Annotated in this window: 61 protein-coding genes and 1 tRNA gene; 33 read left to right on the forward strand and 29 right to left on the reverse strand. The window is 65.0% G+C overall.

Features of this window, described 5'->3' with window-relative positions; genetic code table 11:
- The first annotated feature begins 113 nt into the window (after nucleotides 1–113).
- Nucleotides 114–416: a hypothetical protein gene (locus tag QU44_RS10445; RefSeq protein ID WP_231621707.1), complete on the forward strand. Its 303-nt coding sequence runs from the start codon at nucleotides 114–116 to the stop codon at nucleotides 414–416.
- A 253-nt stretch (nucleotides 417–669) separates the two neighbouring features.
- On the opposite strand, the gene QU44_RS10450 is transcribed toward QU44_RS10445, so the two are convergent.
- Nucleotides 670–743 (reverse strand) — tRNA-Gln (locus QU44_RS10450).
- Between the two features lie 156 nt (nucleotides 744–899).
- Here QU44_RS10450 and QU44_RS10455 point away from each other — a divergent pair.
- From QU44_RS10455 to QU44_RS10470, 4 genes are all read left to right on the forward strand, one after another.
- On the forward strand, nucleotides 900–1,946 hold the full coding sequence (locus QU44_RS10455) for a Ppx/GppA phosphatase family protein (protein WP_081987977.1): 1,047 nt from the start codon (nucleotides 900–902) through the stop codon (nucleotides 1,944–1,946).
- Nucleotides 1,947–1,971: 25 nt separating this feature from the next.
- Nucleotides 1,972–2,646 (forward strand): RlmE family RNA methyltransferase, encoded by a 675-nt coding sequence (locus QU44_RS10460; RefSeq protein ID WP_033922096.1) that lies wholly within the window; start codon nucleotides 1,972–1,974, stop codon nucleotides 2,644–2,646.
- Between the two features lie 213 nt (nucleotides 2,647–2,859).
- Nucleotides 2,860–3,309 carry a hypothetical protein gene (locus QU44_RS10465; protein ID WP_052134678.1) on the forward strand — a complete coding sequence of 150 codons (450 nt, stop codon included), beginning with the start codon at nucleotides 2,860–2,862 and terminating at the stop codon, nucleotides 3,307–3,309.
- Nucleotides 3,306–4,052, forward strand: a complete 747-nt coding sequence (locus QU44_RS10470) for a TorF family putative porin (RefSeq protein WP_033922097.1) — start codon at nucleotides 3,306–3,308, stop codon at nucleotides 4,050–4,052. Before QU44_RS10465 ends, QU44_RS10470 begins: the two co-directional genes overlap by 4 nt.
- Before the next feature lie 79 nt (nucleotides 4,053–4,131).
- Here the strand turns inward: QU44_RS10470 and rpoZ are convergent, their stop codons facing one another.
- On the reverse strand, nucleotides 4,132–4,476 hold the full coding sequence (gene rpoZ, locus QU44_RS10475) for a DNA-directed RNA polymerase subunit omega (RefSeq protein WP_033922098.1): 345 nt from the start codon (nucleotides 4,474–4,476) through the stop codon (nucleotides 4,132–4,134).
- Between the two features lie 119 nt (nucleotides 4,477–4,595).
- On the opposite strand from rpoZ, the gene QU44_RS10480 reads away from it, so the two are divergent.
- On the forward strand, nucleotides 4,596–5,765 hold the full coding sequence (locus QU44_RS10480; protein ID WP_033922099.1) for a phospholipase D-like domain-containing protein: 1,170 nt from the start codon (nucleotides 4,596–4,598) through the stop codon (nucleotides 5,763–5,765).
- A gap of 74 nt (nucleotides 5,766–5,839) precedes the next feature.
- The gene (hemW, locus tag QU44_RS10485) at nucleotides 5,840–6,973 is read left to right on the forward strand and encodes a radical SAM family heme chaperone HemW (protein ID WP_033922100.1); all 1,134 of its coding nucleotides are present in this window, start codon (nucleotides 5,840–5,842) and stop codon (nucleotides 6,971–6,973) included.
- 155 nt (nucleotides 6,974–7,128) lie between these two features.
- On the opposite strand, the gene QU44_RS10490 is transcribed toward hemW, so the two are convergent.
- Entirely contained in the window at nucleotides 7,129–8,334 is a 1,206-nt protein-coding gene (locus tag QU44_RS10490; RefSeq protein ID WP_033922101.1) for a penicillin-binding protein activator, read from the reverse strand.
- 12 nt (nucleotides 8,335–8,346) lie between these two features.
- Between QU44_RS10490 and rsmI the strand changes: the two genes are divergently transcribed.
- From rsmI to QU44_RS10510, 4 genes are all read left to right on the forward strand, one after another.
- Nucleotides 8,347–9,240: a 16S rRNA (cytidine(1402)-2'-O)-methyltransferase gene (gene rsmI, locus QU44_RS10495; RefSeq protein WP_033922102.1), complete on the forward strand. Its 894-nt coding sequence runs from the start codon at nucleotides 8,347–8,349 to the stop codon at nucleotides 9,238–9,240.
- Nucleotides 9,233–9,631 (forward strand): YraN family protein, encoded by a 399-nt coding sequence (locus tag QU44_RS10500; protein ID WP_052134679.1) that lies wholly within the window; start codon nucleotides 9,233–9,235, stop codon nucleotides 9,629–9,631. The genes rsmI and QU44_RS10500 overlap by 8 nt, the downstream gene beginning before the upstream one ends.
- A gap of 127 nt (nucleotides 9,632–9,758) precedes the next feature.
- Nucleotides 9,759–10,739 (forward strand): glutathione synthase, encoded by a 981-nt coding sequence (gene gshB, locus QU44_RS10505; protein WP_033922103.1) that lies wholly within the window; start codon nucleotides 9,759–9,761, stop codon nucleotides 10,737–10,739.
- Nucleotides 10,739–11,341 carry a DedA family protein gene (locus QU44_RS10510; protein ID WP_033922104.1) on the forward strand — a complete coding sequence of 201 codons (603 nt, stop codon included), beginning with the start codon at nucleotides 10,739–10,741 and terminating at the stop codon, nucleotides 11,339–11,341. Before gshB ends, QU44_RS10510 begins: the two co-directional genes overlap by 1 nt.
- Before the next feature lie 18 nt (nucleotides 11,342–11,359).
- Here the strand turns inward: QU44_RS10510 and QU44_RS10515 are convergent, their stop codons facing one another.
- Together QU44_RS10515 and fsa are read right to left on the reverse strand one after the other, a co-directional pair.
- Nucleotides 11,360–12,241, reverse strand: a complete 882-nt coding sequence (locus QU44_RS10515) for a tyrosine recombinase XerC (RefSeq protein WP_033922105.1) — start codon at nucleotides 12,239–12,241, stop codon at nucleotides 11,360–11,362.
- A gap of 189 nt (nucleotides 12,242–12,430) precedes the next feature.
- On the reverse strand, nucleotides 12,431–13,084 hold the full coding sequence (fsa, locus tag QU44_RS10520; RefSeq protein ID WP_033922106.1) for a fructose-6-phosphate aldolase: 654 nt from the start codon (nucleotides 13,082–13,084) through the stop codon (nucleotides 12,431–12,433).
- Between the two features lie 111 nt (nucleotides 13,085–13,195).
- Here fsa and QU44_RS10525 point away from each other — a divergent pair, with 111 nt between their 5' ends.
- From QU44_RS10525 to QU44_RS10545, 5 genes are read left to right on the forward strand one after another with little or no spacing between them, the layout of a single operon-like run.
- The gene (locus QU44_RS10525; protein ID WP_033922107.1) at nucleotides 13,196–13,858 is read left to right on the forward strand and encodes a DUF2490 domain-containing protein; all 663 of its coding nucleotides are present in this window, start codon (nucleotides 13,196–13,198) and stop codon (nucleotides 13,856–13,858) included.
- Between the two features lie 48 nt (nucleotides 13,859–13,906).
- On the forward strand, nucleotides 13,907–16,078 hold the full coding sequence (locus QU44_RS10530) for a primosomal protein N' (RefSeq protein ID WP_033922108.1): 2,172 nt from the start codon (nucleotides 13,907–13,909) through the stop codon (nucleotides 16,076–16,078).
- 43 nt (nucleotides 16,079–16,121) lie between these two features.
- Nucleotides 16,122–16,325 (forward strand): type II toxin-antitoxin system VapB family antitoxin, encoded by a 204-nt coding sequence (locus tag QU44_RS10535; protein ID WP_033922109.1) that lies wholly within the window; start codon nucleotides 16,122–16,124, stop codon nucleotides 16,323–16,325.
- Nucleotides 16,312–16,713 (forward strand): type II toxin-antitoxin system VapC family toxin, encoded by a 402-nt coding sequence (gene vapC, locus QU44_RS10540; RefSeq protein ID WP_033922110.1) that lies wholly within the window; start codon nucleotides 16,312–16,314, stop codon nucleotides 16,711–16,713. Before QU44_RS10535 ends, vapC begins: the two co-directional genes overlap by 14 nt.
- 22 nt (nucleotides 16,714–16,735) lie before the next feature.
- Complete coding sequence (locus tag QU44_RS10545) at nucleotides 16,736–18,235, forward strand: S1C family serine protease (RefSeq protein WP_033922145.1); 1,500 nt, start codon at nucleotides 16,736–16,738, stop codon at nucleotides 18,233–18,235.
- 178 nt (nucleotides 18,236–18,413) lie between these two features.
- Here QU44_RS10545 and ada read toward each other — a convergent pair whose 3' ends face one another.
- Nucleotides 18,414–19,454: a bifunctional DNA-binding transcriptional regulator/O6-methylguanine-DNA methyltransferase Ada gene (ada, locus tag QU44_RS10550; protein WP_033922111.1), complete on the reverse strand. Its 1,041-nt coding sequence runs from the start codon at nucleotides 19,452–19,454 to the stop codon at nucleotides 18,414–18,416.
- A 58-nt stretch (nucleotides 19,455–19,512) separates the two neighbouring features.
- Nucleotides 19,513–20,472, reverse strand: coding sequence for a hypothetical protein (locus QU44_RS10555; protein ID WP_033922112.1), 960 nt, complete (start codon nucleotides 20,470–20,472; stop codon nucleotides 19,513–19,515).
- Between the two features lie 223 nt (nucleotides 20,473–20,695).
- Between QU44_RS10555 and QU44_RS10560 the strand changes: the two genes are divergently transcribed.
- From QU44_RS10560 to QU44_RS10605, 10 genes are all read left to right on the forward strand, one after another.
- A complete protein-coding gene (locus tag QU44_RS10560) occupies nucleotides 20,696–21,301 on the forward strand; it encodes a F0F1 ATP synthase subunit delta (protein WP_156141090.1) in 606 nt (201 codons plus the stop codon).
- Between the two features lie 2 nt (nucleotides 21,302–21,303).
- Nucleotides 21,304–22,833 carry a F0F1 ATP synthase subunit alpha gene (gene atpA / locus QU44_RS10565; RefSeq protein ID WP_033922114.1) on the forward strand — a complete coding sequence of 510 codons (1,530 nt, stop codon included), beginning with the start codon at nucleotides 21,304–21,306 and terminating at the stop codon, nucleotides 22,831–22,833.
- 102 nt (nucleotides 22,834–22,935) lie between these two features.
- On the forward strand, nucleotides 22,936–23,820 hold the full coding sequence (locus QU44_RS10570) for a F0F1 ATP synthase subunit gamma (protein ID WP_033922115.1): 885 nt from the start codon (nucleotides 22,936–22,938) through the stop codon (nucleotides 23,818–23,820).
- Nucleotides 23,820–24,434, forward strand: coding sequence for a hypothetical protein (locus QU44_RS10575; RefSeq protein WP_033922116.1), 615 nt, complete (start codon nucleotides 23,820–23,822; stop codon nucleotides 24,432–24,434). Before QU44_RS10570 ends, QU44_RS10575 begins: the two co-directional genes overlap by 1 nt.
- A gap of 25 nt (nucleotides 24,435–24,459) precedes the next feature.
- Complete coding sequence (atpD, locus tag QU44_RS10580; RefSeq protein WP_197054294.1) at nucleotides 24,460–25,896, forward strand: F0F1 ATP synthase subunit beta; 1,437 nt, start codon at nucleotides 24,460–24,462, stop codon at nucleotides 25,894–25,896.
- A 113-nt stretch (nucleotides 25,897–26,009) separates the two neighbouring features.
- The gene (locus QU44_RS10585) at nucleotides 26,010–26,264 is read left to right on the forward strand and encodes an ATP synthase F1 subunit epsilon (RefSeq protein ID WP_033922118.1); all 255 of its coding nucleotides are present in this window, start codon (nucleotides 26,010–26,012) and stop codon (nucleotides 26,262–26,264) included.
- A gap of 122 nt (nucleotides 26,265–26,386) precedes the next feature.
- Nucleotides 26,387–27,919: a CpaF family protein gene (locus QU44_RS10590; protein WP_081987979.1), complete on the forward strand. Its 1,533-nt coding sequence runs from the start codon at nucleotides 26,387–26,389 to the stop codon at nucleotides 27,917–27,919.
- A 330-nt stretch (nucleotides 27,920–28,249) separates the two neighbouring features.
- Entirely contained in the window at nucleotides 28,250–28,462 is a 213-nt protein-coding gene (locus tag QU44_RS10595) for a cold-shock protein (RefSeq protein WP_033922120.1), read from the forward strand.
- Nucleotides 28,463–28,553: 91 nt separating this feature from the next.
- Complete coding sequence (locus QU44_RS10600; RefSeq protein WP_033922121.1) at nucleotides 28,554–28,793, forward strand: hypothetical protein; 240 nt, start codon at nucleotides 28,554–28,556, stop codon at nucleotides 28,791–28,793.
- Between the two features lie 198 nt (nucleotides 28,794–28,991).
- A complete protein-coding gene (locus QU44_RS10605) occupies nucleotides 28,992–29,426 on the forward strand; it encodes a hypothetical protein (protein ID WP_033922146.1) in 435 nt (144 codons plus the stop codon).
- Between the two features lie 42 nt (nucleotides 29,427–29,468).
- Here the strand turns inward: QU44_RS10605 and QU44_RS10610 are convergent, their stop codons facing one another.
- The 6 genes from QU44_RS10610 to QU44_RS10635 form a co-directional block, all read right to left on the reverse strand.
- On the reverse strand, nucleotides 29,469–29,969 hold the full coding sequence (locus tag QU44_RS10610) for a low molecular weight protein-tyrosine-phosphatase (RefSeq protein ID WP_033922122.1): 501 nt from the start codon (nucleotides 29,967–29,969) through the stop codon (nucleotides 29,469–29,471).
- The gene (locus QU44_RS10615; protein ID WP_231621709.1) at nucleotides 29,966–30,502 is read right to left on the reverse strand and encodes a superoxide dismutase family protein; all 537 of its coding nucleotides are present in this window, start codon (nucleotides 30,500–30,502) and stop codon (nucleotides 29,966–29,968) included. The genes QU44_RS10610 and QU44_RS10615 overlap by 4 nt, the downstream gene beginning before the upstream one ends.
- An 82-nt stretch (nucleotides 30,503–30,584) precedes the next feature.
- Nucleotides 30,585–32,786 (reverse strand): xanthine dehydrogenase family protein molybdopterin-binding subunit, encoded by a 2,202-nt coding sequence (locus QU44_RS10620; RefSeq protein WP_033922123.1) that lies wholly within the window; start codon nucleotides 32,784–32,786, stop codon nucleotides 30,585–30,587.
- On the reverse strand, nucleotides 32,783–33,736 hold the full coding sequence (locus QU44_RS10625) for an FAD binding domain-containing protein (RefSeq protein ID WP_033922124.1): 954 nt from the start codon (nucleotides 33,734–33,736) through the stop codon (nucleotides 32,783–32,785). The genes QU44_RS10620 and QU44_RS10625 overlap by 4 nt, the downstream gene beginning before the upstream one ends.
- Nucleotides 33,733–34,377 carry an aldehyde dehydrogenase iron-sulfur subunit PaoA gene (gene paoA, locus QU44_RS10630; RefSeq protein ID WP_231621710.1) on the reverse strand — a complete coding sequence of 215 codons (645 nt, stop codon included), beginning with the start codon at nucleotides 34,375–34,377 and terminating at the stop codon, nucleotides 33,733–33,735. Before paoA ends, QU44_RS10625 begins: the two co-directional genes overlap by 4 nt.
- 80 nt (nucleotides 34,378–34,457) lie before the next feature.
- The gene (locus QU44_RS10635; RefSeq protein WP_033922149.1) at nucleotides 34,458–35,024 is read right to left on the reverse strand and encodes a PH domain-containing protein; all 567 of its coding nucleotides are present in this window, start codon (nucleotides 35,022–35,024) and stop codon (nucleotides 34,458–34,460) included.
- Between the two features lie 140 nt (nucleotides 35,025–35,164).
- Between QU44_RS10635 and QU44_RS10640 the strand changes: the two genes are divergently transcribed.
- A complete protein-coding gene (locus tag QU44_RS10640) occupies nucleotides 35,165–35,815 on the forward strand; it encodes a YoaK family protein (RefSeq protein ID WP_033922125.1) in 651 nt (216 codons plus the stop codon).
- Nucleotides 35,816–35,841: 26 nt separating this feature from the next.
- On the opposite strand, the gene QU44_RS10645 is transcribed toward QU44_RS10640, so the two are convergent.
- Together QU44_RS10645 and QU44_RS10650 are read right to left on the reverse strand one after the other, a co-directional pair.
- Entirely contained in the window at nucleotides 35,842–37,350 is a 1,509-nt protein-coding gene (locus QU44_RS10645) for an acetyl-CoA hydrolase/transferase family protein (RefSeq protein ID WP_033922126.1), read from the reverse strand.
- Nucleotides 37,351–37,724: 374 nt separating this feature from the next.
- Entirely contained in the window at nucleotides 37,725–37,988 is a 264-nt protein-coding gene (locus tag QU44_RS10650; RefSeq protein ID WP_033922150.1) for a DUF2171 domain-containing protein, read from the reverse strand.
- 53 nt (nucleotides 37,989–38,041) lie between these two features.
- Between QU44_RS10650 and QU44_RS10655 the strand changes: the two genes are divergently transcribed.
- The 4 genes from QU44_RS10655 to QU44_RS10670 all read left to right on the forward strand — a co-directional run bounded on the left by QU44_RS10655 (nucleotide 38,042) and on the right by QU44_RS10670 (nucleotide 40,351).
- Nucleotides 38,042–38,242 (forward strand): hypothetical protein, encoded by a 201-nt coding sequence (locus tag QU44_RS10655; protein WP_033922127.1) that lies wholly within the window; start codon nucleotides 38,042–38,044, stop codon nucleotides 38,240–38,242.
- Nucleotides 38,243–38,280: 38 nt separating this feature from the next.
- Complete coding sequence (locus QU44_RS10660; RefSeq protein ID WP_033922128.1) at nucleotides 38,281–39,333, forward strand: ribonucleotide-diphosphate reductase subunit beta; 1,053 nt, start codon at nucleotides 38,281–38,283, stop codon at nucleotides 39,331–39,333.
- Nucleotides 39,334–39,593: 260 nt separating this feature from the next.
- Entirely contained in the window at nucleotides 39,594–40,016 is a 423-nt protein-coding gene (locus QU44_RS10665; protein WP_033922151.1) for a VOC family protein, read from the forward strand.
- Between the two features lie 29 nt (nucleotides 40,017–40,045).
- Nucleotides 40,046–40,351: a polyhydroxyalkanoic acid system family protein gene (locus QU44_RS10670; protein ID WP_033922129.1), complete on the forward strand. Its 306-nt coding sequence runs from the start codon at nucleotides 40,046–40,048 to the stop codon at nucleotides 40,349–40,351.
- 28 nt (nucleotides 40,352–40,379) lie between these two features.
- Here QU44_RS10670 and QU44_RS10675 read toward each other — a convergent pair whose 3' ends face one another.
- The 14 genes from QU44_RS10675 to QU44_RS10740 form a co-directional block, all read right to left on the reverse strand.
- Nucleotides 40,380–41,720, reverse strand: a complete 1,341-nt coding sequence (locus QU44_RS10675) for a PQQ-dependent sugar dehydrogenase (RefSeq protein ID WP_033922152.1) — start codon at nucleotides 41,718–41,720, stop codon at nucleotides 40,380–40,382.
- 68 nt (nucleotides 41,721–41,788) lie between these two features.
- Complete coding sequence (locus QU44_RS10680) at nucleotides 41,789–42,706, reverse strand: hemolysin family protein (RefSeq protein ID WP_033922130.1); 918 nt, start codon at nucleotides 42,704–42,706, stop codon at nucleotides 41,789–41,791.
- A gap of 9 nt (nucleotides 42,707–42,715) precedes the next feature.
- Nucleotides 42,716–43,228: an rRNA maturation RNase YbeY gene (gene ybeY / locus QU44_RS10685; RefSeq protein WP_033922131.1), complete on the reverse strand. Its 513-nt coding sequence runs from the start codon at nucleotides 43,226–43,228 to the stop codon at nucleotides 42,716–42,718.
- Complete coding sequence (locus QU44_RS10690; RefSeq protein ID WP_033922132.1) at nucleotides 43,228–43,623, reverse strand: type II toxin-antitoxin system VapC family toxin; 396 nt, start codon at nucleotides 43,621–43,623, stop codon at nucleotides 43,228–43,230. The genes ybeY and QU44_RS10690 overlap by 1 nt, the downstream gene beginning before the upstream one ends.
- A complete protein-coding gene (locus QU44_RS10695; RefSeq protein ID WP_033922133.1) occupies nucleotides 43,620–43,886 on the reverse strand; it encodes a type II toxin-antitoxin system VapB family antitoxin in 267 nt (88 codons plus the stop codon). Before QU44_RS10695 ends, QU44_RS10690 begins: the two co-directional genes overlap by 4 nt.
- A 47-nt stretch (nucleotides 43,887–43,933) precedes the next feature.
- Nucleotides 43,934–44,932 carry a PhoH family protein gene (locus QU44_RS10700; RefSeq protein ID WP_033922134.1) on the reverse strand — a complete coding sequence of 333 codons (999 nt, stop codon included), beginning with the start codon at nucleotides 44,930–44,932 and terminating at the stop codon, nucleotides 43,934–43,936.
- A gap of 294 nt (nucleotides 44,933–45,226) precedes the next feature.
- The gene (miaB, locus tag QU44_RS10705) at nucleotides 45,227–46,546 is read right to left on the reverse strand and encodes a tRNA (N6-isopentenyl adenosine(37)-C2)-methylthiotransferase MiaB (protein WP_081987980.1); all 1,320 of its coding nucleotides are present in this window, start codon (nucleotides 46,544–46,546) and stop codon (nucleotides 45,227–45,229) included.
- Between the two features lie 79 nt (nucleotides 46,547–46,625).
- Nucleotides 46,626–47,465: a lysophospholipid acyltransferase family protein gene (locus tag QU44_RS10710; protein WP_033922136.1), complete on the reverse strand. Its 840-nt coding sequence runs from the start codon at nucleotides 47,463–47,465 to the stop codon at nucleotides 46,626–46,628.
- A 7-nt stretch (nucleotides 47,466–47,472) separates the two neighbouring features.
- Complete coding sequence (locus QU44_RS10715; RefSeq protein WP_033922137.1) at nucleotides 47,473–47,895, reverse strand: Fur family transcriptional regulator; 423 nt, start codon at nucleotides 47,893–47,895, stop codon at nucleotides 47,473–47,475.
- A gap of 135 nt (nucleotides 47,896–48,030) precedes the next feature.
- Complete coding sequence (locus QU44_RS10720) at nucleotides 48,031–48,447, reverse strand: MucR family transcriptional regulator (protein WP_033922138.1); 417 nt, start codon at nucleotides 48,445–48,447, stop codon at nucleotides 48,031–48,033.
- A gap of 103 nt (nucleotides 48,448–48,550) precedes the next feature.
- Nucleotides 48,551–49,024: a GNAT family N-acetyltransferase gene (locus tag QU44_RS10725; RefSeq protein WP_331377455.1), complete on the reverse strand. Its 474-nt coding sequence runs from the start codon at nucleotides 49,022–49,024 to the stop codon at nucleotides 48,551–48,553.
- Between the two features lie 5 nt (nucleotides 49,025–49,029).
- Complete coding sequence (gene tsaB / locus QU44_RS10730; RefSeq protein ID WP_033922140.1) at nucleotides 49,030–49,668, reverse strand: tRNA (adenosine(37)-N6)-threonylcarbamoyltransferase complex dimerization subunit type 1 TsaB; 639 nt, start codon at nucleotides 49,666–49,668, stop codon at nucleotides 49,030–49,032.
- 20 nt (nucleotides 49,669–49,688) lie between these two features.
- The gene (locus tag QU44_RS10735; RefSeq protein WP_033922153.1) at nucleotides 49,689–50,282 is read right to left on the reverse strand and encodes a malonic semialdehyde reductase; all 594 of its coding nucleotides are present in this window, start codon (nucleotides 50,280–50,282) and stop codon (nucleotides 49,689–49,691) included.
- A gap of 24 nt (nucleotides 50,283–50,306) precedes the next feature.
- Nucleotides 50,307–50,882, reverse strand: coding sequence for a NifU family protein (locus tag QU44_RS10740; RefSeq protein WP_033922141.1), 576 nt, complete (start codon nucleotides 50,880–50,882; stop codon nucleotides 50,307–50,309).
- A 195-nt stretch (nucleotides 50,883–51,077) separates the two neighbouring features.
- Between QU44_RS10740 and purB the strand changes: the two genes are divergently transcribed.
- A complete protein-coding gene (gene purB, locus QU44_RS10745; RefSeq protein WP_033922154.1) occupies nucleotides 51,078–52,421 on the forward strand; it encodes an adenylosuccinate lyase in 1,344 nt (447 codons plus the stop codon).
- 126 nt (nucleotides 52,422–52,547) lie between these two features.
- Entirely contained in the window at nucleotides 52,548–53,375 is an 828-nt protein-coding gene (locus QU44_RS10750; protein ID WP_156141092.1) for a hypothetical protein, read from the forward strand.
- Nucleotides 53,376–53,467 lie beyond the last annotated feature (92 nt).

The following is a 53,467-nucleotide window of genomic DNA, read 5'->3' on the forward strand; positions in this document are numbered from 1 at the left end:
GATCACCGGGTTGATGGAGGTGCTCACCTTGCCAAAAAAGCCGCTGCTCTCAAGCTACTGAAGCAAATGAAGGTCACCAGAATAAAGGTAAGGGTGGTAAAGCCATGATTACTATGCAAATCGCGCGGATTATCGCGGACTTTGTAATATTCTTCGATCTCGCGGATGAAAACCTGTTGGATCCCGACGCCTCGATTACGATGATGGAGGGGTTGGGCGGCGACCTTCAGGCACTCGACAAGAAATTTCTTCGCGAGTTGATCGATGCCTTTGCGGTGATCGCAGCGGAATATAGCGGTGAAGCGCAGGAGGTGGTGCGCGACATCGCGTATAGTTTCTACCTCGAAGAGGCGCTCGCCGCGGACGATCCGGTGCGGCTGGCAGAGTTGGAAGCGATCCGCGACGCGAGGACTTGAACCCCACGCGCGGCAGCGGCGGCCGGGTGAAACGTCCTGCCCCCCTGCATGCCGCTTGAGCGCCCCTCACCTGCGCCACGGTCACCGCTGTCCTACAAGCTCCGGCGCTGATACGCTCCCCCAATGACCACCCGCGCGCCAAGCCCAGCCGGAATCGCGTTTCGACCCGGGGAAAAGGCGAACCGACGGGGTACGTAGTGTAGCTTTCCGCGCCTTCGGTTCGGCGCGGCACGTGCTGAACCAGTCAGCAAATTGGATGCCCCGCGAGGATTCGAACCTCGATTAACGGAGTCAGAGTCCGTAGTCTTACCATTAGACGACAGGGCAATCGAGCAGCGCACCTAACGGGGGCGGTTGCGGGGGTCAAGGGGGATTAGGCGGGACTCAGGCGCGCCTTGCTCCACCCGGCCACTTACGATAGCCTTGCCCTTAAGCACCGGCGGCTTTTTGCCGTGACGGATCAGAACATAAGTGAGTGACGGCATGGGGGAAGATTTCGCCCGACTGCCGCAGCGACGCGGCCAAAGCGCCGAGTTGTCGGCCAATACCAACCGTGCCAGCCGTCCGCGCTGGCCCGATGCGCGGCATTATGCCGCGCTCGATCTGGGCACCAATAATTGCCGGCTACTGATCGCCCGCCCGCAAGGGCCAGGCTTTGCCGTGGTCGATGCCTTTTCGCGAATCGTCCGGCTGGGCGAAGGGCTCGCCACCAGCGGCGAGTTGAGTGACGCCGCGATCGATCGGACGCTGGCGGCGCTGCGGATCTGCGCCGACAAATTGCGCAAGCGCAACGTATCGCTCGCGCGATCGGTGGCGACTGAGGCGTGCCGCCGCGCCACCAATGGCAGCGCGTTCATCGCCCGCGTCCGCGACGAAACCGGCATCATGCTCGACATCATCACCGCCGAAGAAGAAGCGCGGCTGGCGGTGCTCGGCTGTCACGCGCTGCTGGAGCCTGGCGACGGGCCGGCGCTGGTGTTCGACATTGGCGGCGGATCGACCGAATTGGTGCTGGTCGATACCCGCACCACGGTGCCGACGGTGATCGATTGGCACAGCGCGCCCTGGGGCGTGGTGTCGTTGACCGAGGCATCGGCGGCGGGGGCCGCGTCGGGCGAGAGCCTGGCGACCTTATATGCCCGGATGCGCGATCTGGTGACGACCAGCTTTGCGCCCTTTGCCGCGCGGGTCGGCATGCCGGTGGGAACGCCGCGGCTGCTGGGGACCAGCGGCACGGTGACGACGCTGGCGAGCGTCCATCTGGGGCTCAGCTCCTATGATCGCTCGGTGATCGACGGGCTGATCGTGCCGACCGGGGCGATGCGCGCGGTCAGCGCCCGGCTGGCGGGGCTCGACCTCAACGAGCGCGCGCAAGTGCCGTGCATCGGCCATGAGCGCGCCGATCTGGTGGTCGCGGGCTGCGCGATCCTCGAATCGATCCTAGACATCTGGCCCGCCGAGCGGCTGGGCATTGCCGATCGCGGTATTCGCGAGGGCATTTTGCGCCGGCTGATGCAGGGCGGCGCATGACCTACTCATCTATTGGAATTGTTCGATGACCCGCACTTTGGGCAGTCCCGGCCGCGTCCGGGTCAAGACGTCGAAAAAGCGTACCCCGCAATCGACCCGCTGGCTCGAGCGCCAGTTGAACGACCCCTATGTGAAAAAGGCCAAGGCCGAGGGCTATCGCAGCCGCGCGGCGTATAAGCTGATCGAACTCGACGAGAAGTTCGGGTTTTTGAAGGGCACCCGCCGCGTCGTCGATCTGGGGCTCGCGCCGGGTGGCTGGGCGCAAGTGGTGCGCCGCACGGTGCCGCAGGCGGCGGTGGTAGGTATTGATTTGCTGCCGGTCGATCCGATTGACGGGGTAACGATCCTGCAGATGGATTTCCTGAACGACGTCGCCCCCGAACGGCTGGTCGAGGCGCTGGGCGGCGAGGCCGATCTGGTGCTGTCGGACATGGCGGCGAACACCGTCGGCCACCCGCAGACCGACGCGCTTCGGACATCGGCGCTGGTAGAGGCGGCGCTCGCCTTCGCGATCGAGGTACTGCGCCCCGGCGGCACCTTCGTGTCCAAGGTGTTCGCGGGCGGCGGTGATTCGGCGATGGTGGTCGAAATGAAGCGCAACTTCACCAGCGTGAAGCACGCCAAGCCCCCCGCCAGCCGCAAGGGATCGGTCGAATGGTTCGTGGTGGCCAGCGGGTTCAAGGGGCGGCCAGCGCCATAGCGAAGCTATTGCGCGTCGCGGACCGCCCCCGGCCGGCGGGCCGAAGGACCCGACCGACGGCGCGGCTTTGCCGCGAAGGGCACCCACGCGGATCAGATTTCCCACCAAGTCCGGCAACAAAACCCGCCTCCGCCCGTTGTAATATTATTGCCCACGCTGAAGCGGGGAGCCCCACCGGTCGACACGAACCGGGACCATCGCAAGGAGCCTATCATGATCAACCTACTCACCGCCGGGCTGATGCTCGGCATGACGGCGGCTGTCTCGAGCGCCACCGTCGTCCACGAAACCCGCATCGACCATCACACCGGCCCGGTTCACGTGCGCTATAACGGCGCGGTGATGATCGAGCATAAGCAGATCGGCACCGTCGCACCCGGTGGCCGTCCCTCGACCCTGCGCTGCGCGTGGCAGGCGAACATGGCGGTGACTCGCGAAGCCAAGGCGACGCCGGGCACGCTGATGACCCGCCAGTTCGTGCGCGAAGACATCGCATCGGGCAGCCGCGCCGGCTGGTGCAGCAGCAACAAGGCCGCGATCGCCAAGGAAGTAGCCGCCCGCACCACCGAGCTGGATCGCCAGATCATCGAAGTCGCACAGGATGACCAGAATGTCCTACGCAGCGAACTCGATCGGCTACATGGAGCAGTGCGCGCGGGATGAACCACCAATATTGCAAAATCGCCATCGCCGCTTCGGCGGTGGCGTTCGTGAACGCCGCGCCGGCGATGGCGCAGGACCGTCCCTCGATCGGCTTCGAAGCAGCAACCGACGAAGCGCGCCGCGGGCTTAGCTGGAGCGAGGGGCGCGCGGCCGTGTCCGCCGATGCATCGGGAACGATCGGCCCGGTCGAGGCTTCGGCACGGGTGGTGACGCTGCGCGATTCGGTGCGGCATGACGGCGCATGGTCGGTCGCCGACCTGCGGCTTGGCACCGCGACCGACATCGGCGCAGTCCAGTTGCGCGCAGGCGCGACCGCGCATCTGTTCGCGGGGGCGCGATCGAAGATGGATTATGTCGAGTTGGGCGCTTCGGCCAGCTATACCTATGGCCCGGCGCAATTGACCGGCGGGGTCGAGCTGGCACCGTCGCAGGACGCGATCGGCGGCGGCAATGTCCATCTCTATGCCAATGCCGATGCCGGCATTCCCGGCACGCCGTTCACGCTGATCGCCGGGGTCGGCCATTCGTCGGGATCGGTGAACGATCCGATCCGCGCGCAGCGGCTGAGGCCCGTCGGCAGCTATGCGAATTGGCGGTTGGGGGTCGAGCACCGCCGGGGTCCGCTGACGCTGGGGCTCGATTATCTCGGCACCGACATCGACCGCGCCGATGCGTTCGGCCCGTTCGCCGATGCGCGCCATTCGGGCGATCGGCTGGTCGGTCGGGTGCGGTTCGCGCTGTAGGGCCAATCCGCGCCCAATAAAAAAGCCGCAGCAATGAAGCTGCGGCTTTTTTTGGTTCGCCAAAGGGTGGCCGGAGCCTTTAGCCCTCGTAGTCGCCGCCGACATTCTGGTTGCGCGGCGGGGCAGCGGCGGTGAGGCGAAGCGCCTCGGCCGATGCCGACAGCGAACCGATTTCATCGGGTGCCTCGTCATCGTCGATGATCACGCGCTGCAAGCTCGACACCACCGATTCCTGCAGGTGATCGGGCCGCACAGTTTGCTCGGCGATCTCGCGCAGCGCGACAACCGGGTTCTTGTCGCGGTCGCGGTCAACCGTCAATTCGGCACCGCCAGAAATCTGGCGCGCACGCTGGGCTGCCAGCAGGACCAGATCGAACCGGTTGGGGATCTTGTCGACGCAATCCTCGACAGTGACGCGCGCCATGAACGCTTCCTTCGCAAAACGATGGTGTAGGAATAAGCCATCCGCCTAGGCTTGGGCCGCGCGCAAGTCAAGATTTTCCGCCGGTTGCGCCGGCTCGCCCCAGGCAGCATGAGGGCGCGATGGACGAGCCGCCCCCGCAACCGACCTTTACCGTTGCCGACAACCGCCTGACCATGCTCGACACCGGCCCCCGCCGCTATCGCGGGCTGATCGATCTGATCGCGGGGGCGCAGCACAGCCTGCGGGTGCTGTACTATATCTATGAAGACGATGCCGCCGGGCATGCGGTGGGCGATGCGCTGGCGGCGGCGGCGGCGCGGGGGGTGGCGGTGTCGCTGCTCGTCGATGGCCTGGGCAGCGAAGCCGCGGCAGGGCGGCAGTTCTTCGATCACCTGGCCGACAGCGGCGTGCATGTCTGCCGCTTCATTCCGCGCTTCGGGCGGCGCTATCTGTTGCGCAACCACCAGAAATTCGCGCTGGCCGACGAAGCGCGGGTCATCATCGGCGGCTTCAATATCAAGACCGACTATTTTGCGCCGCCCGCCGATGACGCAGAGGCATGGCGCGATCTGGGGCTGTTGGTCGAAGGGCCGGCGGCAGCGCGGCTAGCGGGATATTTCGATTCGCTGCTGCGCTGGAGCGAGCGGCCAAAGGCGCCGATCCATGCCCTCAACCGGCTGCTGCGCGCGTGGAGCGAGGAAGAGGGCCAGGTGCGCTGGCTGCTCGGCGGGCCAACGCGGCGGCTGTCGCCCTGGGCGCGCGCGATCCGGCGCGAGCTCAAGCGCGGCCGCCATATCGACCTGATCGCCGCCTATTTCGCGCCGGGGCCGATGCTGCTGCGCAACCTGGGCAGGGCTGGACGACGCGGCGCGGTACGGCTCGTGCTGCCCGCGCGTACCGACAATTACATGGCGATCTGGGCCTCGCGCTTCACTTATGCCGGACTGCTTCGGCGGGGCGTGGCGATCCACGAATATCAGGCGACCAAGCTGCATAGCAAGCTGATCGCGATCGACGACGTGGTGCATATCGGATCGGCCAATTTCGACATGCGCAGCCTGTTTCTGAACATGGAACTGATGCTGCGGATCGACGATCCCGCCTTCGCGCGCCACGTCCACAGCTATGTCGATGGCGAGGTCGCGCAGTCGGAACTGATCACCCCGGCGCTCCACCGCCAGCGGATGACGATCGGCCGGCGGATCAGCCAGGCGATCGCCTATTTCATGATGGCGGTGGTCGACCCGGCGGTCAGCCGGTCGCTGCCATTCTGGGGCGAGAGGCAATAAAGGGCAGAAGCCTCCCCAAAGGCACATGTTCGCCGCCCCTCCCCTCAAACGGACAGGCGGTGTAGGGCGAGCGCATGGACTCCCTCGCGCTCTATATCCACTGGCCGTTTTGCGTTTCGAAATGCCCCTATTGCGATTTTAACAGCCATGTCCGCGACAGCGTCGACCAGGATCGCTGGCGCGCGGCATTGCTCGCCGACATGGCGCATGAGGCGGCGCTGCTTCCCGGACGCAAGGTCGGTTCGATCTTCTTCGGCGGCGGCACGCCCTCGCTGATGCCCCCCACCACCGTCGCCGCGCTGATCGAAGCCGCCGACCGGCATTGGGGACTGGAGCCTGCATGCGAGATCACGCTCGAGGCCAATCCCTCCTCGGTCGAGGCGGCGCGGTTCGCCGACATCGCCAGCGCCGGGGTCAATCGCGTGTCGCTGGGGCTGCAGGCGCTCGACGATCAGGCGCTGGCGTTTCTGGGTCGCGCGCATTCGGTCGACGAAGGGCTGGCGGCGCTGGCGACCGCGCAGGCAGCGTTCGCGCGGGTATCGTTCGACCTGATCTATGCCCGCCCTGGCCAATCGCTGGCGGCATGGGAGGCCGAACTCGCGCGCGCGATCGGCTTCGGCACCGAGCATCTGTCGCTGTACCAGCTCACGATCGAACCCGGCACGCGCTTCGCCACGCTGGCGGCCAAGGGCGACCTTATCATCCCCGGCGAAGACGACGCCGCCGACCTGTTCGAGTTAACACGAACGCAGACCGCGGCGGCAGGTCTGCCCGCCTATGAGATTTCAAACCACGCCCGCCCCGGTGCCGAAAGCCGCCACAACCTCACTTATTGGCGCTATCGCGACTATGCCGGCATCGGCCCCGGCGCGCATGGCCGGCGCGGTGGCCTCGCGACAGTACGGCACAAAAAGCCCGAAAACTGGCTGGCAGCAGTCGATCGCAACGCCCATGGTCTGTCGGCGGAAGACGCGCTGACCCCACATGAATCGGCCACCGAAGCGTTGGTGATGGGGCTTCGCATGGCCGAAGGCGTCGACCTGGCGCGAGTGGCGGCGCTGGCAGGCGGCGAAGCGCCGATCGACCGCAAGGCGCTATGGCTGTTGCAAGTGCAGGGGTTGGCGGTGCTCGACGGCGAACGCCTGCGCATCACCGAAACCGGCATGCCCGTGCTCGAAGCGATCCTGCGCGAGATCGTGACGAATTAGAGGTGGATGACTCTACGCTGATACACCAGCCCTCTCCTTCGTCATTCCCGCGAAGGCGGGAATCCATATGCCAGTGCAGTGGTTATGGATCCCCGCCTTCGCGGGAATGACGACGTAAATGCGCAAGGATCAATGCAGCATGAGCTAGTCTGGCTCTACCGCCCAAATGCTTTCGGCGCTTCGGACACCGTCACCGTCGCACCGGCGCGCACTTCGTTCACCTCCAGCGCGCGCTCGGCCACGCCGTCGCGACCGAAGCGGAACGGACCGTCGAGCCCGGCAAAACCATCACCATCGGTCAGCCGGCTGACCGGAAACGCCGTCCCCACGCGCCAGTCGCGCGCGATCCGCACCGTCAGCAACACCGCATCATAGCCCATGCTCGACAGACGATAGGGCGCGCTGTTGAACCGCGCACGATATTTGCCCGCATATTGGCGATACAGGTCGTTCGACACGCTGGCATACCACGCACCGTTCAGCGCGGCATTGCCGCCCACGCCCGAATCGGCATTCCACAATTCGGTGCCCAGCACGCGCGCGGTGCGCCCGCCTTCGCTGCGGCGAAGCACCGGCACTGCGCCAGCCGCCGTCTGCACGCCATCGGCGATCAGCACCGCCTGATAGGGCGAAGTCGCCGACAGCTTGGTGATCGCCGCCGAAATCGAGCGCGGGCTGCGATCGAAGGTCTGCAGCGACACCACTTGCCCGCCCGCATCCTCGACCGCGCGCAGGAAACTGGTCGATGCGCGCTGGCCGTACAGCCCGGTCGGGATCAGCCCGGCGAACTGGGTAACGCCCGATCGGCGCGCATGATCGACCACCCGCGCGATCGACTGCGCCGGGGTATAGCCCATCACGAACGCCCCATCGCCCGCGACATCGGTATCGTTCGAAAAGCTGATCAGCGGCACCCGCGCCGCGCGCGCGATCGGCGCGACCGCGCGAACGTCTTCGGCCAGCAACGGCCCCAGGATCAGCCGGTTGCCGTCACGGATCGCCGCCTGCGCCGCCGCCGCCGCGCCGCGCGCGGTGTCGTAATTGGTGATCCGCACCGCCTCGCTCTTGGTGTCGAGCAACGCAAGCTGGGTCGCATTGGCCAGGCTCTGGCCGACCCTCGCATTGGTGCCGGTCAACGGCACCAGCATCGCGATCCGGTGGCGTGCGTCGTCCTGCGGCAGCCCTGGCGTCACCGGCGCGGGGCGGGTCGGCGCAGGGCGATCGACCGGCGGCGGCTGTTGCCCCGGAGGCGCACCGCGCGGCACGACGCTCGCGCAGGCGCTCACCAGCATCGCGGTCGCAATCGTCGCGACGCGGAAAAATCCCATACCCCGTTGCCGGATGGTAACGCCGTCTGCCATGTGAGTCCCCTGATGCACGCCGAACTATTGCCCGGTCTCTATATCGTCGCCACCCCGATCGGCAATCTCGGCGACCTGTCGCCGCGCGCCGCGCATGTGCTTGGCAATGCCGCGATCATCGCGGTGGAAGACAGCCGAGTGACCGCCGGGCTGCTCCGCCATATCGGTGTCAAGCGCCCGATGATCCCCTATCACGATCACAATGCCGATGCCGTCCGCCCCGGGCTGATCGCGCGGATGGGCGGCGAAGTCGTCGCGTTGGTGTCCGACGCGGGCACCCCGCTGATCTCCGATCCGGGCTATAAATTGGTGCGCGATGCGCGCGCGGCGGGGCATCTGGTGGCGACGGTGCCCGGTCCTTGCGCGGCGGTGGCCGCACTGACGCTGGCTGGATTGCCGACCGACCGTTTCCTGTTCGTCGGCTTCTTGCCCTCCAAACAACAGGCGCGCGCCGAGGCGATCGCCGAAGTCGCCGGCATCCGCGCGACCCTGGTGCTGTACGAATCCGGCCCCCGCCTCGCTGCCTGCCTCACCGCGCTGGCGCAAGGACTTGGCGACCGCGAGGCAGGGGTGGCGCGCGAAATCACCAAGCGATTCGAGGAATGCGTCACCGGCACGCTGACCGAGCTGGCAGAGCGCTACGCCGATGCGCCCCCCAAGGGCGAGATCGTCGTCATCGTCGCCCCGCCCGGCGCACCCGAACCCGCGAGCGACGAGGATGGCGACGCCGCGCTGGCCGAAGCGCTCACCCGCCTGCCCGCGTCCAAGGCGGCAGGCGAAGTCGCCAAGCGGCTGGGCCTCGATCGCAAGGCACTATACGCACGAGCGATGGCGATGAAGTCCCCCTCCCGCCTGCGGGAGGGGCTAGGGGAGGGCCTGCCCGACGATGCCGAAGCGCATGACTGACAAGCCCTCCCCCGCCCCCTCCCGAAATCGGGAGGGGAGCGCCCTGCGCCGCGCCGCCGACCAACGCGGCCGCGATGGCGAAGCCGAAGCCGCCGCCTATCTCGCCACACAGGGCTGGACGATCCTCGACACCCGAATCCGCACCCCGGCAGGCGAAGTCGATCTCGTCGCGCGCCGCAGCAACCTCATCGCCTTTGTCGAAGTCAAAACCCGCGCCACCGCGTCAGGGCTGGACTTCGCGATCGACGAACGCCGCCTCGCCCGCGTCGCCGCTGCCGCCGAAATGCTGGCCGCCCGCTACCTCAAGTCCGGCGACGACATGCGCGTCGATGTCCTCCTGCTCGCCCCCGGCCATCCACCTCGCCATATCGAGAATGCCTGGATCGGGTGACTTTGGCGAACGGCACCCGTAAAGGGCCGTTCGGGCTGCGCTTGTCGAAGCCCGCCCGGCACCGTCCCCCGGCGCGCGGGCGGATAATTCAGGGCGCCCTTCAAGCTCGGGGCGAACGGAGATAGAAATGTCGCTTACCGTCGCAGTCCAGATGGATCCCCTGGCCGGCATCAACATCGCCGGCGATTCGACCTTTGCGCTGATGCTGACCGCACAGGCGCGCGGCCACCGGCTGTTCCACTATACCGCCGATGCGCTGAACTACGCCGATGGCCGGGTCTGGGCCAAAGCGCATCCGGTCACGGTGCGGCCCGAGCCGGGCAATCACTTCACCGCCGGCGACCCGGTGTCGCTGGACCTTGGCGAACAAGCCGATGTCGTGCTGATGCGGCAGGATCCGCCGTTCGACCTGGGCTATATCACCGCGACGCACCTGCTCGAGCGGATCGCCGACCGGACGTTGGTGGTCAACGATCCGGCGCAGGTCCGCAACGCGCCCGAAAAGGTGTTCGTCCTCGATTACGCGCCTTTCATGCCGCCCACGCTCGTCACCCGCAGCCTCGACGAAGCGCGCGCCTTCCTCGCCAAGCACGGCTCGGTCGTCGTCAAGCCGCTGCACGGCAATGGCGGCAAGGCGATCTTCAAGGTCGATGCCGATGGTCAGAACCTGTCGGCGTTGATCGAGGTGTTCAACATGACCTGGCCCGAGCCGCACATGGTCCAGGCGTTCCTTCCCGACGTCGCCAAGGGCGACAAGCGGATCGTGCTGGTCGATGGCGAGATCGCCGGCGCGATCAACCGCCTTCCCGGCGAAGGCGAAATCCGATCGAACCTGGCGGTCGGCGGCTCGGCTGAAGCGACCGAACTCACCCAGCGCGAACGCGAGATATGCGCCGAGCTAGGCCCCGAACTCAAGCGGCGCGGGCTGATCTTCGTCGGCATCGACGTGATCGGCGGCGAATGGCTGACCGAAATCAACGTCACCAGCCCCACCGGCATCGTCGCGATCGACCGGTTCAACGGCACCGACACCGCCGGACGCATCTGGGACGCGATCGACGCGCGCCTGGCCGCCCGCGCAGCAGCAACCACTAGCGGAAACCAGTAATGACCGAACGCCTGCTCGACCTTATCGAAGCCTGGGGATATATCGGCATCGCCATCGCGATGTTCCTCGAAAACGTGTTTCCGCCGATCCCGTCAGAGGTCATCATGGGGCTCACCGGCATGGCGATCGCTGATGGCCGGCTCGGCTTTGCCGAAGCGGTGATCGCGGGCACGGTGGGTGCGGTCGCGGGCAATTATGTCTGGTACCAGATCGGCCGCGTGGTCGGGTATCAACGCTTCAAGCCACTGATCGATCGCTGGGGCCGCTGGCTGACGCTCGACTGGGCCGAGGTCGAAAAGATCAAGAACATCTTCGTGCGCTACGACAGCGTGATCGTGTTCTGGGCGCGCTTCCTGCCCACCGTGCGCACGATGATCTCGCTGCCTGCCGGCATGATGAAGATGTCACCGCTCAAATTCATCTGGTGGACGACCTTGGGCAGCGGCATCTGGAACTGTGTGCTGATCGGCGCGGGCTATATTCTCAAGCAGGAATTCAGCCAGTTCGAGGAATATTACGGCCCGGTATCGATCGTCATGATCGTCGCGATCGTCGTGCTGTACCTGTATCGCGTGGCGACCTGGAAGCCCAACCAGCCCTAAATGCCCCTGGCAGGGGAACTAGGCACGCGGGTGGGCATTGCGATACACGTCCATCAGATGCGCCGCATCGACCGCAGTATAGACCTGCGTCGAACTGAGGCTCGCATGCCCGAGCAGCTCCTGCAGCGAGCGAAGATCGGCCCCCCGCCCCAGCAGATGCGTGGCGAAGCTGTGCCGCAACGCATGCGGTGTCGTCCGGTCCGAAAGCCCCAGCCGCACCCGCGCCTTGCGCACCGCAACCCGAACCATCCCCGCCGACAGCCCCCCCCCCTTCGCCCCGCGAAACAGCGGCAGCCCGCGCGCGGTGGCATAGGGGCAGGCAGCGACATAGGCGGTGATCGCATCGCGCACTTGCGGCAACAGCGGCACCATCCGCGTCTTGGCGCGCTTGCCGGTGACGACCAGCGTATCGCCCAGCGGCAGCACCGCGCCGGTCAGCCCCATCGCCTCGCCGATCCGCAGGCCCGCGCCATACAGGAGCATCAGCACCGCGAAATCGCGCGCGCCGATCCACGGTTCGCTGGCGTCCTCCTCGACCTCTTCGGCGAGCGCCACGGCTTCATCGGGGGCGATCGGGCGCGGGACACCCTTCTTGACGCGCGGCCCCTTGATCCGGGGTTCGGCGACCCCGGCAAAGTTCAGAAAAGCGCGCACCGCGGACAATTCGCGCGCGGTCGATGCGTTGGTCAGCCCCTCACCCCGCCGCATCGCCAGGAACGCGCGCAGATCGGCGGTGCTGATCCGGCCAAGCGCGGCGGCGTCGACCGCCTCACCCCAATGCGATTGCAGGAACGCGATCAGCCGAACCGCCGTCGCTTCATAAGCGCGCACCGTATGCACCGATCGCCGCCGATCGCGGGCAAGATGCTGGGCAAAAGCCAGGGGGAGCGGGATGGACATGGCGGATATGGTACTAAACCCGAAGGCTTATGTCGCTCCCCACCCCGTCACCCCGGCCTCGAGCCGGGGTCCAGAGCCCAACGGGGTATGCCGTCAGGGAAAGGCCAAGCCGACGCCCGCGACGTCACCGCCAGCCCCCCCGGTGCCCCCCCCCGGCACAAGGCCGGGGTGACAGGCAAGCCCCTCGGCTCAGCCGATCTTCTGCCCGGTCTTCGCCCAATCGGCCAGGAAGCCCTCGATCCCCTTGTCGGTCAGCGGATGCTTGACCAACTGGCGGATCACCGATGGCGGCGCGGTCATCACATCGGCACCGATCCGCGCGCTCTCGAGCACATGAATCGGATGGCGGACGCTGGCGACCAGGATTTCGGTTTCAAAAGCATAGTTGTCGTAGATCAGCCGGATGTCGCCGATCAGCTGCATGCCATCGAAGCCGTTATCGTCATGCCGGCCGACGAACGGCGAAATAAAGGTCGCCCCAGCCTTTGCCGCCAACAGCGCCTGATTCGCCGAAAAGCAGAGCGTCACATTCACCATCGTGCCGTCATCGGTCAGCGACTTGCAGGTCTTCAGCCCGTCGATCGTCAGCGGCACCTTGACCGCGACATTGCCCGCGATCTTACGCAAGATTTCGGCCTCGCGCATCATCCCGACATAATCGAGCGCGACGACTTCGGCCGATACCGGACCATCGACGATGCTGCAGATTTCGGTGACGACTTCGATGAAGTCGCGCCCTGCCTTGTGGATCAGCGAAGGATTGGTGGTCACGCCATCGAGCAAGCCGGCTTCGGCCAGGTCGCGGATGTCGTTTACGTCGGCGGTGTCGGCGAAGAATTTCATGGCTGCGGCATTCCCGATTTCGATTGAGCGATGGGGGTGGCCGCATTAGGCGACCGGCCACGCGCTCATATCGCCTGTGACGGTGAGCGTACACCCTGGAAACCCAATGCGATGCGAAGCCTGATCGTTCCTTTGCTGTTGTTCGCGGCACCCGCCGCCGCGCAGGAGCATGACGCGCAAGTCTGGATCATGACCTCGGCGCAACTGCCGATCGAGGATGATCTAAAGCTGGAGATCGATACCTCGGTGCGCTTTTCGAATGCCGATGGCGGTCTCTACGAATCGCTTCAGGCACTGTATGTCACCCACACATTGCCAGGCGATGTGGCAATATCCTGGGGCTATCAGCGCAACGAATCCGAAACCGATGGGCCAAAAAGGCTTGAGGACCGGCTGCGCCAGCGAATTATCGTGCCGATCGCGACCATCGGTGGCAGCGAGCTGCGCTTCCAGTTTCAGACCGAGCAGCGCTTCCGCCACGAAAGCGACCAAATCCAATATCGCGCCCGCCCGCGCATCAACCTCACGGTGCCACTGCGCGATGGGCGCGGCCCGCAACTTGCCGTCAGCCACGAAAGCTTCTTTGCCACGCGCGCCGAATGGAACCTCCAGCGCGGCTGGGCCAGGATGCGCAACCAGGTGGGGTTTCGGGTGCCGGTGGCCAAATCGCTTCGGCTGGAGCTGGCATATCTGAACCAGTATGAGCCGCGCCACAATCGCCGCGCCACGATGGATCATATCGCCTTCGTGCAATTGCTATGGTCGCCGGACTGACAAGCCGGCCCTTCCCCCGGCGCGCGCAATCCCCGATATACCTTTGCAATGTCCTCCTCCCGCGCTCGCGTCATCGTCATGAATTCCGCGCTCGGCCCGCTCGACTATCGCGTGCCGCACGGGATGCATGTCGCGCCGGGGTCGATCGTTATTGCCCCGCTTGGCCCGCGCCAATTGCTCGGCGTTGCTTGGGAGGCTGAACGCCTCCCGACCGAGGAAATCGGCGACAACCGCCTGCGCAACCTGCTCGGCGTCGCCGATGCGCCGCCGATTCCGGCCAATCTGCGCCGGTTGATCGAATGGACCGCCGATTATTATCTCGCGCCGATGGCGAGCGTGCTGCGGATGGCGCTCGCCTCGACCTCGGCGCTCGAAGGGGCCAAGCTCGCGATCGAATATCGCGCCACCGGCCACGTCCCCGATCGCCTCACCCCGCAGCGAACCCAGGCGCTGGAGCGGATCGGCGACCGCCAGGGAATTATCCGCGAACTGGCAACGATCGCCGATGTCTCCGATGCGGTGGTGCGCGGGCTGGTAAAGGCCGGCGCGCTCGAGGGGGTCGAGGTTGATATCGACCATCCCTATCCGCTTCCCAACCCAGGCTTCGGCGCGCCCGATCTTTCGCCCGATCAGCAGGCGGTCGCCGCCACCGCCTGCGACGCGGTCGATGCGCGCGCCTTCCAGCCTTTCCTGCTCGACGGGGTCACCGGATCGGGCAAGACCGAGGTGTATTTCGAAGCGGTCGCCGCCGCGATCGCCGCCGAGCGGCAGACCTTGGTGCTGCTCCCCGAAATCGCGCTGACCGAACCCTTTCTCAAGCGGTTCCACGCGCGCTTCGGCTGCGAGCCGGTGGCATGGCATTCGGACCTTCGCCAATCGCAGCGCCGCCGCGCCTGGCGCGCGATCGCCAGCGGCCAGGCGCTGGTCACCGTCGGCGCGCGATCGGCGCTGTTCCTACCCTATCCCAATCTCGGGCTGATCGTGGTCGATGAAGCGCACGAAACCAGCTTCAAGCAGGAAGAGGGCGTCCATTATCACGCCCGCGACGTTGCGGTGATGCGCGGCAAGTTCGAGGGATGCCCGGTGATCCTCGCCACCGCCACCCCCGCGATCGAAACGCGCCAGCAGGTCGCGCTTGGGCGCTATGCCGAACTCAAGCTGCCCGGTCGCTATGGCGTCGCGCAAATGCCCGCGATCGAGGCGATCGACCTGCTGCGCGAGCCCCCCGATCGCGGCCGCTGGATCGCGCCGCGCCTGATCAAGGCGATCGACGAGACGCTGGAACGCGGCGAACAGGCTTTGCTGTTCCTCAACCGCCGTGGCTATGCCCCGCTCACGCTCTGCCGCACCTGCGGCCACCGCTTCCAATGCCCCCATTGCACCGCCTGGATGGTCGAGCACCGGCTGATCCGCCGCCTCGCCTGTCACCATTGCGGCCATGTTATCCCGACCCCGCGCGCCTGCCCCGAATGCGGCGAAGAGGAAAGCCTGGTCGCCTGCGGCCCCGGCGTCGAACGCATCGCCGACGAAGCAATGGCATTGTGGCCCAATGCCAAGGTCGCGGTGGTCACCTCGGACACGATCTGGTCGCCCGCCAAGGCCGCCGAGTTCGTCAACCGGATGGAGGCGCGCGAGATCGACATCGTCGTCGGCACGCAATTGGTGACCAAGGGCTATCACTTCCCCAATCTGACATTGGTGGGCGTGATCGACGCCGATCTCGGCCTGGCGGGCGGCGATCTGCGCGCCGCCGAGCGGACCTTCCAGCAGATCATGCAGGTCGCCGGACGCGCGGGGCGCGGCGAAAAGCCCGGCCATGTCTATATCCAGACCCACGAGCCGACCGCGCCGGTGATGGAGGCATTGGTGTCGGGCGACGCCGAAAGCTTCTACGCCGCCGAAACCGAAGCGCGCCGCGATTCGGACACCCCGCCCTTTGGCCGCTTCGCCGCGATCGTGGTGTCGAGCGAAGACAAGGACGCAGCCCTCGACACCGCGCGCGCGCTGGGCCGGGCCGCGCCGCGAATCGACGGCATGGAAGTGTTCGGCCCCGCCCCCGCGCCGCTGGCGATGCTCCGCGGCCGCCACCGCTTCCGCCTGCTGGTCCACGCCAAGCGCGCGTTCGACGTGCAGGACGCGATCCGTGCGTGGTTGGGCGGGGTCGATTGGTCCGCAAAGGTGCGCGTGGTGGTCGACGTCGATCCCTATAACTTCTTGTGACGCCGAGTGCCGATGTGTATGATTTGGCCAAAGGATACACATCATGCGCACCAACGTCGAAATCGATGACGAGTTGATGGCCAAAGCCATGGCCGCGAGTGAGGCGACCACCAAGCGCGAGGTGATCGACGAGGCGTTGCGCACCTATGTCCGGCTCAAGAATCAACGCAGTCTTTTGGCGTTGAAGGGCACGGTGAAGTGGGAAGGTGATCTGGACGAGATGCGGCAAAACCGTGATCTTCGTTGATTCGAACGTCTGGATCGACTTTTTCGACGCCAAGCCGACGTTGCAGGCGCTACGACTGGAAGCACTGATCGGTTCGCACGAAATATGCACCGGCGATTTGGTGCTCGCCGAAGTCCTCCAAGGCATCGCAGACGACCGGATGTTTGAACGCACGCGCCGTTTGCTCACGACGATACCCATTATTGGGGTGTGCAGCGCCGCAATCGCGGTGGAAGCCGCGCGAAACTATCGGCTTTTGCGCGCGATGGGGATCACGGTACGCCAAACCATCGATACGCTGATCGCCACGCGGTGCATCCACAACGACCTGCCTTTGTTGAGCCGCGACCGCGATTTCTTGCCCTTTGTCGAACATCTCGGCCTGCGCGACGCGATGGCGGCGGGTTGATCGCCGCGCTATGGCCGCAGCCATGAACCGGCTCCTGCTCCTCGTCGCGACGCTCTTCGCGTTGGTCGCCACCCCCGCCCGCGCCGACGACATTTCCGCCGCCGGGCGCGGGGTGGTGCGGATCGTCACGATCGCGATGGTCGAGGATGAAGTGGTCGGCTTCGGCCACGGATCGGGCTTCGCGGTGGGGCCGAACCGTATCGTCACCAACGCGCATGTCGTCGAACTGGCGGCGCGCTATCCCGGCGATGTCGTGATCGGCGTCGTGCCGTCGGAGGGTGATCGCTCGTTCCAGGGGCGGCTGATCGCGGTCGATCCCAATCGCGATCTGGCGCTGATCGAATTCAGCGGCGCGGGCCTGCCGCCGCTCGCGCTCTACACCGGCCCGGTCACCGATGGGGAGTTGCTGGTGTCGCTCGGCTATCCGGGCAATGTCGATCTGGCGACCGCGCAATCCTCGGCCGATTTCATCACGCCATTGTCGCCGGTGCGCTCGCAGGGCAATTTCGCCGGCCTTCGCAGCCTGGCGGGAACGCAGGTGCTGCTCCACACTGCCGGCATCGCGCGCGGCAATTCGGGCGGGCCGCTGCTCGATCGTTGTGGCCGGGTGGTCGGGGTCAATTCGGCGATCACGCGCGCCGATGACGGCGATTCGGGCTTTGCCTTCGCGATCGCCAATGCCGAGCTGGCCACCTTCCTGCGCGAAGCCGGGCAAAAGGTGCAGATCGTCGGTGGCGGCTGCATCGGCATGGAAGAGCGGCTCGCCAGCGATCGCGCAGCCGACGCCGCCGAAGCCGAACGTGTCGAACAAGCCGCTGCACGCGCCGAAGCCGCCCGCGCCGCCCAGATCGTCGCCGCGCGCGAGCAGGCCGAACTGGCCCGCGAAAATTACATGGCGATCGCCGCCGTGCTGCTGGTGTTGGGCGCATTGCTGGTCGGTGCCGCCGGCTTGCTGGAAACGCGCGGACAGCGCCGCTGGGCGATCGGACTTGGGGTGGCGGGGGTGCTGCTGATGCTGGGGGCGGTGCTGGTGTTCCTGCTTCGCCCAGCCTTCGACCCCGAACGCGCCGAAGCCGGCCTGCCCGTCAAAGACGCAGCCGCTGCTGTCGATGATGCACTCGGGGCAATGGTCTGCACCATCGTGCCCGATCGCAGCAGGGTGACCGTGTCCGACACATCCGATGTCAATCTGAATTGGGGTGCCGATGGCTGCATGAACGACCGCACCCAATATGCCGAGGCGGGCAATGGCTGGGAGCGGATCCTGGTCCCCGCCAATGAACAAACGGTATCGGTACTCGCCTTCAATCCCGCGACGCGCACCTACACCAACAGCCGCTATCTGCTGTCGGCCAGCCAGATGGCGGGCGCGCGCCGCCTGCGTGCCGAGGTCGACCTCAAGACCTGCGCCCCCGAAAGCGGCCCCCGCGCCAATCTGGCCACGCAGCAAGCCGCGATCCGCGCCACGCTGCCGCCGCTGCCCAATGAACGCCTGGTCTATCGTTGTTCCCCGCGCGGTTGATACCAAGGTTCATCGACGTGAACCTATCCTCAGCGGGATGACTCTAACGCTGATCCAGCGGTCGTCTCTTGTCGTCATTCCCGCGAAGGCGGGAATCCATACTCCAGTGCAGTGGTTATAGATTCCCGCCTTCGCGGGAATGACGACAAGAAGCCTCCAGGCCCTTAGTCCAAGCCGCCTATTCCACCCCCTCGCGCCGCCGCAGCGCCAGCTTGCGATCCAGGCCATAGGCATAGCCGCCCAATGTCCCATCGCTGCGCAGGGCGCGGTGGCAGGGGATCACGACCGCCACCTGATTCGCGCCGCACGCCGTTCCCGCCGCGCGCACCGCGCCGGGATTGCCCGCAGCGGCGGCAAGCTGGGCATAGCTTCGCGTTTTGCCGGGCGGGATCGCGCGCAACGCCCGCCAAACCGCCTCCTGAAACGCAGTGCCCTGCACATCCACCGGCAAATCACGATCGAGCCCCGGCAGCTCGACCTGCGTCACCACCTCCGCCGCCAGCCGAGCCAGCGCCGCATCGCCCGCGGCGATCGTCGCATGCGGGAAGCGTTGGCGAAGCGCGGCTTCGTCCTCGTCGAACGATACCCGGCACAGCCCCTTTTCGGTGGCGGCCACCAGCATCAGCCCCAGGCTGGTGTCGGCAAGCGTCCAGCGTATCGTCACCCCCGCGCCGCCGCGCTTCCAGGCGCTGGGCGTCATGCCCAATCGATCCCCGGCGGATTCGTAAAAGCGGCTGGGGGCCGAATAACCCGCCGCATAAATCGCATCGGTCACGCGCGCCTCCTCCTGCAACGCCGCCACTGCGCGCGTCGCCTTCAGCCCGCGGGCATAAGCGGCGGGGGTTACGCCGGTGGCGCGCTTGAACAGCCGGTGAAAATGATGCGGCGCATAGCCCACCGCCGCCGCCAGCGACTCCAGCCCATCTGGTGCCTCTTCGCCGCTGAGCAGCGCCACCGCGCGCGCCACCGCCACCCGATCGCGCCCCACTTCGTCGGGCTTGCAGCGAAGGCAGGCGCGAAACCCCGCATCGCGCGCTTCGCGCGGATCGCGGTAAAACACCACATGTTCGCGCAGTGGCCGCCGCGCGGGGCAGCTCGGCTTGCAATAGATCCGCGTCGTCGTCACCGCGACGATCACCCGCCCGTCATAGGCTCGGTCGCGCGCATCGAACGCCGCCCAGGCGCGATCGTCGGTGATGTGGAAGCGGGTGTTGCTCATGCCGCTACTTTAGACGGGTGCGCGCTGCGGTACATCCCGGCGCTTGCCGCCAAAGCGATCAGCCGCCGCGCGCACCCGCCCGTGCTGCCGCCCGCTCATCGGCATCGGCGCGCGCGGCCATCGTCGCTTCCACCCGCGCCAGCGCATCGCGAATATCGCCGCCGCGCGGATCGAGGATGTTGGCAGCGATATAGGTCGCACGCGCTTCCTCCAGCGCATCGCGCGATTCGGCGCATAGCGCCTGGTTGAATACGATCGATGCATGGCCGGGCATCGCGACGTCGATCGCATCGAATTCGGCGCAGGCGGCGGGCAAGTCGCGCTGGGTCAGGCGAATGGCTTGTTTGAAGCGCTCGCCCATCGCCTTGTCCATGCCCTTGCGCCCCTCGCGAAAGCGGACACTGATCTGCAAAGCACGCGGGGTCACATCGTCGCTGACATCGCCGGCGATCGTGGCGATCAGCGCCGCCACCCGCTCCTCGACGCCCACCGGGCTGCTGTCGCCCGGGCACCAGCTCACTTCCTCGACCAGCGGATGCTGCGCCGAATACAGAATACGGCCATCGGCATTGCCGACCACGCGCAAATCGGCGCGAACGCTCACCACCCGGCGGCGGCAATCCAGCTCGACATTGCCGCGCTTCTTACAGTCCTTATCGGTGCCCTCGATGCAGCGGTTGCGCTGGAGCTTCACCCGGTTTTCCTGCACGTCCGACGTCATGACGCCCTCGATCACGCCATCGGCCTCGGCCCCGCCACGCCGCCGCCCGGCGAGCAGATCGAAATGCGGCCGGCCATCGGGGCCGGGCCGCGAAAGGGCGCGCTCGATCGCCATTGCCAATTGCATGCCGTCCTGTCCGCCGACCGGCCCGATCGCCAGCGAATCGAGCATCGCCACCGCGCGATTGCCCGCCGGCATTTCGGCAACCACGCCAACACTTTCGGCCAGCGCGCTCTGCCCCAGCCCAATCGCCAGCCCCAGCGCACCCAGCGCCGCCGTCATCGTCCGTCCACCCATGATGGTTCCCCCACGCCCCAGCTCAGGCCAGATCAGACGGTTTTGCCCAAATCGATCCCGTTTTCAACGGTTCCCCATTTCAGCGGCAACGCCCCGGTTGGGGCATCCGCACGCTCGCAAGCGCAGCCAGATGTGTACGCGCGCATGGCTTGCGAAACCTGCCACCCGATGCTAGCAGCCCGCCAACCCATCAGGGCCGCATCCCTTGCGGCCCCGTTTGTGCATGGGGCCAATTCTAGCTCCCAATGAGGAACCCGATCGCGTGGAGACTTCCAGCGGTACTTCAGCCAGCATCCAGGCCAGCCTGAGCGGACGCTATGCGACCGCGCTGTTTTCGCTGGCGCGCGATGCCAGCGCGATCCAGCAGGTCGAGGCGAGCCTTGCCACCATTCGTCAGGCACTGGCCGAATCGGCCGATTTCAAGCGGCTGACCACCAGCCCGCTGCTCGGCCGGATCGAGGCGGGCAACGCCATCGCCGCCGTCGCGCCGGTGCTGGGGCTCGATCCCACCACCACCAAGTTTCTCGGCGTGCTCGCGCAGAATCGTCGCCTCGGCGCGCTGCCTGCGATCATCGCCACCTTCCGCGATCTGGCTGCACAGCATCGCGGCGAAATGACCGCACAGGTCGTCTCGGCCCACCCGCTTACCGACGATCAGGTCGACGCGCTGAAGCAACAGCTTCGTGCCCGTGTCGGTCGTGACGTCGCGGTCGACCTTTCGGTCGATCGCTCGCTGCTCGGGGGCCTGGTGGTCCGCATCGGCAGCCAGCGTATCGACAGCTCGATCAAGACCCGACTCAACACCCTCGCGCACGCGATGAAAGGCTGACAATGGATATCCGCGCCGCAGAAATCTCGAAGGTCATCAAGGACCAGATCGCCAGCTTCGGCACCGAAGCAGAGGTCAGCGAAACCGGCCAGGTGCTCAGCGTCGGCGACGGCATCGCGCGCATCCACGGGCTCGACAACGTCCAGGCGGGCGAGATGGTCGAATTCTCCAATGGCGTGCAGGGCATGGCGCTCAACCTCGAGGCCGATAATGTCGGCGTCGTGATCTTCGGGTCGGACTCGGAGATCAAGGAAGGTGACGTCGTCAAGCGCACCGGCACGATCGTCGACGTGCCGATCGGCAAGGGCCTGCTTGGCCGCGTCGTCGATGGCCTGGGCAATCCGATCGACGGCAAGGGGCCGATCGTTTCGGACCAGCGCAGCCGAGTAGAGGTCAAGGCACCCGGCATCATCCCGCGCACCTCGGTGCATGAGCCGATGCAGTCGGGCCTCAAGGCGATCGACGCGCTCGTCCCCGTCGGCCGCGGACAGCGCGAGTTGATCATCGGCGATCGCCAGACCGGCAAGTCGGCAGTGGCGATCGACACCTTCATCAACCAGAAGGCAGCAAACGCCGGCGACGACGAAAAGAAGAAGCTATACTGCGTGTATGTCGCGGTCGGCCAGAAGCGCTCGACCGTTGCCCAGCTCGTCCGCACGCTCGAAGAAAACGGCGCGATGGAATATTCGATCGTGGTCGCCGCGACCGCGTCGGACCCCGCCCCGCTTCAGTTCCTCGCGCCCTATACCGGCACCGCAATGGGCGAGTATTTCCGTGACAACGGCATGCACGCGCTGATCGTGTTCGACGATCTGTCGAAGCAGGCGGTCGCTTATCGCCAGATGTCGCTGCTGCTTCGCCGCCCGCCGGGCCGCGAAGCCTATCCCGGCGACGTGTTCTATCTCCACAGCCGCCTGCTCGAGCGCGCTGCCAAGATGTCCGACGCATTCGGCGGCGGCTCGCTGACCGCGCTGCCGATCATCGAAACCCAGGCGGGCGACGTTTCGGCGTACATACCGACCAACGTGATCTCGATCACCGACGGCCAGATATTCCTTGAAACCGATCTGTTCTTCGCCGGCATCCGGCCTGCGATCAATGTCGGCCTGTCGGTCAGCCGCGTCGGCTCGGCGGCACAGACCAAGGCGATGAAGAAGGTCGCAGGGTCGATCAAGCTCGAGCTCGCCCAGTATCGCGAGATGGCGGCGTTCGCGCAGTTCGGTTCGGACCTCGATGCCTCGACGCAAAAGCTGCTCAACCGCGGCGCACGGCTGACCGAGCTGCTCAAGCAGCCGCAGTTCCAGCCGATGCCGTTCGAGGAACAGGTGGTGTCGATCTTCGCGGGCACGCAAGGCTATCTCGATTCGATCCCGGCTGCGGACGTCGTTCGCTACGAACAGGCGATGCTGACCGAGATGCGTTCGAGCCACAGCGATGTGCTCGCCGCGATCCGCGACAGCAAGGATCTGAAGGACGATGTGCGCGACCGCCTGAAGGACGCGCTCGCCGCGTTCGCCAAGACGTTCGCTTGAATCCAGTGCGTTACCCCGGCGAAAGCCGGGGTCCAGGGCCGCAAGCACGCGGTCCGCAGCACAAGACCCCAGCTTTCGCTGGGGTGACGGGGTAGGAATAGCATGGCCTCTCTCAAGGCGCTGAAACTGCGGATCGGGTCGGTCAAATCGACCCAGAAGATCACCAAGGCGATGAAGATGGTCGCCGCCGCGAAGCTGCGCCGTGCGCAGGAAGCGGCTGAGGCCGGTCGCCCCTATGCCGAGCGGCTCGAAGCTGTCGTCGCGCGCCTCGCCGCCAAGGTCGCGGGCAGCGACAATGCGCCGCTGCTGCTGTCGGGCACCGGCAAGGACGATGTCCATCTGTTCGTCGTCGCGACCAGCGACAAGGGCCTCGCCGGCGCATTCAACAGCAACATCGCGCGGATGGCCCGCCGCCGCGCGCAGGAGCTGATCGCGCAGGGCAAGACGGTGAAGTTCTACACCATCGGTCGCAAGGGTCGCGCGGTGCTGAACCGCATGTTCCGCGACCAGATGGTGCATGGCATCGAGCCGGGCGACCTGGGCAAGCTCAAGTTCGACGATGCGCGCGGCTATGCCGATGATCTGATCGCGCGCTTCCAGGCGGGCGAGTTCGACGTCGCTCATCTGTTCTATGCCACGTTCAAGACGGTGCTGACGCAGGAGCCGACCGAGCTGCAACTGCTCCCGGTCGCGATCCCCGCTGCCAAGGCTGCTGCCGACAATGACGGCGGCGCGGTGATGGAATATGAGCCCGACGAGGAATCGATCCTCGCCGATCTGCTGCCGCGCGCGATCGCGATCCAGCTATATCGCGCGATCCGCGAAAATGCTGCCTCGGAACAGGGCAGCAAGATGACCGCGATGGACAATGCCACGCGCAACGCCGGCGACCTCATCAAGCGGCTGTCGATCGAATATAACCGCGCCCGCCAGGCAGCGATCACGACCGAACTGGTCGAGATCATCTCGGGTGCCGAGGCGCTTTGATGCGATCGGTACTCGTCCTTGTGTGCGCGGCGGTGCTGGCGGGGTGTAACACCCAGCCGGCGGAGCCGACCGTGCTTGAGAACGAGGCGCAGATTGCCGCGACCGCCGCCACGATGCGCGGTTGGGACCGGCTGTTCAACGTGCCGACCGAAACGATCGGTCGCGCCAACCAGTTCGGCTTCCGCGCGCCGGCTTATGCCGCCGACGGCCCGACCTTCCTGTCCGAAGGCGCACCGATCACGCTGTCGCAATCCGACGCGGCAAAGCCAAACACCGGCATTTTCGAGGCGGCTGGCACCACTTCACAGGCAATCGAGCGCGTGGCCTTCACGCTGCGCATCACCGATCCCGCCAACGCCGACACCGCCAAACAGCGCTTCACCGACATGATCAAGGCGTTCCTGTCGCAATATGATCTGCGGGACGACGAAGCGCTCGAGCCGATCGCCAGCGAAACCGCCTCCGACGCCGCGATCGCCGGGCAGCAAAGCTCGATCGCCATCGCCCCCGGTGACGGCGACACCCGTACCATCACCGTGACTTTTACTCGCCCGGCGACTATCACGCCGGACATTCAGCCAGCCCAAGGACAAGCAGATGGCAACCGTGCCTGAAATGATTCGCCCCACGACCGAGGGCATGACCAACAATGTCGGCCGCATCAGCCAGGTGATCGGCGCGGTCGTCGACGTGACGTTCGAGGATCAACTGCCCTCGATCCTGTCGGCGCTCGAAACCGATAATAACGGCAACCGTCTGGTGCTCGAAGTCGCGCAGCATCTGGGCGAAAACACCGTCCGCACGATCGCGATGGACGCGACCGAGGGTCTGACCCGCGGCCAGCGCGTCGTCGATACCGGCGCGCAGATCCGCGTGCCGGTCGGCCCCAAGACGCTTGGCCGCATCATGAATGTCATCGGCGAGCCGATCGACGAGCGCGGCCCGATCGGTCACGAAATGACCGCCCCGATCCACGCCAAGGCTCCCGACTTCGTCGACCAGTCGACCGAAGCCGCGATCCTGGTCACCGGCATCAAGGTCATCGACCTGCTCGCGCCCTATGCGCGCGGCGGCAAGATCGGCCTGTTCGGCGGTGCCGGCGTCGGCAAGACCGTGTTGATCCAGGAACTGATCAACAACATCGCCAAGGGGCATGGCGGCGTGTCGGTGTTCGCCGGCGTCGGCGAGCGTACCCGCGAGGGGAACGATCTGTACCATGAATTCCTCGACGCAGGCGTCATCGCCAAGGATGCCGATGGCAATCCGCAGTCCGAGGGTTCGAAGGTCGCGCTGGTATACGGCCAGATGAACGAGCCTCCCGGCGCCCGCGCCCGCGTCGCGCTGTCGGGTCTGACGATGGCCGAATATTTCCGCGACGTCGAAGGGCAGGACGTGCTGTTCTTCGTCGACAACATCTTCCGCTTCACCCAGGCGGGTTCGGAAGTGTCGGCGCTGCTCGGCCGCATTCCTTCGGCCGTGGGCTATCAGCCGACGCTGTCGACCGACATGGGCGCGCTGCAGGAGCGGATCACCTCGACCAACAAGGGGTCGATCACCTCGGTCCAGGCGATCTATGTGCCTGCCGACGATCTTACCGATCCTGCGCCTGCCACTTCGTTCGCGCATCTCGATGCCACGACCAACCTCAACCGCGCGATTTCGGAGCTGGGCATCTACCCGGCGGTCGATCCGCTCGATTCGGTCAGCCGCGTGCTCGAGCCGCGCATCGTGGGGCAGGAGCATTACGACACCGCCCGCGCGGTGCAGGTGACGCTGCAGAAGTATAAGTCGCTGCAGGACATCATCGCGATCCTGGGCATGGACGAGCTGTCGGAAGAAGATAAGCTGACCGTCAGCCGCGCGCGCAAGATCCAGCGCTTCCTCAGCCAGCCCTTCCACGTCGCCGAGGTCTTCACCGGCATCCCCGGCAAGTTCGTGCAGATCGAAGACACCGTCCGCAGCTTCAAGGCGGTGGTGAACGGCGAATATGATCACCTGCCCGAAAGCGCCTTCTACATGGTCGGCGGCATCGACGACGCGATCGCCAAGGCCGCCAAGATGGCCGAAGAAGCCTAAGCCTGATACCCCTCCCGCTTGCGGGAGGGGTTAGGGGAGGGCATGTTTCCGCCCGCCCCAAAGACACTCCCTCCCCCGACCCCTCCCGCAAGCGGGAGGGGGGAGATCCAGAAATGCCCCTGCACTTCGAACTCGTCACCCCCGACCGCCTCGTCCGCAACGAAGCGGTGTACATGGTCACTGTCCCAGGCACCGAGGGCGATTTCGGCGTGCTCGAAGGCCATGCGCCCTTCATGTCGACGATCCGCGACGGCGACCTGCTGGTGCAAAAGATCGCCGGCGGCGCGGCCGAGACGATCCGAATCGAAGGCGGCCTCGCCGAAGTCACCACCCGCGGCCTGACGATCCTCGCCGAAAAGGCGGCGTAACCCGCATCGCGCCGGCGGCGTGGGTGGCGGTCCGCCGCTCGCCTGCCGCCAAATGGTTAGGTAATTGTCAAACCTTGCAGTTTAGGCCGGTCGGGTAACCCCGAACGGGCAAGGGAATTGGCATGAGTGCATTCGGCCGGCGTAACGGCATGAGTGGTGGTTCGGGCGGCAGGCCAGCCTTTGGCGTAGCACGCCCGATGCAGGCACCCGGCGGCCATCGCGACCATGATTCGGCCGTTGGCGGCGATCAGTTTCCCCCGATCGAATCGATCCCGCTGCCCGGCAGCGCTTTTGAAGATGATATGGCCTCGGGCCTCAACGGCGATGCCATGCAGCGCCTGGCCGATCGTCAAGCCACCTCGGGCGATCAGGGCAGCAGCCGGGTCGAAGGCTTCGAGTCGTCGATCCACCGGATCAAGGAACAGGTGCTGCCCCGCCTGCTCGAACGGGTCGATCCCGAAGCCGCGGCAACGCTCACCAAGGACGAGCTTGCCGAGGAATTTCGCCCGATCATCGGCGAAGTGCTTGCCGAACTGAAGCTGACGCTCAACCGCCGCGAGCAATTCGCGCTCGAAAAAGTGCTGGTCGACGAACTGCTCGGCCTGGGGCCGCTTGAAGAACTGCTCGCCGATCCCGCGATCAGCGACATCATGGTCAACGGCCCCGAACAGACTTTTATCGAGCGGAAGGGCAAGCTCGAGCTCGCCAATATCCAGTTCCGCGACGAGGAGCATTTGTTCCAGATCGCCCAGCGAATCTGCAACTCGGTCGGGCGCCGGGTCGATCAGACCACCCCGCTCGCCGACGCTCGGCTCAAAGACGGCAGCCGCGTCAACGTGATCGTGCCGCCGCTGTCGCTGCGCGGCACCGCGATCTCGATTCGTAAATTCAGCGCCAAGCCGATCACGCTCGACATGATGGCGCAGGGCGGATCGATGTCGCAAAAGATGGCGACCGCATTGAAGATCGCCGGGGCCTGCCGCTTCAACGTCGTCATTTCGGGCGGCACCGGCTCGGGCAAGACGACGATGCTCAACGCGCTGTCCAAGATGATCGACCCCGGCGAGCGGGTGCTGACGATCGAGGACGCCGCCGAACTCCGCCTGCAACAGCCGCACTGGCTCCCGCTCGAAACCCGCCCGCCCAATCTGGAGGGCCAGGGTGAGATCACCATTCGCGACCTCGTGAAGAACGCGCTTCGTATGCGTCCCGACCGCATCATCCTGGGCGAAATTCGCGGCTCCGAATGTTTCGATCTGCTCGCTGCGATGAACACCGGCCATGACGGGTCGATGGCGACGCTTCACTCCAACTCCCCGCGCGAATGCTTGGCGCGCATGGAGAACATGGTGATGATGTCCGACATCAAGGTGCCAAAGGAAGCGATCAGCCGCCAGATCGCCGATTCGGTCGACCTGATCATCCAGGTGAAGCGCCTGCGCGACGGTTCTCGCCGCGTCACCAACATCACCGAGGTGATCGGCATGGAAGGCCCGGTGATCGTCACCCAGGAATTGTTCAAATTCGAATATATGGACGAGAGCGCCGACGGCAAAATCATCGGCGAATATCGCTCGATGGGGCTGCGGCCCTACACGCTGGAAAAGGCCAAGATGTTCGGCTTCGACCATGCGATGCTCGAGGCGTGCCTTTAACCTCCTTATCCCCTTTCCCGAAAGAGAGGGGGGATTGCGCGCTTCTTCCTAAAGCCATCGCTCGCTTGCGGGAGAGGGTTGCGTGAGGGCCTTCTTCTTGTACCTCCACATCGCTCAAAAACCCTCACCGCCGCGGCCAGGGGCCGCCCGCAAAAAAGGGAAAGCCCCCCGCCATTGCCAAAACGGGTATGGTGATCTACATAGGGATAGCTACAGTCGCAAATTGACGGTGAATGGTGCTTTGCGGCTCCTGTTTCCTTCTTTCCCTGCCCCTTAAGCGCCGGACGTCCCGGCAGTCGGGTCGCCCTACAAGAAAGAAAGGATGCACTTATGAGCATCACCGGAACCGTAAAGTTTTTCAACGCCGACAAGGGCTATGGCTTCATCACCCCTGATGGCGGTGGCCAGGACGCATTCGTCCACATCAGCGCAGTCGAGCGTGCGGGTTTTTCGACCCTGCGTGAGAATCAGCGCGTCAGCTATGAGCTCGAAGCCGGCAAGAGCGGCAAGTCGAGCGCAGTGAATCTCGAAGCAGCGAGCTGAACTGTCGCGGCGGGTGGCGCGGCCTTCGGGCTGCAGCCGCCCGCTGCACATGCTGCAAAAACCTACCCGCTTACGTGAAGGAACATCTCCCATGGCAAGCGAACCCAGCTATTACCGTGCCCAGGCAGCGCTTGCAGAAGCCGAAGCCGATGGCGCGATGCTCGACAATGTCCGCGATCGCCACATGCGATCAGCCCAGGCATTTAATCAAATGGCCGAGCGACAGGAAAAAGTCGCGGTCATGCGCGCCGCGCGCGAAGCCGCCAGCGGCTCGAACGCCCCCGGCGCTCCCTACCCCCAGGAAACTACCCTTGAATCGCATACCGACTGAATTTCGTTTCTCTTCGCTACCCACCGCTTGCCGGTCGATCCGTTCCCCGGCCGTTATCCGCGCCGCCGAATTACGCAGCCAAAGGGCAATTGCCCGCGCTGCAGCGATCGAAGTCCTCGGCTGATTTAACCCACCGGCGCAACCTTCCACCCTGTTCCTGCATTTCATTGTTCTACCCGGACAATAAAGGAATAGATGATGCGTGGACTTACACTGGCGACCGTCGCCGCAGCGACATTGGTCGCGGGCTGCGCAGGCGGCATGGGCGGCGGTCTTGGTGGCCTGGGCGGCTTTGGCGGCAATAACGGTTATGACTATAACCGTCCCGATCCGGCATATGGCGGCTATGAAGCCGACCGTTATTATCGCGAAAACCCCCGCGCACAGCCGCGCCGCCTGGGTGCCAACGATCGCGTCTATCGTGGTCGCGACAATCGCTATTATTGCCGCCGCAGCGACGGCACCACTGGCCTGATCATCGGCGGTCTTGCCGGCGGTACGCTGGGCAGCATCATCTCGCCGGGCGGTTCGTCGTTGCTGGGTGCCTTGCTTGGCGGGGCGGCTGGCGCAGCCGGTGGCCAGGCGCTGGATCGCAACAGCAATAATAACAACAACAACGTGCAGTGCCGCTGAGCCGGTAACCCGATCGGGCGGCGACCTCGCCGCCCGGTTGGCCTATGCGCGCTCGGTCGCTGCCGTCAGCAGGTCGGCAATCGCCTCGGCAGCCGCCTGCACCTCTTCCCAGGTCGCGGCAAAGCCATCGGCGTCGCCGAAATAGGGATCGATCACCCCCTGCCCTTCGCGCCCCGGCACATGATCGAGCAGCAGCGACAATCGCGCCCCACCGCCCGCCGGACGGATCTCGCGCAGGTCAGCCAAATTCTTGGCATCCAGCGCGACGACATGGTCATAATCGTCGAAATCGGCGGCCCTCACCTGCCGCGCGCGATAGCCCGAAATATCGATCCCGCGCGCCTTGGCCTCGGCACGTGCGCGCGGGTCGGGGGCACTGCCGACATGCCAATCGCCCGTGCCCGCCGAATTGACCCGTATCGCGATGCCGCGCGCCTCGGCCACTTGCCGCAGAGCCGCCTCGGCCAGCGGCGAGCGACAGATATTGCCAAGGCAAACGAACAGCACCGATGGTGCTGCCCGCGATACAGGTTCCCGGTTCATTCGGCGCGGAACACGCCGCAGGCGATCCGTCCGCCGCTATTACCCGAAGGATCGGTCTTCATGTCGTCAGGCCCGGCATGGATCATCATTGACGAGCCATCGCCTTCGAGCAGACCCGCCATCGTCGCGCCGGCCAGAATATAGGTCAGCTTGCCGCTGCCATCGCTGGCGACGTCCAGATTGGGCGCGTCGCCGACATGCGGGCCGGCAGGGTTCTGCATGCCGTGCTGCTTGCCGGTGGGGTTCCAATGGCCACCAGCGGTTTCGAACGCCGGCGCATCGCAGCGGCCAATGGTGTGAACATGCGCGCCATGCGGCCCCGGTGGCATCATCTTGCCATTTACCGTCAATTCCAGCCCGCCGGTGGTCTGCGTCGCGGTCGCGGTGCCGACCATCTGGCCATTGGCGGTGATCAACTGCGCCGTCGCGCCCGCGCCCTCACCGGCCGTGCCGCTGCTGGCGCCGTTCATCGCACAGCCGCCCAGCGCCAGCGCCAGCGCGCCCATTGCCGTCAACATCATGAATTTCATCATCGCGAATCTCCCTCGGTAAATCTGGATACCAGCCGAATGGCTGGGGCGAGTGCGGGTTCCCGCCCCGCCCCGCTCAACCCGTTCATGCGTCGTAGCGCGGCAGGCCCGGCAATATCTTGTCCATCGTGATCGGAAACTCGCGGACCCGAACGCCGCAGGCATTGTACACCGCATTGGCCACCGCCCCGCCGACGCCGCAAATGCCCAATTCGCCAACGCCCTTGGCCTTGATCGGCGAGGATTTGTCGTCGAGTTCGTCGAGGAACACCACGTCGATATCGGGAATATCGGCATGCACCGGCACATGATATTCGCCAAGGTCATGGTTGACGAAATAGCCGAAGCGCTTGTCGACCACGCATTCCTCCATCAGCGCCGCGCCGATGCCCATCGTCACCCCGCCAAGGCACTGGCTGCGCGCCGCAACCGGATTGATGATCCGCCCCGCCGCACATACCGACAGCGCCCGCCGCACCCGCACTTCGCCGGTGTGGATATTCACCCCCGCCTCGATGAAATGCGCGCCAAAGCCCGCCTGGGCATATTTCTCGGTCAGGTCGCCAAAGGTCGCCTCGCCTTCGGCCACCACGCCATCCGGCCCGGCAGCCTCGCCCAGCGATATGCTGCGCCCGCCGGCGATGATGTTGCCGCCTTCGAACACCACCTCGGCGCTGTTGAAGCCCGCCTTTTGCGCCAGCGCCGCGCGCAGATTCTCACAGGCATAATATAGCCCCGCCGCCGCCGAATTGGCGCCCCATGAGCCGCCCGACCCCGCCGATTTGGGGAAGTTGCTGTCGCCCAGCCGCACCTGCACCCGCTCGATCGGCAGGCCCATCATCTCGGCCCCCACCGCCGCCAGCACGGTATAGCTGCCGGTGCCGATATCGGTCATCTGCGTCTCGACGATCAGCATGCCGTCGCTGCCCATCCGCACCCGCGCGCCCGATGGCATCACCAGATTGTTGCGCAGCGCCGATGCGACGCCGATCCCGATCAGCCAGTCGCCGTCGCGCACTTGGCCCGGCTTGGCATTGCGCTGGTCCCAGCCGAACTTCTCGGCCCCGGTCCGGAGGCATTCGACCAGCATCCGAGTCGAAAATGGCCGCGACGGCCCGACAGAGGGATCATATTGCACATCATTGGCGATGCGGAACGCCACCGGGTCCATGCCGATCTTTTCGGCTAGCTCATCGACCGCGCTTTCGAGCGCCAACAGCCCCACCGCCTCCCCCGGCGCGCGCATCGCCGCGCCCCGCGGCAGGTCGAGCACCGACAATCGCGTCTCGATCAGCCGGTTCTCGCCGCCATACATCAGCTTGGTCTGTTCAGAGGCGTTTTCGGACGATTCGCCCGGCAAGTTGCCCGACCACGTCATATGCCCAACCGCAGTCAATTTGCCGTCGCCGTCCGCCGCCAGCCGCACCCGCTGGATCGTCGCGGGGCGATGGCTGGTGTGGTTGAAGATTTGCGGCCGGGTCAGCGCGACCTTGACCGGTCGTCCCAATTGCCGCGCCGCCAGCGCCGCCAGGATCGGATCGCTGTACAGATATAATTTCGACCCGAAACCCCCGCCGACATAGGGGGTGATCACCCGCACGTCGCTCTCAGGGATTTGCAGCGTGGCGGCGATGCCGCGCGTCGCCCAATGGACGATCTGGTGCGACGTCCGCACCGTCAATTTGTCGCCCTCCCACAAGGCGATCGACGCCTGCGGCTCCATCATCGCGTGCGATTCATCGGGGGTGGTATAGGTTTCGTCGACCTTGAACCTGGCCTTGGCAAAGGCACCGGCGAAATCGCCCTTGCGCACATCGGGGGCACCGCGCACCGGCTCGCCCTGATCCTTCACCTGCGCCAGCTCGAATGCGCCCTTGACCTGGGCATAGTCGATCCGCACCAGATTGGCCGCCGCGCGCGCCTGTTCAAAGGTTTCGGCGACCACGAACGCGACTGACTGGTCGAAATGCTTGATCTCCGGCCCCTGCAATTGCGGCACCGCGCCGCGCCCGCTGGTCGCCTGTTTGGGTACGTTCTGATAGGTCAGTACCAGCAGCACGCCCGGCGCAGCCTCTGCCTCGCGCACGTCGATCGCGGTGATCCGCCCCTTGGCGATGCCCGCACCGCGCATGACGCCATAGGCGACGTTCGGCCCGACATCGTGATATTCATAGGCATAGGTCGCACGCCCGGTGACCTTCAGGGGCCCTTCAACTCGGGTATGCGGCTGGCCGACCACCCGTTCCTGGTCGATCGGATTGATCCCTGCGGGGGTATCGAACTTCATGCCTGATGCTCCTGCGCGCGGGCCTCGGCAAGCGTGGCGGCGAGCGTTCGCTCGGCCAGCGGCAGCTTGAAGGCATTTTGGGATGTGGTCTTGGCCCCGGCAAAGGCGGCGGCGGCGATGTCGCGCGGAGTGTTGAGCGCTTCGGCAGCCTCGACGCGCCACGGCTTCGCGCCGATCCCGCCAAAGGCGATCCGGCGGCCATTTTCATGCTCGATCAGCGCCACCGACACGATGGCAAAGGCATAGGACGCGCGGTCGCGCACCTTGCGATACAGATGCCGCCCGCCCAGTGGCTTGGGCAATGTCACCGCGGTAATCAGCTCACCGGGCTTCAGCATCGTTTCGATATGCGGGCTGTTGCCCGGCAGCGTGTGGAAATCGGCGATCGGGATCGACCGCTCATTGCCGTCCGCGCCCAACGTCTCGATCACCGCATCTAGCGCGCGCATCGCCACCGCCATGTCGGAGGGGTGCTGCGCGATACATGCATCGCTCACCCCCATCACCGCCAGATTGCGGCTGAACCCGCCGATCGCGGCACAGCCCGATTCTGGCACCCGCTTGTTGCATGGCTTGGTGGTGTCGTAGAAATAGGGGCAGCGCGAACGTTGCAGCAGATTGCCCGCGGTCGTCGCCTTGTTGCGAAGCTGCGGCGACGCGCCCGACAGCAACGCGCGCGACAGCACCGCATAATCACTGCGGATTCGCGAATCGGCGGCAAGCGCGGTGTTGCGTACCAGCGCGCCGATCCGCACCCCGCCTGCATCGGTGCGCTCGATCCGGTCGAGCTTCAGCCGGTTGATGTCGATCAGCGTCGATGGCCGCTCAATGTCGAGCTTCATCAGGTCGAGCAAATTGGTGCCGCCCGCGATGAACTTGACGCCCGCGCCGGTCGCCCCCGCCGCTGCCTGTTTCGGCGCGGTCGCGCGGGTGTAGGTGAACGCCCTCATGCGCCCTGCCCCTGTACGTCACGGATCGCCGCAACGATGTTGGGATAGGCTGCACAGCGACAGATATTGCCGCTCATCCGCTCGCGCACCTCGCTATCGCTGAACGCCACCTTGTCGAGGTCGGCGGTCACATGGCTCGGGATACCGTCCTTGATCTCCTCGAGCATGCCCACCGCCGAGCAGATCTGCCCCGGCGTGCAATAGCCGCACTGGAAGCCGTCATGGACAATGAACGCCGCCTGCATCGGGTGCAGCTTGTCGGGGGTGCCAAGACCCTCGATCGTCGTCACCTCGTCGCCGTCATGCATGACGGCCAGCGTCAGGCAGCTATTGATCCGCTGCCCATCGACCAACACGGTGCAAGCGCCGCACTGCCCATGATCGCAACCCTTTTTGGTGCCGGTCAGCTGCATATGCTCACGCAGCGCGTCGAGCAGCGTGGTGCGCGGATCGAGCGTCAGGCGCTGCTTGCGGCCATTCACCGTCAGCATCGTCGCCACCGGCGTGATCGGTGTTGCCTTGATCGGCGAATCCTGCGCCACCAACGGTCCCGCTCCCATCACTGCGGCACCCGCCGCGCCACCCGCCAGCACACCGCGCCGCGTGACGCCGCCCATTTCCCGATCACCCTGCATCGCCATCCCCGCTCCATGCTTGACCTGCATCTACGCAGGTCGCCCCAATAGGCTCCGCTTGCGACTGGTTCGCACGTCGCCGCGCTTCAGCGAAGCCCGCCGCCCTGTTTCATCGCATCTTCCAACCGCAACAGGCTATCCCGGATTTCGGTCAGCAACTCGTGGCTCGAATCGATCGCCCCCGGCTGTTTTTCAAACGAGGTCAGCGCATCGCGCTGCGCCAATATCTGGTCGCGCACCTGCCGCGCATCGATCAGCCCGACCAGATCGGCGTCGGACTGTCCGGTGGCGGCATTGCTTTGGCCAGCGGTTTCGATCCGCAGCTGCAACAGCCCGAATGCCGACAACAGCGGGCCTTCGCGGATCGAAATGTCCTGGATTTTGTCGAGCGGGATCGTCAGCTCGCGGCGAAAGACCAGCCCTTTGCCGACGATCACGTTTCGCTCGGTCAGATCGCAGCGGAGCGCCGCATGATAGCGCCGTATCCATATCGGCCCGATCACCAGCCAGAACGGCAATAGCGGGATGCCGACGATCGTCAGCACCACCGCCATGGTCCAATAGGCGAGCATATAGATCCGCAACTTGGGGCTGAACGCCCCGTGCAGCAGGATGCGGGGTTCGGTTCGAGTCGTTGTGGCTTGGGTGGTCATGGCACGCATCGCCCGAAGCTGGATCAGCCTCGCCCAAAGCGCAAGCAAAGCATGCAGCCATGGTCGCCGCCCAGCAGCGGCCTGCCCGGCGCGGCCATATAGTGCTACCTTTCCCGCATTTCGGCCCTAAGCCTTGGGCCATGCGCCGCTACCAAAATCGGCATCGCCTGTTGGCGATTAGCCTCGCGATCCTGGCGGGCTTTGTCGACTCGCTGGGGTTTCTGAAGCTCGACGGCATGTTCGTGTCGTTCATGAGCGGCAATTCCACCCGGATCGCGGTCGGCTCGGCGACGTCGGTGCATGGCAGCCTGTTCGCCGGTGCCTTGATCGCCGCCTTCGTCGTCGGCGTGATGGCGGGGACCCTGGCGGCCTCCGGCGGGGGGCGATGGCGCAAACCCGCCGTGCTGGCGCTGGTTTGCGCGATCCTGCTTCTCGCCTGCCTTGCCGAATGGCTGGTCGCGGTGCCGGGCCTGGTCACCTTGCTGATGGCTGCGGCGATGGGGGCCGCCAATGCCGTGTTTCAGCGCGATAACGAAGTCAGCGTCGGCGTCACCTATATGACCGGCACGCTGGTAAAGGTCGGCCAGCATCTGGCGTTCGCCATCACCGGCGGCCCGCGCTTCGCCTGGCTGCCCTATCTGCTGTTGTGGTCGGGGCTGATCGTCGGCGCGATCGCTGGCGCGCTCGTCTATCCGCTGCTTGAACTCAAGGCGTTGTGGATCGCGGTCGCGGGCGCGCTGTCGCTCCTCCTCTGGTCGGCGCGGATGGGGCCGCTGCCAGCAACTCCCTGAGCCAGCGGTCGCAAGCCCCGCCGGGCTTACATCCGCATCGTTCCCGTCTCGATAAAGCGTTGGTGCCAGGAAAGCGCTTCGCCCGGCAGCGTCGGGGTCTGCTGGCCATAGGCACCCGATCGCGCGCGCTTGAAATAGTCCAGCAGCGCGGGCCGATAATCAGGATGCGCGCAATTCTCGATGATCACCGCCGCGCGCTGTTTGGGGCTGAGCCCGCGCAGATCGGCCAGCCCCTGTTCGGTCACCAGCACCTGCACGTCCTGGCTGATATGATCGACATGCGCCACCTGCGGCACGATCGCCGAAATCGCCCCGCGCTTGGCGGTCGAGGGGGTCATGAAGATCGAGACATAGGCGTTGCGCGCGAAATCGCCCGATCCGCCGATGCCGTTCTGGATTCGCGATCCCATGATGTGCGTCGAATTGACGTTGCCATAGATGTCGGCCTCGAGCAGCCCGTTCATCGCCAGGCAGCCCAGCCGCCGGATCAGCTCGGGATGGTTGCTGATCTCCTGCGGGCGCAGGATCATCCGGTCGCGATACGCCCCCAGATCGGCGTTGAGCCGCGCCGCCGCCTCGGGGCTCAGTGAAAAGGCGGTCGCCGATGCCATCCGCAGCTTTCCCGAATCGAGCAGGTCGAGCATCCCGTCCTGGATCACTTCGGTATACGACGTCATGTCGTCGAACGGTCCGGTGACCAACCCGCTCAGCACCGCATTGGCGATATTGCCCACCCCCGATTGCAGCGGCAGCAGCGATGCTGGCAATCGCCCGCGCGCCACTTCGTGTGCGAAGAACTCGATCAGATGCCCGGCAATCGCATGCGCGGCGGCATCAGGCGCGGCAAAGGGCAAATTGCGGTCGGGGGCTTCGGTCTCGACGATCGCAACGATCTTTCCAGAATCGACGCGGAAATAGGCCTCGCCGATCCGGTCGTCGGGGCGGATCAGCGGGATCGGCACGCGATGCGGCGGCAGCGCGGTGCCGTAATAAATGTCGTGCATCCCCTCCAACGCGGGGTTCTGCCAGCGATTGACCTCGAGGATGATCTGCCCGGCGCGGTCGAGCCAGGTCTTGTTGTTGCCGATCGACGATGACGGGATCAGCGAGCCGTCGGCGCGAATGCCCGAAATCTCGATCACCGCGGTGTCGAGCGGCCCCAGAAACCCCTGCCACGCCATCGGCGCGACCTGGCTGAGGTGCATGTCGAAATAGTCCATCTCGCCGCGATTGATCTTCTCGCGCGCGATCGGGTCCGAATTATAGGGTAGCCGAAATTCGATGCCATCCGCCTTGGCCAGCGCGCCGTCGAGTTCGGGGCCGGTCGATGCGCCGGTCCACACCCGGATCTGGAACGGATTGCCCCTGGCATGTTCGGCCTCGATCCGCGCCGCCAGCGCCAGCGGCACCGCCTTGGGATAGCCTGATCCGGTAAAGCCGCTCAGCCCGACGGTGCTGCCCGGCGCGATGAACTGGGCGGCGGCATCGGCGCTCATCACCCGGTCGCGCAAGGCTTGGCTGGCAATTCGATTCATGCGTTTTCCCCATAGTCTTTAGCGATCCGACGGTTGCCGCGGATCGCCGCAAGCCGCTGATGATCGACTTCCCCCGGCCTAGTACCGTATCTACCCGTTGTGGTGAAAACGTCTAAGGCCACAATCTGTGGTGGTCGAAGCGCGATTTTTCGCTGAGCCGCCGAAGTTTGCAGTGGCGAGTGGCAGCCATTTGGTTTAAGCATCATGACTCGCCACAAGGGCAAGGGGCAATGCGCGCCCGACCCCCCAGAGCATGGTTTTCACGCAAGGCGAAAGGGGTGTCGATGTTAGTAACAGCTACCCATACGCCTCGCCGATTCAGCACCGCACCCGCCGTCCAGCGGCGGGCGCAGCACTTGAACCGCAATCCCAAATCAATCGTCGGCGGCGTCGCCGGTTTCTTCTTCCTCGAAGCGAAGCACGTTCGCCGCAGTCGCGCTCAGGCGAACCGCGTCGCCCTCGATTTCGGCGACCAAACCGCCCGACAGATAATGGTGATGCCCCGCATGCGCGCCGTCACCCGAATCGCCCTTGGTCAACTTTATTCGATCACCTTCGACCCGGTCGACGGTGCCGACATGGACGCCGTCGGCGCCGATGACTTCCATATGCTCGCGAATGTTGCTCAGATCGGCCATGGTCATTCTCCTGTGGTGACCTCGGCAAAACGCACGTGCGGGCTTTTGGCCGCATGAGCCTGTCGATCGCGATCATGTATGCTGTCGCAAGCATCGCTGCGATTACCGGCCTGTCGCTGTTGCTGGCGCTTCGCCGCCCGTCGGGACCGGCGCGGGTCTATGTCTTTCGCATGTGCGGCATCATGGCGCTGGCGCTCGGTGTCGTCCTGGCGATGTCGGCCACCGCGCTGTGGCGAACCGAACAAGCTGCTTGAACCCTTTTTTGATATAACGCCTGAAGGACTGCCTCTCCATGTCACTCACCGAAGCCCGCAAGCAGTATAAGCCCTTCGAATACCCCTGGGCGTTCGATTTCTGGAAGCGCCAGCAGCAGCTCCACTGGCTGCCCGAGGAAGTGCCCTTGGGCGAGGATTGCCGCGATTGGGCGCAAAAGCTGTCCGATCACGAGCGCAACCTGCTGACCCAGATCTTCCGTTTCTTCACCCAGGCCGATGTCGAGGTGCAGGATTGCTATCACGAGAAGTACGGCAGCGTCTTCAAGCCGACCGAGATCAAGATGATGCTGACCGCGTTCAGCAACATGGAGACGGTCCACATCGCCGCCTACAGCCATTTGCTCGACACCATCGGCATGCCCGAGAGCGAATATGGCGCCTTCCTCGATTATGCCGAGATGAAGGACAAGCATGATTTCATGCAGAAGTTCACCGTCGACAATGACGAAGACATCGCGCGCACGCTGGCGATGTTCGGCGGCTTTACCGAGGGGGTTCAGCTATTCGCCTCGTTCGCGATGCTGATGAACTTCCCGCGCTTCAACAAGATGAAGGGCATGGGCCAGATCGTCACCTGGTCGATCCGCGACGAATCGCTGCATTGCGAAGGCATTATCAAGCTGTTCCACGCCTTCACCCAGGAGCGCGGCTGCCTGACGCGCGCGGTCAAGGACGACATCGCCGATGTCTGCCAGACCACGATCCGGCTAGAGGATGCGTTCATCGACCTCGCCTTCGAAATGGGGCCGGTCAACGGGATGACCGCCAAGGAGATCAAGAAGTATATCCGCTACATCGCCGATTGGCGGATGAACCAGCTCGGCCTCAAGCCGATCTACATGATCGACGAACATCCGCTGCCGTGGCTCGCGCCGCTGCTCAACGGCGTCGAGCATGCCAATTTCTTCGAAACCCGCTCGACCGAATATTCGAAGGGCGCGACCAAGGGCAATTGGAACGACGTCTGGGGCAGCTTCGACAAGCGCCAGTCGGCCAAGAAGGGCCTGACCGTCGCCAATGAGGATGAAGGCAGCGACATGTTCGCCAATGCCGGCGTCGCCGCGGAGTAACAGCGCCACCCGGCAGCAGATTTTCGTCCCCCGCGAGGGAACGGCTAGCGCGCTGCTTGGTTAATATATCGACGACCAGGGTCCCCCCGCTTCTGGTCGCAATACGAATCGTTGCACTACGGGTTGCGCGATTTTTGCAAAACTGTCTGCGTCGTTCCTCCCCCGGACGACGCCGATATTATGTCGGACGCATGCTAATTGGATGTACCGGTGATTTCCGGGCTGTCGCAATTGCCCCCGCTTGTGGCATCGCTATGGCCATGACCACGCTCCGCCCCTTCCACCTCGCCTTTCCCGTCCATGATCTTGCCGCCGCGCGCGCATTTTATCGCGGCGCACTTGGCTGTGCCGAGGGGCGGTCGAGCGATCACTGGATCGATTTCGATTTTGCCGGCCACCAGATCGTCGCGCATCTCTCGCCCGACGTGCGCGCCGCCGAAGTCACCAACCCGGTCGACGGCCATGACGTCCCCGTCCCGCATTTCGGCATCGTGCTGACGATGGCGGACTGGCAGGCGCTGGCCGATCGGGTGGCTGCGGCGGGCATCGCCTTTGGCATCGCGCCGCATATCCGCTTTCAGGGGCAGCCGGGCGAACAGGCGACGATGTTCTTTCGCGACCCCAGCGGCAACGCATTGGAGTTCAAGGCGTTTGCCAATGACGCCATGTTGTTCGCCCGCTAAGCGGTTTGCCCAGTAAAAGGCCCTGATTCATGCCCGAACCCGTCACCGTCGACATTCCCCATTCGCTCACCAACGCCGATGTCCGCGCCAAGATGGATGGCGGCATCACCAAGCTGGCAGGCATGTTCCCCGGTGGATCGGTGGTCGATCACCGCTGGGAAGACGATCAAACGATGCGCTTCACCGTTTCGGCGCTTGGCCAGCAAGTCGCCAGCCGGGTCGAACTGCTCGAAGGCCGGGTGCGCGCCACCATCGACCTGCCACCGATGCTGGCGCTGTTCGCCGACAAAATCCGCTCGAAACTGGCAAAGGACGGCCCCGGCCTGCTGAAATAGCGCCGCTGGGCCGCCTAGGCACGGCGGATCAGCGCTTGGCCGATTGCCCCGCCGGGCTTACCCGCCAGATCACATTGCCGACATCGTCCGCCACCAGCAGCGCGCCGGTGCGATCGCCGATCACCCCCACCGGGCGACCGCGCGCCTGATCGTGTTCATTGAGGAACCCGGTCAGCACATCGACCGGCTTGCTGCCCGCCACCGGATAGCCATTGGCCCCGAACGGCACGAACACGACCTTATATCCCGCCGGCGGCTCACGATTCCATGATCCGTGCTGGCCGATGAACGCGCCTTGCGCGAAACGCCGCCCAAGCTGCACTTCGTCGGCAAAGGCCAGCCCCAGCGATGCGGTATGCGCCCCCAGCGCATAATCGGGCCGCCTTGTATATTCGCGAAGGTCCGGCCGCCCCGGCGACACCCGCGTGTCGGTATAGCCGCCCCAATAGCTGTACGGCCAACCATAAAAGCCGCCGAATTCGACCTGCGTCAAATAATCGGGCGGCAGATCCGATCCCAGCATGTCGCGCTCGTTCACCACCGTCCACAGCGCCTCAGTCACCGGATTGATCGCCATCCCCACCGGGTTGCGAAGCCCGCCGGCCTGGATGCGGAAACTCTTGGTCTTGGGGTCGACCTCCAAGATCACCGCGCGGTTCTTCTCGGCTGCCAGACCGTTTTCGGCGATATTGCTGGCCGATCCGACCGAAACGAACAGCTTTTCGCCATCGGCACTCGCGATCACGTTGCGTGCCCAGTGATTGCCGCCGCCGGGCAGGTCGATCACCTTTTCCGGGGCCACGTCGATCTTGGTCTGCCCCATGCGGAAGGGGAAGCGCACCAGCGCGTCGGTATTGGCGACGTACAGCCAGTCGCCCTGCACCACCATGCCGAACGGCGAATTTAGCCCGGTAAGCAGCACCGAACGCTGCTCGGCCACGCCGTCGCGATCCGCATCGCGAAGCAGCGTGATCCGGTTGGCCGATGGCACCCCCGCTCCAGCGCTTCGCATCAGGAAGTTCATCACCGCGCCGGTAATGCCCCCGCCCTCGCGCGGCGGCGAATTGGTTTCGGCCACCAGCACATCGCCATTGTCGAGCCGAACCATCCAGCGCGGATGATCGAGCCCGCTGGCAAAGGCATTCACCGTCAGGCCAGCCGCCGGCACCGGCTTGCCGCCCTCCCAGCCGACCGGCTTGGCGATGCCGATCGTCGGGAAAGTCTGCTCGCGCGGCGCGCTGATCTGCGGCGCGGTGCCCATCACCGCATCGTTGGGCAGTTGCGCGACGTCGGGCCGCAGGAACAGGAACCACAGCCCAACGGCAAGGACGACCAGCACCCCAAGGGCGATCAGCAGTTTTTTACGCATCGCGTTCAAATAGGCGCAGGGCGAATAAGCGCCAAGCTGAAAAGTCCCGGCGCTATTCGTCCCTGGCGCTACTCGTCGTCGATCACCGCGCCCACCGGCGGATGCAGCCGCAGCTTGCTCACCCTGCGCGAATCGGCCTCGACGATCTCGAGCGTCCAGCCGCTGTCGTGGCGCAGGGTTTCGCCCGCCGCCGGCACATGCCCCGCCAGCACAAAGGCAAGCCCGCCCAGCGTCTCGATATCCTCCTCGACCTCGCCCAGCCGCGGGTCGATCAGCTTGGCGACTTCCTCCAGTTCGGCGCGCGCATCGGCTTCCCATGCGCCGCCCTCGATCGGCTCGAGCAGCGCGTGCGGCGCATCGTCATGCTCGTCCTCGATCTCGCCGACGATCTCCTCGATCAAATCCTCGATCGTGATCAGCCCCTCGGTGCCCGAATATTCATCGAGCACCACCGCCAGATGCGTGCGGCTCGACTGCATCTGCAGCAACAGGTCGATCGCCCCCATCGATTGCGGCACAAACAAGGGCTGGCGCAGCAGTTCGGCCAGCGTCGCGGGCGGCGCGGCGCCGGTTGCCAGAATGTTGAACACATCCTTGATATGCACCATCCCGATCACCTGATCGAGATGCTCGCGATACACCAGCAGCCGGCTATGCCCCTCGACCGCGAAACACTGGACCAGATCGGCAAAGGCGATCTTTTCCTCGACCGCGACGATGTCGGCACGCGGCACCCCGCAATCGCCGGCATCGCGCTCGCCGAAATGCAACAGGTTGCGCACCATCTGCCGCTCCACCGGCGACAGATCGCCCGAAATCGGCTTTTCGGCCTCATCCTCGTGCGCGGTTATGACTTCCTCGATCCGCTCGCGCAGCGTCTCGTGATTCTCGTCGCCGAACAGAAAGGCGCGCAGTCCGCGCCAAAGTCCGCTTGCGTCGCCACGACCGTCGCCGGTCGCGGCGCTGCTACTGGAACCTTCTTGCATGGTCGGTCTTCAATCCTCCGTGACGGGATAGGGGTCGTGCAAGCCGAGTTGGTCGAGTGCCAGGCGTTCGATCGCCTCCATCCCGTCCGCCTCGGCATCGTTTTGATGATCATAGCCTAGCAAATGCAGGCAGCCATGAACAATCAGATGCGTCGCATGATCGGCAACTGATATTTCGCGCTCCGCCGCCTCGGCAGCGCATACGCCATATGCCAGCACGATATCGCCCAGCAGCACTTCGCCATCGTCGCTATTCTGCGTGACGGTATCGAGCAGATCGGGCTGGATCATCGGGAAGGACAGCACGTTGGTCGGCTTGTCCTTCTCGCGATATTGCCGGTTGAGCATGTGGACCTCGTCGTCCGACGTCAGCCGAATCGCAATCTCGATCACCGCAGCCTCGCCCGCCCAATCCGCCTGCGGCGTCCGCGCGATGGCAGCGGCAATCGCCCGCTCGGCCAGCGCCTCCCAATCGGTATCGCTGCCCCAATCGGGCTCGGCATGCACCGCGACGTCAAGCATCAGGCGAGATCGGTCTGGGCAAAGTCATTCCCTTTATACAGCAGCCGCGCATCATTGGTCGTGGCACAGGCATAAGCGAAACAATCCCCCATGTTGAGGCGTGCCGGGTGCTGGCCCTTGCCATAGCGACTATAGGCATCGAGCGCGATGTCACCCTCATGCTTGCCGATATCTACGATCCGTACCCCTCGAGCGAGCAAGAAAGCATCGAGTTCGAAGCGCGCGCGATCGATGGTATAAGCATGCGATCGGCGCAACGCGGTCACCGCCTCCCAGCATGCTACCGGCGAAGTGATACGCTGGTCATGGGCATCAAGGCGGTCGGCTAGCAGCTCGAACCCCGGTTCCACCGCGATCATCGCGACCAATGCCGATGCGTCGATCAAGATCGTCATGCGTCCGGCACATCCTCCTCACCCGACAGCCAATCAAAGAAGGCCTTGTCGGCTTTCAGCCCGGTGGGCGGCGGCAGCGGATTGTCGCGGCGGAAATTCATGAGCCATTCGACCGTCGATTGCGGCACTTGCTCAGGCCCGAGTTCGGCTTCGACCTTTTGCAGCGCCGATCGCACGGCTTCGGTTTTGCTGATACCCATTCTAGCTGCGACACGCGCCGCCAACGCCGCAGTCTCGCCATCCTTGATGTACAACGAAGCCATTATCGCCTCCTGGGATATCCCGAATATAGCTCAGGATATCCCCACCATCAAGCCTCCTGCCCCTCATAGGCATCGACGATCCGCCCGACGATCGGGTGGCGCACCACATCGGCGCTGGTGAAGCGGACGATCGACAGGCCATCGACCCCTTCGAGCCGCCCGACCGCGTCGTTCAGTCCCGATGCGTTCATGCCACCGGGCAAATCGGTCTGGCGCGGATCGCCGCACACCACCATCCGGCTGTTCTGGCCAAAGCGCGTCAGGAACATCTTCATCTGCGCCGGCGTCGTATTCTGCGCTTCGTCCAGGATCACAAAGGCGTCGGCCAGCGTGCGCCCGCGCATGAAGGCGATCGGTGCGATCTCGATCTCGCCGCTCGCGATCCGCCGCTCAACCTGTTCGGCGGGCAGACAGTCGTTGAGCGCATCGTACAGGGGCCGCAGATACGGATCGACCTTGTCCTTCATGTCGCCGGGCAGGAACCCCAGTTTCTCGCCCGCCTCGACCGCAGGGCGCGACAGGATCAGCCGCTGGACACTGCCGCTGATCAATTGCGCCACGGCCTGCGCCACCGCGATATAGGTCTTGCCCGTCCCCGCCGGCCCCAGCGCGAAGATGATGTCGTTCGAGACGAGCTGGCTCATATAATAGGTTTGCGCGGCCGATCGCGGCACGATCGTCTTCTTGCGCGTCCGGATCATGATCGGCGGCGGGGCCGATGGATCGCGGCGAATGATGCCGTCGAGCGTCGGCTCGCTCGCCATCGCGATCACCGCATCGACCAGCCCGGGATCGACCGCCTCCCCCTGCAACAATCGCGCATGCAGCGACTGCAAGGCATCGCGCGCCAGCGCCACCGCCTCGGCACTCCCCTCCAGCACCACCCGATCACCGCGCGCGGTGATATACACCCCCAGCCGGTTTTCTAGCGCCACCAGATTGGTGTCATATTCGCCGAACAATTGCGGCAGCAATTCGGGCCGGTCGAACGTCAGCTCGATACGCGACTTGTCGCCCGCGCGGGCGGGGACTGGCTTACGGCTCATGCAATCCTTTCGGGGGTAGCAAAAACGGCTAAGTGGCGATGCGCGAACGCGATATCAACAAGCCGCGATCGCCGCGCATTCGGGCAGCACGAACCAGAAACGGCGTGAAGGAAAGGCTGCATCGCCGTCGGATCGTGACAGACCACGCCAGCCAAGAACAGGGGAAAGTTTCCCGCAAAGCCAAGCCGGTCCGCCCCATCGTCACCCCGGACCACCCCCATCGTCACCCCGGACTCGATCCGGGGTCCACGCAATCTCTTGGCAACGCGCCCCCAGCCTTCGGACGGACCAACCTCAGGCCGCCAGCCGAGCCCGCTCCTCCCCCGCCAGCGAATTGGGATCCGCCCGCACAATATCCACCTCGACCAGATCGCCCACCCCGGCATCGGTGATCAGATGCACCGATTGCAGCCAGGGCGACTTGCCGAGCATTTGCCCCGGCAGCTTGCCCTTGCGGTCAATCAGCACGCTGCACCGCGCGCCCAGTGTCGCGGCATTGAACGCCGCCTGGTCGCGATTGATCGCCGCCTGTAGCCGTTGCAACCGTTCGTCCATCACTTCGGCCGGCACCGCGCCTGCCATGTCTGCGGCGGGCGTCCCCGGACGCGGCGAATATTTGAAGCTGAACGCCTGGGCATAGCCCACCGCCTCGACCAGCTTGAGCGTCTCGGCGAACTCGGCCTCGGTTTCGCCGGGAAAGCCGACGATGAAATCGCCCGACAGCGCGATGTCGGGCCGCACCGCGCGCACCTTGTCGAGCAGCCGCAAATAGCCATCGGCGGTGTGCGCGCGGTTCATCGCCTTGAGTACCCGGTCGCTGCCGGCTTGCACCGGCAAATGCAGGAACGGCATCAGTTTCTCGATATCGCGATGCGCGTCGATCAACCCCTGTGTCATGTCGTTGGGGTGGCTGGTCATATAGCGGATCCGCGCCAGCCCCGGCAGCGCATCGAGCGCAGCGATCAGCAGCTCAAGGCCCCGCCCATCCGCATCGCGCCAGCCATTGACGTTCTGCCCCAGCAAGGTGATCTCGCGCGCCCCGGCATCGACCAGCGCGCGCGCCTCCTCGACAATCGCCGCGAAGGGCCGGCTCACCTCGGCCCCGCGCGTGTAGGGCACCACGCAATAGGTGCAGAATTTGTCGCAGCCTTCCTGCACCGTCAGGAACGCGCTCGGCCCCACCCGCCGCCGCGCCGGCAGCGCGCCGAACTTGCTGGCGATCGGCATGTCGGTGTCGAGCGCTGGCGTCCCCGCCGCCGCCTTGGCGACCAGCGCGGGCAAATTATGATAGGCTTGCGGCCCCACCACCACGTCGACCTTGGCACGGCGGACAATCTCGGCCCCTTCGGCCTGCGCGACGCATCCCGCCACCGCGATCATCGGCTCGCGCCCCAGCGCGCGCGCATCCTTTCGCAGCCGGCCAATGTCCGAATAGACCCGATCGGTCGCCTTTTCGCGAATGTGGCAGGTGTTGAGCACCACCAGATCGGCGGCGCTCGCATCGTCGGTCGCGGTCATCCCCTGCGCGGTCATCAGCTCGCCCATCCGCTCGCCGTCATAGACGTTCATCTGGCAGCCGAAGGATTTGACGTGGAAGGTGCGCGGGGAAGTCATGGGCGGGCCTGTAACAGCTATGGCGACGGAACGGGAGAGCCGTCCTTCTCCCGTCCTTTTCCAGGAAGGGGAGCGCGTTCTAGCCCGCCCCCAGCGCCTCATGCCCGGCGAACGGCCGCAGCGGTTCGCCCAGCACCCCCTCCAGCGCCCCGGTCAACAGGCGGCGGCTTTCGGCGGCGATCGCCTTGCGCCCCGCAATCGCGCTCGGGCAAAATGGCTCGAGGAAATGCACCCGCACCGGGAAGCTCCCCGCCCGGCTCAGCACCCGGATCGCATTGTCGCGCCCGCTTTCGGCACCAATCCACGCGATCTCCTCGCCAACCGCGCCGAAATCCATCAGCACCGGCTGCACCCGCACCCCTGGCGGCGGCGGTTCGAGCACCTTGAGCATCGGCGTCTTGAACGGCAGCAGCGATCGGCCATCGGTGGTCGTCCCTTCGGGAAACACCGTGATCGCCCAGTTTTCGGCAATCGCATCGCGCAACTGGTTGATCTGCGCGGCCACCCCCAGCCGGTCTTCGCGGCTGACGAACACCGTGTTGTTGAGCGTCGAGAGCCAGCCGACGATCGGCGCAGTGCCGATCTCGCGCTTGGCAACGAACGCCGATCCGCTGGTGCCGCCGATCGCCAATATGTCGATCCACGACACATGGTTCGATACGTAAAAGACGTTGTGCTTGAGCGGGGTGCCGACACGCGACACCCGCGCGCCGCTGATCCGCCCGACACTGCCAAGGAAAATGCGCGGCCAGGGCGAATGCAACCGAAACAGCCGCCACAGATAATGCAGCGGCACCGTCACCAGCGCCGCCAGCACCATCATCGCCACTCTCGACCACAGCCGCGTCCAGCCGATCAGGCTCACGCGCGGCGGACGCCCCGCCGCTGCTTCGCGCCGCGCGTCGATCAGCTCAACCACCGCAGCTTCAGCCGTTGCGCTCGAGCGAGACCCCGTACAATTCCATGCGGTGATCGACCAGCCGGAAGCCCAATCGCTCGGCAATCTGCTTTTGCAGCAGTTCGAGTTCGGGATCGACGAACTCGATCACGCGCCCGCTCTCGACGTCGATCAGATGGTCGTGATGCGCCTCGGGTGCCGGTTCATAACGCGCACGGCCATCGCCGAAATCATGGCGGTCTAGGATACCCGCCTCCTCGAACAGCCGCACCGTGCGATAGACGGTAGCGATCGAGATGCCGGGATCGATCGCCGAAGCGCGAAAATATACTTTTTCGACATCGGGATGGTCATCGGCTTCGGACAGCACCCGTGCGATCACGCGGCGTTGTTCGGTGATGCGCAGGCCCTTTTCGTGGCACAGGGCTTCGAGATCTATCTTGCGAGGCATGTCAGCGATGTAATCGCAACCGGGGCGGGAGGGAAGAGCGCGCAGGCCGCAAACGACTCGCAACGCAAAAGGCCCGGAGCATTTGCCCCGGGCCTTTCAAACCTTGCTCAGGCACGTAGGTGCCGGACGCAGCGGTCAGACGCGCTTGCGACGCTTGGTGCCCAGGCCGATCTTCTTGGCCAGCGTCCGGCGCTGCTCGGCGTAATTCGGCGCGACCATCGGATAGTCGGCAGCCAGGTTCCACTTGGCGCGGTACTGCTCGGGGGTCATCTGATAATGCGTCATCAGATGGCGCTTGAGCATTTTCAGCTTCTTGCCGTCTTCGAGGCAGACGATAAAGTCTGGCTTGATCGAAGCGCGCACCGAAACCGCAGGCTCCTGCTTCACTTCGGGCTCAACCACGGGGTCGCCCAATCCCGCCAGCGCGCCATGAACATTGGCAATCAGTGTGGGGATGTCCGACACTGCGACACTGTTGTTGCTGACGTGCGCGGCGACGATGTCGGCAGTCAAGGTGATCAGCGTTTCCTGCAATTCCATTTGCGTATCCATTTTCGTCCTTTGACCCAAGAAAAAGCGCCCGTTTCGGGTTCGCCGGTGCATCGAGCCCTATCGGATCCGACGACCAAAGCACAAGCATCAATCAACCTTAACGTCAATTATTATCGAAAGATCGAAGGAAACTATGCGCGTCATGGCTACGTCCATCATGCCCACGATAGTAATCGCGACGTTCGCCTACTTTAATAAAACCCTCACGAAGATAAAGATTTACCGCCGGATTGGTCGCGCGCACTTCGAGGTGAATCTTGCTCGCACCGCGCGTTTGCGCATCACGCATCGTTGCACGCAACAATCGTCCGCCAACGCCGCACCGGCGTAATTGGGGGGCAGTCGCCAGCAATAGTAATTCTGCTTCGTCCAACGTGATTCGCGCCAGCGAAAAGCCTGCGGGTACGCCGTCTATACTGGCCAGCGTCAGCCACACGCCAGGCAACGACAAGATGCCCAGGCACTGGCCAGCGGTCCATGCTTCGCCGAAAGCGGGATCGAATGCATCGGCCATCAGCGCGGCGATCAATCCCATATCGCCCGGCCCGCCAGGGCGAAGGTCGAGCGCGTTGAACACCGTGCTCACCGCGCGCGCGCCGCCCGCTCGGCGGCGGGAATGGCGTCGGGCGCGCGGCCATAGATCGGGGTCGGGGCAAGCTGGGTATGCTCGGCGGGCAGCCACCGTGCCGCCGCCGCCTCGGGCAGCGCCAGCGCATGCGGCAGGTCGGGCGCAAGCGCCATCAGCCGCCGCGCCCCATCGCCGATCACATAATGCCTCCCCACCGCCGCCAGCGCGGCTTCGGGGGTCAGCGACGCAAACGGCCCGATCGCGGCAAACGGCGTCGCGGCGAAGCATTGGACGAACACCTCGCCATGCCCGCCCTCCATCACCACCGCCAGCGTCTCGCGCGTGCGATCGGCGGCGAAACCGGCAGCGGCGATCACCGCCGGCGCGCTATACCCCGCAACCGGCACGCCCCAGCCCAGCCCCAGCCCGCGCGCGGCGGCGATGCCGACGCGGATGCCGGTAAAGCTGCCCGGCCCGCAATCGACCAGGATCGCGTCGATCGCGGTATCGCCCACCACCTCGCCGATCATCGGCACCAGCCGCTCGGCATGGCCGCGCCCGACCACCTCATGGCGCGACGCCAATACCGCGCCCGCCTCCAATAATGCGACCGAACAGGCGGCGGTTGCGGTTTCGATGACCAGGATGGGCAACAGTCGGGCCGATACTGCGATCAGGCGATGCGGTTGAAGACGTCGAATTCGGGCCGGGGGCTGCGGTCGAAGATCGACGAAGGATCGCCCTTGCCCAGCGTCGCGATGAAATTGACCTTCACCTTGGGCTGGTCGGCAAAGAATGCCGCATTCACCTTGTCGGCGTTGAAGCCAGACATCGGCCCGCTATCCCATCCCAGCGCCCGCGCCGCGATGATCAGATATGCCCCCTGCAACGATCCGTTGCGAAGCGCGCTCAGCTTGCGCGCTTCGGGATCGCCGGCAAACCACGCCTTGGCGTCGGTATGCGGGAACAGCCAGGGAAGCTGTTCGTGGAAATCCTCGTCCATGCCGATCACTACCGCAGCGGGGGCCTTGCGGATCTTGTCGGCATTGCCCTCGCTCGCGCAGCCCGCCAGCGTATCGCGCGATGCCTGGTCCAGGCACCACACAAAGCGCGAAGGCTGCTGGTTGGCCGAGGTCGGCCCCATCTTCACCAGGTCGTAAATCGCGCGGGCATCGCCTTGGGTAAACGGCGCGTCGGTAAAGCCGTTATAGGTGCGCGCAGCGCGAAAGATCGTATCCAGCGCTGCGTCGTCCAGCATTCCGGCCATCATATTTCCTTTGAACAGTTCTTTTCAGACCGCGCGCACTTCGGTCACTTCGGGAACATAATATTTGAGCAACTGCTCGATCCCGTTCTTGAGCGTTGCCGACGAGGATGGGCATCCCGAACAGGCACCCTGCATCTGCAGATACACCTTGCCCTCGCTGAAGCCGCGATAGACGATATCACCGCCGTCATTGGCCACCGCCGGGCGCACCCGCGTTTCGATCAGGTCACGGATTTGCGCGACGATGTCGGCATCCTCGGGATTGTCGCCGAAATCACCGCTGTCGGCGGGCACCGCGATGTCGCCGGCACTGCCCGCGCGGAACAGCGGCATGTCGCCGGCAAAATGATCGAGCAGGATCGCCAGCACATCGGGCTTCAGCCCCGGCCAATCGACGCCGGGTGCGGCGGTAACCGACACGAAGTCCGATCCGAAGAACACGCCCGTAACATCGCCCAGGTCGAACAGCGCCTGCGCCAGCGGCGATGCTTCGGCATCCTCGGGATCGGCGAAGTCGCGCGTGCCCGACGGCATCACCGTCCGCCCCGGCAAGAACTTCAGCGTGGCGGGATTGGGGGTGGTTTCGGTTTCGATCAACATGCATGGCATGTGGCGGGCGCAAGGGGCAGGATCAACCCCCGAAACGGCGCGAAGCTGCCCCTGAACAGGATCGTTTGGCAGGATCGGCTGGCCGGCGGCGCGTTTGCGCCCCCGCCGCCCCTTTGCTAGCGGACACCGCATCGCGATCCGGTCCGCCCGATGCCCGCCGCGACTCGCCATTCGAAAGGACATATCTTGGTTCCTCGCTACGCCCGCGCTGCCATGACCGACCTCTGGACGCCCGAGGCGCGCTTCCGCATCTGGTTCGAGATCGAGGCGCACGCGACCGACGCGCTCGCCGACCTCGGCGTCGTGCCGCGCGAAGCCGCGCAGGCGCTGTGGGACTGGTGGAACACCGCGCGCGCCGCATCTCCCGATGGCGAGGCACCGATCGACGTCGCCGCGATCGACGCGATCGAGGCGGTGACCAAGCACGACGTGATCGCCTTCCTCACCTGGGTCTCCGAACAGGTCGGCCCGCAGGCGCGCTACCTGCACCAGGGCATGACCTCGTCCGACGTGCTCGACACCTGCCTCGCGGTCCAGCTCGCGCGCGCCGCCGACCTGCTGATCGCCGATCTCGATGCGCTGCTCGCGGCGATCAAGACCCGCGCGCTCGAGCACAAGCTCACCCCGACGATCGGCCGCAGCCACGGCATCCACGCCGAACCCGTCACCTTCGGCCTCAAGCTCGCTCAGGCCTATGCCGAGTTCGCGCGTAATCGCGAACGGCTGGTCGCGGCGCGCGCCGACATCGCCACCTGCGCGATCTCGGGTGCGGTCGGCACCTTCGCCAATATCGACCCCGCGGTCGAAGCGCATGTCGCCGCCAAGATGGGCCTCAGCGTCGAGCCCGTTTCGACCCAGGTCATCCCGCGCGATCGGCACGCGATGTTCTTCGCGACGCTCGGCGTGATCGCCAGCTCGATCGAACGCCTCGCCACCGAAGTCCGCCACCTCCAGCGCACCGAAGTCCTAGAGGCCGAGGAATATTTCTCGCCCGGGCAGAAGGGCTCGTCGGCGATGCCGCACAAGCGCAACCCGGTGCTGACCGAAAACCTCACCGGCCTAGCGCGCATGGTCCGCGGCTACGTCACCCCCGCGCTCGAAAATGTGGCGCTGTGGCACGAGCGCGACATCAGCCATTCGTCGGTCGAGCGCTATATCGGCCCCGATGCGACGATCACGCTCGATTTCGCACTCGCGCGCCTCACCGGGGTGATCGAGAAGCTCGTCGTATACCCGGTGCGGATGCAGAAGAATCTCGATCGCATGGGCGGCCTCGTCCATTCGCAGCGCGTGCTGCTCGCGCTCACCCAGGCAGGCGTCAGCCGCGAGGATTCCTACCGCCTCGTCCAGCGCAACGCGATGAAGGTATGGGAAAGCGACGGCGAATTGTCGCTGCTCGAACTGCTCAAGGCCGATCCCGAAGTCACCGCCGCGCTGCCGGTCGAGGAGATCGAAGCCAAGTTCGACCTCGGCTATCATTTCAAGCACGTCGACACGATCTTCGCGCGGGTGTTCGGTACCACGGGCTAGGTCGTAGAGCCATCGATGCGGCCGGTCGGCTTCCGACCCAATTGTGGAGGTTACACATGCTCGCTGTTTGGCTTGAAAGCGGACAGTCGACGCGACATACCTAAGGTTTTGAAAGGGGATCGGATTTTGTTTCTTATCGGCGCGACGCTTTTTGCGCCGTTGGCGGCATACGCGCAAACTTCGGCCGTCGGCGACGAGGTAGTGGTCCAGAAGAGCTACGAGACGTCCAGCGAGATGAGCGATGGTTCTTCGTCCGGAAGCTCCAGCGGCCACGACAGTCTGTTAGAGCGCGTCGTCGCAATACGGGATGATGGCAGGGAGCTAATCTACGATTTGCCCAAGAGCGCGACAAAGGAGGATCGGGCAAGGAACTGGCAATTTCCAGCTCACGTCTTTCAGCCAAATCGCGGTACGGTAATGCTCCTGAATCGGGGCGATTTGGAAGCGCGCCTCGTTGCTTGGTTAAAGTCAGCCGGGTGGGACCGATCGGTTTGTGGGCGATGGATTTTTACTTGGAACGCGTTTCGTATCGAATGCGAACCTGAATCAGTCATTGATACCATCAACGCGTTCGATCTGCGTGTAAGTGAGCTCCGCGAGGGGGCACTTTACTCGGATAACAATGCGGCCGCGCCTGGAAGGCTGGTCCGAAAGGCATCAGAGGCAGGAGTTGTTACGTTCACGGTTGAGTTGCAGGTAAACCCCGATGTCGTGCATCGCGCCCGAGCAGAATCGGACGTCGTCGTTGGGGAGATAACGAAGAAGTCCGTCTTGCTTGAGGTTGCACTTCTGGAGCGCCGCAAAGAACATGTTTCTGGAACCGTGTCTGTGACCTTCGAAATGGACGATGCCGGTAGCGTTAAACGGCGCGTCCGAGTCATTCGGCTCAAGACCAAGCGACCGGACGGTTCGACCGAGACGGAGACCAAGACCGACACGCTCGAGCGGCTCTGACACCTGTGAGGTGTCAGCGTCTGCTCATAAGCTGTTCTCGCAAAACCGGCCTGTCAGGAAACCTGAAGAGTTTCGGGCGCCGGCAGGCGTAC

It is taken from the genome of Sphingomonas sp. 37zxx (genome assembly GCF_000786205.1).
Lineage (GTDB): Bacteria > Pseudomonadota > Alphaproteobacteria > Sphingomonadales > Sphingomonadaceae > Sphingomonas.

Excerpts from the sequence above, each read along its gene's own strand:
- QU44_RS10445 (WP_231621707.1), top strand. The coding sequence starts at position 114 with ATGCAAATCGCGCGGATTATCGCGGACTTTGTAATATTCTTCGATCTC.
- QU44_RS10455 (WP_081987977.1), top strand. The coding sequence starts at position 900 with ATGGGGGAAGATTTCGCCCGACTGCCGCAGCGACGCGGCCAAAGCGCC.
- QU44_RS10460 (WP_033922096.1), top strand. The coding sequence starts at position 1,972 with ATGACCCGCACTTTGGGCAGTCCCGGCCGCGTCCGGGTCAAGACGTCG.
- QU44_RS10465 (WP_052134678.1), top strand. The coding sequence starts at position 2,860 with ATGATCAACCTACTCACCGCCGGGCTGATGCTCGGCATGACGGCGGCT.
- QU44_RS10470 (WP_033922097.1), top strand. The coding sequence starts at position 3,306 with ATGAACCACCAATATTGCAAAATCGCCATCGCCGCTTCGGCGGTGGCG.
- rpoZ (WP_033922098.1), bottom strand. The coding sequence starts at position 4,476 with ATGGCGCGCGTCACTGTCGAGGATTGCGTCGACAAGATCCCCAACCGG.
- QU44_RS10480 (WP_033922099.1), top strand. The coding sequence starts at position 4,596 with ATGGACGAGCCGCCCCCGCAACCGACCTTTACCGTTGCCGACAACCGC.
- hemW (WP_033922100.1), top strand. The coding sequence starts at position 5,840 with ATGGACTCCCTCGCGCTCTATATCCACTGGCCGTTTTGCGTTTCGAAA.
- QU44_RS10490 (WP_033922101.1), bottom strand. The coding sequence starts at position 8,334 with ATGGCAGACGGCGTTACCATCCGGCAACGGGGTATGGGATTTTTCCGC.
- rsmI (WP_033922102.1), top strand. The coding sequence starts at position 8,347 with ATGCACGCCGAACTATTGCCCGGTCTCTATATCGTCGCCACCCCGATC.
- QU44_RS10500 (WP_052134679.1), top strand. The coding sequence starts at position 9,233 with ATGACTGACAAGCCCTCCCCCGCCCCCTCCCGAAATCGGGAGGGGAGC.
- gshB (WP_033922103.1), top strand. The coding sequence starts at position 9,759 with ATGTCGCTTACCGTCGCAGTCCAGATGGATCCCCTGGCCGGCATCAAC.
- QU44_RS10510 (WP_033922104.1), top strand. The coding sequence starts at position 10,739 with ATGACCGAACGCCTGCTCGACCTTATCGAAGCCTGGGGATATATCGGC.
- QU44_RS10515 (WP_033922105.1), bottom strand. The coding sequence starts at position 12,241 with ATGTCCATCCCGCTCCCCCTGGCTTTTGCCCAGCATCTTGCCCGCGAT.
- fsa (WP_033922106.1), bottom strand. The coding sequence starts at position 13,084 with ATGAAATTCTTCGCCGACACCGCCGACGTAAACGACATCCGCGACCTG.
- QU44_RS10525 (WP_033922107.1), top strand. The coding sequence starts at position 13,196 with ATGCGAAGCCTGATCGTTCCTTTGCTGTTGTTCGCGGCACCCGCCGCC.
- QU44_RS10530 (WP_033922108.1), top strand. The coding sequence starts at position 13,907 with ATGTCCTCCTCCCGCGCTCGCGTCATCGTCATGAATTCCGCGCTCGGC.
- QU44_RS10535 (WP_033922109.1), top strand. The coding sequence starts at position 16,122 with ATGCGCACCAACGTCGAAATCGATGACGAGTTGATGGCCAAAGCCATG.
- QU44_RS10545 (WP_033922145.1), top strand. The coding sequence starts at position 16,736 with ATGAACCGGCTCCTGCTCCTCGTCGCGACGCTCTTCGCGTTGGTCGCC.
- ada (WP_033922111.1), bottom strand. The coding sequence starts at position 19,454 with ATGAGCAACACCCGCTTCCACATCACCGACGATCGCGCCTGGGCGGCG.
- QU44_RS10555 (WP_033922112.1), bottom strand. The coding sequence starts at position 20,472 with ATGGGTGGACGGACGATGACGGCGGCGCTGGGTGCGCTGGGGCTGGCG.
- QU44_RS10560 (WP_156141090.1), top strand. The coding sequence starts at position 20,696 with ATGGGGCCAATTCTAGCTCCCAATGAGGAACCCGATCGCGTGGAGACT.
- atpA (WP_033922114.1), top strand. The coding sequence starts at position 21,304 with ATGGATATCCGCGCCGCAGAAATCTCGAAGGTCATCAAGGACCAGATC.
- QU44_RS10570 (WP_033922115.1), top strand. The coding sequence starts at position 22,936 with ATGGCCTCTCTCAAGGCGCTGAAACTGCGGATCGGGTCGGTCAAATCG.
- QU44_RS10575 (WP_033922116.1), top strand. The coding sequence starts at position 23,820 with ATGCGATCGGTACTCGTCCTTGTGTGCGCGGCGGTGCTGGCGGGGTGT.
- atpD (WP_197054294.1), top strand. The coding sequence starts at position 24,460 with ATGACCAACAATGTCGGCCGCATCAGCCAGGTGATCGGCGCGGTCGTC.
- QU44_RS10585 (WP_033922118.1), top strand. The coding sequence starts at position 26,010 with ATGCCCCTGCACTTCGAACTCGTCACCCCCGACCGCCTCGTCCGCAAC.
- QU44_RS10590 (WP_081987979.1), top strand. The coding sequence starts at position 26,387 with ATGAGTGCATTCGGCCGGCGTAACGGCATGAGTGGTGGTTCGGGCGGC.
- QU44_RS10595 (WP_033922120.1), top strand. The coding sequence starts at position 28,250 with ATGAGCATCACCGGAACCGTAAAGTTTTTCAACGCCGACAAGGGCTAT.
- QU44_RS10600 (WP_033922121.1), top strand. The coding sequence starts at position 28,554 with ATGGCAAGCGAACCCAGCTATTACCGTGCCCAGGCAGCGCTTGCAGAA.
- QU44_RS10605 (WP_033922146.1), top strand. The coding sequence starts at position 28,992 with ATGCGTGGACTTACACTGGCGACCGTCGCCGCAGCGACATTGGTCGCG.
- QU44_RS10610 (WP_033922122.1), bottom strand. The coding sequence starts at position 29,969 with ATGAACCGGGAACCTGTATCGCGGGCAGCACCATCGGTGCTGTTCGTT.
- QU44_RS10615 (WP_231621709.1), bottom strand. The coding sequence starts at position 30,502 with ATGATGAAATTCATGATGTTGACGGCAATGGGCGCGCTGGCGCTGGCG.
- QU44_RS10620 (WP_033922123.1), bottom strand. The coding sequence starts at position 32,786 with ATGAAGTTCGATACCCCCGCAGGGATCAATCCGATCGACCAGGAACGG.
- QU44_RS10625 (WP_033922124.1), bottom strand. The coding sequence starts at position 33,736 with ATGAGGGCGTTCACCTACACCCGCGCGACCGCGCCGAAACAGGCAGCG.
- paoA (WP_231621710.1), bottom strand. The coding sequence starts at position 34,377 with ATGGCGATGCAGGGTGATCGGGAAATGGGCGGCGTCACGCGGCGCGGT.
- QU44_RS10635 (WP_033922149.1), bottom strand. The coding sequence starts at position 35,024 with ATGACCACCCAAGCCACAACGACTCGAACCGAACCCCGCATCCTGCTG.
- QU44_RS10640 (WP_033922125.1), top strand. The coding sequence starts at position 35,165 with ATGCGCCGCTACCAAAATCGGCATCGCCTGTTGGCGATTAGCCTCGCG.
- QU44_RS10645 (WP_033922126.1), bottom strand. The coding sequence starts at position 37,350 with ATGAATCGAATTGCCAGCCAAGCCTTGCGCGACCGGGTGATGAGCGCC.
- QU44_RS10650 (WP_033922150.1), bottom strand. The coding sequence starts at position 37,988 with ATGGCCGATCTGAGCAACATTCGCGAGCATATGGAAGTCATCGGCGCC.
- QU44_RS10655 (WP_033922127.1), top strand. The coding sequence starts at position 38,042 with ATGAGCCTGTCGATCGCGATCATGTATGCTGTCGCAAGCATCGCTGCG.
- QU44_RS10660 (WP_033922128.1), top strand. The coding sequence starts at position 38,281 with ATGTCACTCACCGAAGCCCGCAAGCAGTATAAGCCCTTCGAATACCCC.
- QU44_RS10665 (WP_033922151.1), top strand. The coding sequence starts at position 39,594 with ATGACCACGCTCCGCCCCTTCCACCTCGCCTTTCCCGTCCATGATCTT.
- QU44_RS10670 (WP_033922129.1), top strand. The coding sequence starts at position 40,046 with ATGCCCGAACCCGTCACCGTCGACATTCCCCATTCGCTCACCAACGCC.
- QU44_RS10675 (WP_033922152.1), bottom strand. The coding sequence starts at position 41,720 with ATGCGTAAAAAACTGCTGATCGCCCTTGGGGTGCTGGTCGTCCTTGCC.
- QU44_RS10680 (WP_033922130.1), bottom strand. The coding sequence starts at position 42,706 with ATGCAAGAAGGTTCCAGTAGCAGCGCCGCGACCGGCGACGGTCGTGGC.
- ybeY (WP_033922131.1), bottom strand. The coding sequence starts at position 43,228 with ATGCTTGACGTCGCGGTGCATGCCGAGCCCGATTGGGGCAGCGATACC.
- QU44_RS10690 (WP_033922132.1), bottom strand. The coding sequence starts at position 43,623 with ATGACGATCTTGATCGACGCATCGGCATTGGTCGCGATGATCGCGGTG.
- QU44_RS10695 (WP_033922133.1), bottom strand. The coding sequence starts at position 43,886 with ATGGCTTCGTTGTACATCAAGGATGGCGAGACTGCGGCGTTGGCGGCG.
- QU44_RS10700 (WP_033922134.1), bottom strand. The coding sequence starts at position 44,932 with ATGAGCCGTAAGCCAGTCCCCGCCCGCGCGGGCGACAAGTCGCGTATC.
- miaB (WP_081987980.1), bottom strand. The coding sequence starts at position 46,546 with ATGACTTCCCCGCGCACCTTCCACGTCAAATCCTTCGGCTGCCAGATG.
- QU44_RS10715 (WP_033922137.1), bottom strand. The coding sequence starts at position 47,895 with ATGCCTCGCAAGATAGATCTCGAAGCCCTGTGCCACGAAAAGGGCCTG.
- QU44_RS10720 (WP_033922138.1), bottom strand. The coding sequence starts at position 48,447 with ATGGATACGCAAATGGAATTGCAGGAAACGCTGATCACCTTGACTGCC.
- QU44_RS10735 (WP_033922153.1), bottom strand. The coding sequence starts at position 50,282 with ATGGCCGGAATGCTGGACGACGCAGCGCTGGATACGATCTTTCGCGCT.
- QU44_RS10740 (WP_033922141.1), bottom strand. The coding sequence starts at position 50,882 with ATGTTGATCGAAACCGAAACCACCCCCAATCCCGCCACGCTGAAGTTC.